This window comes from Mycobacterium sp. B14F4, assembly GCF_039871645.1.
Lineage (GTDB): Bacteria > Actinomycetota > Actinomycetes > Mycobacteriales > Mycobacteriaceae > Mycobacterium.
In genome coordinates this window covers 1-57671 of the sequence record NZ_JBDPMF010000010.1, presented here as the reverse complement: position 1 = coordinate 57671, position 57671 = coordinate 1, and the positions used below count along the sequence as shown (strand labels likewise).

Genomic DNA, 57671 nt, shown 5'->3' with positions numbered 1-57671 from the left:
CAGGCTGCGCAGGCACCGTGCGGTCGTGCGGGCGGCCGACACCGCCGAACTGGCCGATGGGCTGCGCGCGGTGATCGCCGGCACCGAGCACGCGCTGGTCACCTATGCCCGCGAATCCGGCTTCACGCGAACGGCTTTCGTGTTCCCTGGCCAGGGCAACCAGTGGCCGTCGATGGGGGCCGACGCCTACCGGCGCTCAGCGGTGTACCGCAGCCACGTGGACCGCTGCGCCGAAGCGTTCGTCGTGGCGGGGGAGCGGTCGCCGCTGCCGTATCTGATCGCCCGCTCCGCCGACGGAGACTGGCCGCAGGTGCAGATCCAGGGCGCGCAGTTCGCCCATGCGGTGGGGTTGGCCCACGTCTGGCGCTGGGGTGGCATCACCCCGGACGTCACGGTCGGGCACAGTCTCGGCGAAGTCGCGGCCGCCTACGTGGCCGGCCGCATGGCACTGCCCGACGCCGCCGCCGTCGTCATCGCGCGGGCGACGGCCGTCGAGCGCCTCCAGGGCGGCTACGGCATGGCGGCACTGGGCGTCTCGTCGACCGACGCCGAACGGCTGATCGCCGACGTTCCCGGCTGGCTGGAGGTGTCCGCGGTCAACGCGTCCACTTCGGTGGTGGTGTCGGGGGAGCGTGACGCGATCGCCGCGCTGGTCAGCAGGGCGGCGCGCGACGGCCTGTTCGCGCGGCACCTCGACGTCGACTATCCCGGCCACACCAGCGCCCTGGAGCCGTTGCGCACCGACCTCGCCGCGCTGCTGCCGGACGGGGAGTTCACCGACAGCGCCGTGGAGTTCGTCGGCTCGACCACCGGGGCGCCGGTGCCCGCGGGCACCGGGTTCGGCGACTACTGGTACCGCAACCTGCGCGACACCGTGCGATTCGACCGCGCGGTCACGGCCGCGCGCGGGCACGGCGTCGGACGCTACATCGAGATGTCGGCGCATCCGGCGCTGCTGTTCGCACTGGGCGACCTGCTCGGTGACGACGGCTGTGTGGTCGTCGGCTCGGGGCATCGCGATGTCGCGCTCGTCGATGCCGTGTCCGCCAACATCACCGCCACCGCCGCCGGTGACGCCGGTTACCGCTGGACCGACATCGTCGACACGACTCGACCACCCCTGCGGGGCTTCCCCAACGCGCCGATGCGTGCCGTTCACCTGTGGGCCGATCCCACGCCGCTGCCACCGGTGTACGGGCTCACCGTCGCCACCGAAAACTGGCGGGCGACAACCGAACTCACGACGTCCGGCGCCGTCCGCCGCATCGCGGTGGTCGACCTGGTCGGCCCCGGCAGTGCGCTCGCCGATCGGCTGCGGGCGGCGCTGCACCGCCACCGGGCCGTCGAGGCGCCCGCACCCGGTGAGGCCGACCTTCTCGTCGCGGTGGCGCCGGTGCTCGACCACCCCGATGTCGAACGGTCCGCCCGAGAAATCTCCGAACTCGTCGGCGCCGGACTGCTCGGCTATGTCGACGCGGCGGGCCCGGCCTGCCGCGCCATCTGTCTGGTCACCGTCGGCGGGGAGCATGTCCGGACCGACGAACCCGTGGCGTTGCCGGCGCAGGCGGCGCTGGCGGCGATGCACCGAAGCCTCGGGTTCGAGCGGCCCGACCAGGTGTTCCGGCACCTGGACCTGCCGTCGTGGGAGCCCGGCGACGCGGTCGTCGCGGCCGCGGTGGACGCGCTGCTGGGCGACACGCACGAGGCAGCGGTTCGCGACAGTGCTTCGCAGGCCGACACATTCGTACGCACCGTGGGCGACTGCGTCGAACCCGCGCCGGTGTGGTCGCTGGACACCGGGGTGCTCGACAACGTCGTCATCACCGGTGGCAGCGGTGCGGTGGGCCTGCACTTCGCACGTCATCTCGCCGCCCACGGCGCGCGGCGCCTCGTCCTGCTCAGCCGCGGCGGCGTCGCCCCCGCCGCCATGGCCGAACTGACAAGTGCGGGCGTGGACGTGGTCGCGCCGCCCTGCGACATCACCTGCGCCGAGGACGTCGCGGCGGCCGCCCGCGATCATGGCGGTGACGGAGCGTCGCTGCTCATCCACGCCGCGGGGGCCGCGACCTTCGCCGACCGCGACGCGCTCACCGCCGAGGCGTTCGGCCACACCACCGCGGCCAAGATCGGCGGCATGGCGCGCATGGCCGAACTGTGGCCGATGCGCCCGGACACGCGAATCCTGTTGTGCTCCTCGATATCCGGTGTATGGGGCGGTCGAGGACACGCCGCCTACTCGGCGGCCAACCGGATGCTGGACGTGATGGCGGGCCAGCTGCGGGCCGAGGGCCTGAACTGCGTGGCCCTCAGATACGGCCTCTGGCGGGGCACGGGGATCGCCGACGCCGACGAAGTGGCCAGGATCGAGCGGTCGGGCCTGCAACCGATGGAACCCGACGCCGCGGTCGCCGCCAGCCTGCGCGACCACGCCCACGACCCACTGCTGCTGGCCGCCGACCACGACCGCCTGCAGGTGTTCCTCGACAGCCAGTCCGCCGCGTCCCCGACGTCCGTTGACGCCGCACCCGCCGACACCGGCGGTGACACCGCCGCGCGGGTACGGGCCGACCTCGCCGCCGTGCTGAACCTCCAGCCGGCCTCCATCGATCTCGAAACACCGCTGCTCGACCTGGGTGTGGACTCGCTGCTGGCGCTCGATCTGCGCAAGCGACTGCACCGGACCACCGGACACAAGGTTCCGTTGGCCACCCTGCTCGGCGGCATCACCGGCGGCGCGCTCATCGCCAGCCTCGACAGCACGACCCGATCGACAGAAGGTAAACACACGTGACTGACATGGTCGACATCGGAGAGCGGCAGGTCGACCAGCGGCTGGAACTGTTGCGGCGCAGGCTTGCCCAGCGCGGGCTCCGATCGGCCGACGATGCGGCCGCCGTGGCTCCGGCCACCGGCCTGTCCGACGAACAACGCCGCATGTGGTTCGTCCAGGCGGCCGACCCGACCGGCGCGATCCTCAACATCTGCCTGTCCTACCGGATCGCCGGGGACCTCGACGTGGCGCGGTTGCACGACGCTGTCGGGGCGGTCGCCGCGCGTCACCCGATTCTGCGCACGACCTACGCCGCCGATGCCGACGGTGAACCGCAACCGACCGTGCACCGCGACCTCACACCCGGCTGGTCGGTGCACGACCTCACCGACCTGTCCGAGCATGCGCGTCGGCTGCGCCTGGAGGTGCTGGCGCAGCGCGACTTCGGCACGCCGTTCGACCTCGGCGCGGACTCCCCGCTGCGGCTCACCGTCGTGCGTACCGCGCCCGACGAGCATGTGCTGCTGCTCGTCGCCCATCACATCGCGTGGGACGACGGCTGCTGGCGGGTGTTCTTCGGCGACCTGACCCGCGCCTACACCGGCGAGTCGTTGGCTCCGGCCGCCGCGCCCGCGCCGACGGCCGGCCACGTCGACGAGGATCTCGACTACTGGCGCGCGACGCTGGCAAGCCCGCCCGAACCACTCGAGCTGCCGGGGCCCAACGGCTCTGCGGTGCCGACGAGTTGGCGTTCGGCGCGCACCACGCTGCGGCTGCCCGGGGCCACGGTCGACCGGATCTCGGCACTGGCGAGGCAGACCGGTGCGACACCGTACATGGTGCTGCTCGCCGCGTTCGGCGTGTTGATGCAGCGCTACACCCACGCCGAGGACTTCCTCGTCGCGACGCCGGTGCTGAACCGGACCGCCGACGTCGAGGACGTCATCGGCTACTTCGGCAACACCGTGGCCCTGCGCCTGCGCCCACAGTCCGGCCAGACCTTCCGCGAGGTGCTGGCGCACACCCGCGACACCGCGGTCGGCGCCTTCGCCCACCAACGCGTCAACCTCGATCGCGTGGTGCGCGAACTCAATCCGGACCGCACGCACGGCGCGGAGCGCATGACCCGCGTCGCGTTCGGTGTCCGCGGCGCCGACGGTGACGGGTTCAATCCGCCGGGCATCACGTGCCGGCGCGCCGACCTGCGCGGCCAACTCACCCAGCTGCCGCTGGGCTTCATGGTCGAGTTCGACGACACCGGCGCGGAGGTCGAGGCCGAGTATCTCGTCGAAATCCTCGACGCGTCGCTGGCCCGGCAGCTGCTCGAGCACTACGCGGTGCTGCTCGACGACGCGCTGACCCACACGGACCGGCCGGTCGGGGAGCTCGACGTGATGGGGCCCGCCGATGCCGAGTGGCTGCGGCACGTGTCGGCGGGAGAGGAGTTCGACGCTCCCGCAACGACACTGACCGCGCTGGTGCAGGACCAGGTGGCCCGCACCCCCGACGCGGTGGCCGTCGTCTACGAGGGCCGCCACTACACCTACCGCGAGGTCAACGCGGCGGCCAACCGAGTCGCGCACTGGCTGATCGGTCAGGGTGTCGGGGCCGAGGACCGGGTGGCGGTGCTGCTGGACCGCTCACCGGAGCTGGTGATCACCGCGCTGGGCGTGCTCAAGGCCGGCGCGGTATACCTGCCGATCGACCCCACCTACCCCGAGGACCGGCTGACCTTCATCCTGTCCGACTCCGACCCGAAACTCGTTGTCCGCGAGGCAGTTCACAACCTAGACGACTATCCGGACACCGATCCGACCGACTCCGAGCGGGTCCGCGCACTGCACCCCGACAGCACCGCCTACCTGATCTACACCTCGGGGTCGACGGGCCTGCCCAAGGGCGTGCCGGTGTCGCACCGGCCGGTGGCCGAGTACTTCGTCTGGTTCAAGGGAGACTACGAGATCGACCACCGCGAGCGGCTGCTGCAGGTCGCCTCACCCAGCTTCGACGTGTCGATCGGTGAGATCTTCGGCATGCTGGCCTGCGGCGGCCGACTGGTGATCCCACGGCCCGACGGCCTGCGCGACATCGGCTACCTCACCGACCTGCTGCACACCGAGGGCATCACGTCGATGCACTTCGTGCCGTCGCTGCTCGGGCTGTTCCTGTCCCTGCCGGGGGTCAACGAATGGCGGACGCTGCAGCGCGTCCCGATCGGCGGTGAGGCCCTGCCGGGTGAGCTCGCCGACAAGTTCCAACACACCTTCGACGCGCTGCTGCACAACTTCTACGGGCCCACCGAAACGGTGATCAACGCCAGCCGCTACAAGGTGCACGGCAAGCAGGGCACGCGCATCGTGCCGATCGGCACCCCGAAGATCAACACGCAGATCCACCTGCTCGACAGCGCGCTGCGGCCCGTGCCGGTCGGTGTGATCGGTGAGATCTACATCGGCGGAACGCATGTCGCTCGCGGCTATCACCGCAGACCGGGCCTGACCGCCGAACGCTTCGTCGCCGACCCGTTCACCCCCGGCGGCCGGCTGTACCGGTCCGGCGACCTGGCCCGCCGCAACGCCGACGGAGACATCGAGTTCGTCGGCCGCGCCGACGAACAGGTGAAGATTCGCGGATTCCGCATCGAACTCGGCGAGGTCGCGGCCGCGATCTCGGTCGATCCGAGCGTCGGCCAAGCCGTCGTGGCGGTCTGCGACCTGCCCGGGGCGGGGCCGAGCCTCGTCGGGTACGTCACGGGGGCCGACAGCGCCACCCACGTCGACGTCGAGCGCATCCGCAACCGGGTCGCGGCGGCACTTCCGGAGTACATGGTCCCCGCGGCGTACGTCGTGCTCGACGAGATCCCGATCACCGCGCACGGCAAGATCGACCGTGCGGCGCTGCCCGACCCCGACTCAGACACCAGGGTTGCCTTCGGCGCCGCCTACCGCGAACCCGCCGACGGCACCGAACGGCGACTCGCCGACCTCTTCGCCCGACTGCTCGAGCGCGACGGCGTCGGCGCCGACGACTCGTTCTTCGCCCTCGGCGGGCACTCGCTGCTCGCCACCAAACTCGTTGCGGGTCTGCGTGCTCAGTTCAACGTCGACATCGGCGTGCGCGAGGTGTTCGAACTCGCCACCGTGGCCCGGCTGGCCGAACGGATCGACTCGGCCACCGCGACCGAGCACACCCGGCCCCGGTTGGTCGCCGTCCCGCATGACGGTCCGCTGCACCTGTCGGCGTCCCAGCTGCGCATGTGGTTCCAGTACCGCGTCGACGGTCCGAGCCCGGTCAACAACATCCCGTTCGCCGCCCGCATCGACGGGCCCTGCGACACCGACGCGTTCGTCGCGGCGGTCCGCGACGTCGTGGCCCGGCACGAGGTGCTGCGCACCACCTACCGCGAGATCGACGGTGCGCCGTACCAGATCGTCGACCGGACGGCGGAGATCACGGTGCGGCGTGCCCGCGGCGAGGACGAGACCTGGCTGCACACCGAACTCGACAAGGAGCGCAAGCACGTCGTCGACCTCGAGCGTGACCTGCCCGTGCGCGCCGCGGTGCTCGCCACCCCGGACGCGCATGTGGTGTCGCTGGTGGTGCACCACATCGCCGCCGACCACTGGTCTGCCATGGTGTTGTACACCGACCTGCTGACCGCGTACCGCGCCAGGCGCGCCGGCGAGTCGCCGCGGTTCGCACCGCTGCAGGTGCAGTACGCGGACTACGCCGCATGGCAGGCCGCCCTGCTGTCCGACACCGACGGACCCGTTGTCGCGCAACGCGAATATTGGCGCCGCCAATTGGCGGGCCTGCACGAGGACCCCGGTCTGGCGCCGGACTTCCCGCGGCCCCCGGTGGTGAGCGGCGACGGCGATTCGGTCGAGTTCAGCATCGCCGCCGCAACCCGGGGCCGGTTCGCCGAACTGAGCGCCGAACTCGGCGTCACGGAGTTCATGCTGCTGCAGGCGGCGGTGGCCCTCGCGCTGCACAAAGCCGGTGAACGGCCGGACATCCCGCTGGGCACACCGGTCGCGGGCCGCACCGAAGCCGAACTCGACGCGCTGATCGGGTTCTTCGTCAACATCGTGGTGCTGCGCAACGACCTTCGGGACAACCCGACCCTGCGCGAGGTGCTGCGGCACGCCCGCGACACCGCGCTGGCGGCCTATGCCCACCAGGACCTGCCGTTCGATCAGGTGGTCGACGCGGTGCGGCCCGCGCGATCGCTGTCCCGCAACCCGCTTTTCGGCGTCGTGGTGCACGTGCGCGACGCGCTGCCCGAATGTCGACTCGTCGAGTCCGGGCCGGACGGCGACACGACGTTCACCGCGCTGGAACCTCCGTTCGACGTCGCCCACGCCGACTTGTCGGTGAACTTCTTCGGCGCAGCGGACGGCTACCGAGGGCACGTCATCTACCGGACCGACCTGTACCGACGTGCCACCGCGGAACGGTTCGTCGGCTGGCTTTCTCGCGTGCTGGCCGCGTTCGCCGCCGACCCCGACCAGCGCGTGCGCGACGTGCAGATCGCCGACCGCGACGAACGCCGCCTGGTCGAAAGCTTCAGCGCGGCAGCCGAGGCCAGCGTGCTCGACCACTGGCGCGATGCCGTCGCGATCGGGGTGGTCGGTGAGGTGTACCAGCACGTCGCCGGTGAGGACGGGGCGGTGCTGCGCCGCACCGGCAAGCGCGGTCGCTGGACCCCCGACGGACGGTTGGAGTTCGTCGAGTCAGGCGAACAGCGCCGCCCGCCCACGGCGGCGGGCCCGGCCGAACCGGTGCGCACCGGCACCGAACGGGCGCTGGCCGCGATCCTTGCCGACGTCCTCGGCGTGGCCGAGGTCAACCGCACCGACGACTTCTTCGAGTTGGGGGGCGATTCCATCCTGGCGGTGCAGCTGGCGGCGCGCGCCCGCGACCTCGGACTGCCGGTGACCGCGCGGATGGTGTTCGAACAGCCGATGATTCACTCGTTGGCCGCGACCGTCGACGAAGCCGGCGGCGCGCCCGCGACGCCCGACACCCACCACGAGCCGATGGCCGCCTCTGGGTTGTCGGCGGACGAACTGGCGGCTGTGGCGTCGATGTGGTCGGCGTCGCAGGACGGCGCACAGTGACAGCACCGCGCACGCGAGACGCCGAGGTCGCCGTCGAGGACGTGATGGCGCTGAGCCCACTGCAGCAGGGGCTGTTCTCCCTGGCGCAGTTGAGCGCCGGCGACGACGATCCGTACGTCATCGCGATGGCCGCCGACATCGCCGGCGCACTCGACGCGGCGCTGCTCCGCGACTGCGCCGCCGCGATGCTGGCCCGTCATCCCAACCTGCGGGCCAGCTTCCTGCGCGGTGACCTGAGCAGGCCGGTGCAGCTGGTGCCCTCCCGGGTGGACGTGCCGTGGCGACACATCACGGCCGCCGCCGACGAGGTGGCGGCGCTCGAAGCCGACGAGCGACGGCGCCCGTTTCAACTCGACCGCGGGCCGGCGATCCGGTTCCTGCTCATCGAAACGCCCGACACCGGTTGGCGCCTTGTCGTCGTCGCGCACCACATCATCATCGACGGCTGGTCGCTGCCCCTGTTCGTTGGCGAGCTCATCTCGCTGTACCGTTCGGGCGGCGATGCCGGTGTGCTGCCCCCGCCACCGCGGCCCTACCGCGACTACATCGGGTGGCTGGCCGGCCGCGATCAGGAGGCCAGTCGCGAGCTGTGGCGCGCCCACCTCGCCGGCCTCGACGGGCCCACCCTCGTCACGCCCGCGCTGACCGCGGGGGAGCCGCCGTCCGGAGAGCCGCGGCGCACTGAGCTGAAACTGGACCGCACCACCACCGGCCGGTTGTCCGACGCGGCCCGTGCGCACGGTGTCACCGTCAGCACTCTCGTGCAAATGGCATGGGCCACACTAGTTTCGGCGTTCACCGACCGTCACGACGTGGTGTTCGGGGTGACGGTGTCAGGGCGGCCCGGCGAACTCACCGGGGTCGAGACGATGGTGGGCCTGTTCATCAACACCGTGCCGTTGCGGGTGCGGCTGGATCCGGTGGCCCGGGTGGGCGCGCAGTGCGTTGCGCTGCAACGCGAGGCGGCCAGGCTGCGCGACCACAGCTATCTGCCGCACAACGAGCTGCGCGCGCTGGGCGGGGTCGGGGAGATGTACGACAGCCTGCTGGTGTACGAGAACTTCCCGCCGGGCGGGCTCGTCGGCGGCGGGGACTTCGACGCCAACGGCGCGACGTTCCGGCCCGCAGCGCTCGAGAGTGTCTCGCACTTCCCGGTGACCATCGCCGCGCACAGGATCGACGACCGGCTCACGGTGCTCGTCGAGGTGATCGAGGGCGCGCTCGGGTCGATGACCCCCGAATCGCTCGGCACGCGACTGCTCACCACCGTCGAACGGCTGATCGCCAACTGGGACAACCCGCTCCGCGACGTCGTGCTTCTGCTCGACGGCGAGGCGCCGGTCACCCGGCGCGGCGCCGCGGCCCCGCCCGCCCAGTGGGGTGTGCACGAGGCGTTCCACGAGACCGCCAGCGGCAAACTGGGATCGCCCGCGCTGAGCTGGTCCGGCGGCGAGCTCACCTACCGTGAACTCGACGAGGCCGCCGACCGGGTGGCCGCCGCCCTGACCACACGCGGTGTGCGCACCGAGACGCCGGTGGCGATCCGGCTCGGCCGCGGCCCGCACTACGTGATCGCGATGCTCGGTGTGCTCAAGTCCGGCGGGGTCATCGTCCCGCTCGACCCGGCGATGCCGGACGAGCGCGTCGCCGACATCCTCGGCCAGTGCGGTGCGTCGGTCGTCGTCGACGAGGCCTTCCTTGCCGCATCAGCCGATGAGCCGGCCGACGACTTCCGGCCGGTGCCCGCCCGCCCCGGGCAGGCCGCCTACGTCGTGTTCACCTCCGGCACCACGGGCAGACCCAAGGGTGTCGTCGGCACGCACCGGGCGTTGCTGGCCTACGCCGACGACCACGCGCGAAACGTGTTGCGCCCGGCGGCGGCCCGGTTGAGTCACCCGCTGCGGGTCGCGCACGCCTGGTCGTTCACCTTCGACGCGGCCTGGCAGCCGCTGGCCGCCCTGCTCGACGGGCACGCCGTGCACATCGTCGACGACCACGTCCAGCGTGACGCCGAGGCACTGGTCGAGACCATCGCGCGCTACGGCATCGACCTCATCGACACCACGCCGTCGATGTTCGCCCAACTGCATGCGTGCGGTCTGCTGACCACCGTGCCCCTGGCCGTGCTGGCGCTGGGCGGCGAGGCCGTCGGCATCCCGGCGTGGACGATGATCCGCGACGAGTGCGCGCGCACCGGCATGGCGGCCTACAACTGTTACGGCCCAACGGAAACCACGGTCGAGGCGGTCGTCGCCGCCATCGCCGACCACGACGCGCCGACCATCGGCCTGCCGACGTCGCCCAGCCGCGCCTACGTGCTCGACTCGTGGCTGCGGCCGGTCCCCGACGGCGTGGCCGGCGAACTGTACCTGTCCGGTGATCAGCTGACCCGCGGCTACCTCGGCAGACCGGGCGAAACCGCATCCCGATTCGTGGCCGACCCCTTCGTTGCGGGGGAGCGCATGTACCGCACCGGCGACGTGGTGCGGCGGCAGGCCGGCGGTGCGCTGGAGTTCCTCGGCCGGTCCGACGCGCAGGTCAAGATCCGCGGCTTCCGGGTCGAACCCGCCGAGATCGCGGCGGTCCTGCACGCCCATCCCGCGGTGCAGCACGCTCACGTGGCGGTGCGCAGGCAGCGTTGGGGCCCGCAACTGGTCGCCTACGTCGCCGCCGAACCAGCACCGGACGTCACCGAGCTGCGTGCGCTGGTGGCAAAGCGGCTGCCGCGCTACATGGTTCCGCACAGCATCGCCGTCGTCGACCGGCTGCCGCTCACGCCGCACGGCAAGGTCGACGACGCCGCGCTGGCCGCCATCACGATCGACGACGGCCCGTCCGCCGCTCCCGAGACGGCCACCGAGGCGGCGTTGGCAGGTGTGCTCGCCGACCTGCTCGACGGCGTCGAGGTCGATGTCAGCGCAGACTTCCTCGCGCTCGGACTCGACAGCATCGTCGCGCTGTCGGTGGTGCAGGCCGCCCGCAGGCGCGGAATCCCGTTGCGGGCGCGGCTGATGCTCGAGTGCGCCACCGTCCGCGAACTGGCCGCCGCCATCGACAACGAAGCGGCCCGCGCCGACCACGATGCCGACGAACCCGCGGGGCCGGTCCCGGTGCTGCCCAACGTGCACTGGCTGTACGAGCACGGCGACGCGCGACGTCTGGCACAGACCGAGGCCATCCGGCTGCCCGACGGTGTCACCCGTGAGCACCTGACGGCGATGTTGCGTGCCGTCGTCGACGGCCACGAGGTACTGCGCAGCCGGCTCGACCGGCAGACCATGACGTTCGTCGGGCACGATCCGCAAGAGCTGTTGACCGAGGTGTGGGTCGACGGCGGCCTCGCCGAAACCGTCGGTGCCGAGGCCGCGCGGGCGGTCGAACGACTTGACCCGCAACGTGGTTCGCTACTAGCCGCGACCTGGTGCCGACGGTCCGACGGACCGGACGTGCTGGTGCTGACCGCCCACGTGCTCGCGATGGACCCCGCCTCGTGGCGGATCGTGCTGGCCGAACTCGACGCCGGCTGGCATGCGATCGCCTCGGGCTGCGACGCGGTGCCGACGCCGGAGCACACCAGCTATCGGCGTTGGTCGCGACTGCTCACCGAGCGTGCGCAGAAACTCGACACCTGCGACTTCTGGGCCGCCCAACTCGACGGCGATGATCCGCCGCTGGGTGCCCGCCGATTGCGGCCCCACACCGATCGCGTCGGTGACGTCGTGGTCTCCATGTCGCTGGCCGACACCGACCTCACCGCACGGCTGCTGGGCGCCGCCGAACCCGCGCCGTACCTGTTGGCCGCGGCCGCCGCGCGCACGGTCACCCGGTGGCGGCTGCACCGCGGGCAGGCGGTCCCACCGCCGCTGCTGGCTCTGGAGACCCACGGCCGCGCCGAGAACGTGGTCGGTGAAGCCGACACGTCCGATACCGTCGGCCTGCTCACCGCGATCTACCCGCTGCGCGTGCAGTCGGCCCGCGATGTAGCCGAAATACCCGGCGATGGAATAGATTTCGGGTTGCTGCGCTACCTTCGGCCCGACACCGCCGAACGCCTTGCCTGCTACCGCGAACCGCAGTTGCTGCTGAACTTCTTCGGCCGCGTGCATGTCGGGATCGACGGCGGTGCGTTGCGTCCCGACCGCGGGCTGCTGGCCGGTGTGTCACCGCTGCCCGAGCCCAATCTCGCCGTCCGCCACGAGCTGACCATCATGGCGGCGGTACTGGGCGACAGCGACGCCCCCGTGCTGGGCACCCAGTGGCGCACGTTGCCCGACATCCTGTCCGCCGAGGACATCGCCACGCTGCAGTCGATGTGGCTGGATTCGCTTCGAGAGGTCGTGTCATGAACCGAACACTCGCGGTCGTCGGCGCGGGAGCGAAGGCCGTCGCCGTCGCGGCCAAGGCCGCCGTGCTGCGCGACATGGGCGTCGACGTGCCCGACGTCGTCGCGGTCGAGCGCACCGAGGTGGCCGCGAACTGGCAGGCCGACGGCGGCTGGACCGACGGCCAGCACCGGCTGGGCACCAGCCCCGAGAAGGACGTCGGCTTCCCCTACCGGTCGTCGCTGGTGCCGCGGCGAAACGCCGAACTCGACGAGCGGATGACGCGGCACAGCTGGCAGGCGTACCTGATCGCCACCGGTCAGTTCGCCGAATGGGTGGACCGGGGCAGGCCCGCGCCCACCCACCGCCGCTGGAGCCAGTACCTGCGTTGGGTCGCGGGCAATGTCGGGATGACCGTGGTGGCCGGTGAGGTGCGGCGCATCTCGGTCGACATCGGCCCCGACCGGCAGCGCTGGGCCCTGCACACCTCGGATCGCACCGTGCCGGCCGACGGCCTGATGATCACCGGTCCGGGGCAGCCCGAACGGTCGATCCTGCCGGGCAATCCGCGGGTGCTCTCGATCGCGCAGTTCTGGCACCGCGCGGCCCGGCACGAGCTGATCTGCGCCGAGCGGGTCGCGGTGATCGGCGGCGGCGAGACCGCCGCTTCGATGCTCAACGAGCTGGTCCGCCACCGCATTTCGACCATCACCGTCATCTCGCCACAGGTCACGCTGTTCACCCGGGGCGAGGGCTATTTCGAGAACACGCTGTTCTCCGATCCCACCGGGTGGACGAATCTCACGCCGGCCGAACGGCGTGACGCGATGGCGCGCACCGACCGCGGCGTGTTCTCCGCGCGGGTGCAGGAGGCGCTGCTCGCCGACGACCGCATCCGGCACCTGCGCGGGCGGGTCGCGCACGCGGTGGCCAGGGACGGCCGGATCCGGCTGACGCTGCGCACCACCAACGGCGGCGAAGCGCTCGAAACCGCCCACGGATTCGACCTCGTCATCGACGGATCGGGTGCCGACGCGCTGTGGTTCGTGCCGCTGCTGGGCCAGGACGCCCTGGATCTGCTCGAACTCGGCCTGGGCGGACCGCTGACCGGCGAGCTGCTGCAGGAGTCCATCGGTGACGACCTCGCGGTCGAACACGTGATGCCGAAGCTGTTCCTGCCGGGACTGTCCGGGTTGACCCAGGGGCCCGGGTTCCCGAACCTGTCCTGCCTGGGCCTGCTGTCCGACCGGATCCTCGGCGCGGACCTGGTCATGGAGCGAGGCTCGTCCGAGCGACCATCAAGCACCGCCACCCCATCGCCTTCGAGGAGAAGCCTTGAGCACCAACCCTTTCGATGACGACAACGGCACCTTCTACGTGCTGGTGAACGATGAGGGCCAGCACAGCCTGTGGCCCGTGTTCGTCGACGTTCCCGCGCAGTGGCGCGTGGTGTTCGGCGAGAGCACCAGGGCGGACTGCCTGGCCTACGTGGAGGAGAACTGGACGGATCTGCGGCCGCGCAGCCTGCGCGAGGCGATGGCCGCCGACTGATGTCCTGGATCCCCGGGCCGGGTGCGCCCCAACCGATCCCGAGATCGGCATCGGCAACGGCGGGCGGATCATGACGTGCAGACCTCCTTGACGTAGCAGATGCGCGACGTGCGCACCGGTGGACACGTCGAATGGTGGCCTGGGCGACGTTCGACGGGCGTGAGGTGCGCGGCCCGGCGGACCGGTGCCCTACGGTGTGATGCTGTGGCAACGGCACCGACGAGGACGGCGAACAGGACGGGCCTCGTCATCGGCGCGGTGACATGGCTCGTCGCCGCGGTCGGCTACGTCGTGCTCGAACTGCTGACGGCGGTGGCACTACCCGGGTACAGCTACACCGAGCACTACATCAGTTCGCTCGGCGTCCCGGCCTGGTCGCCGCGCGCGTATCTGATGAACGCCGCGTTCTTCGCTCAGGGCGCACTCTTCGTCATGGGCGCGGTGCTCGTCGTCCGCGCCGTGCGGGTCCACTGGACCGGCGTGGTGTTCGTGGTGCTCGCCGTGATCACCGCCGTCGGCGACTTCCTGGTCGGGATCGTGCACGGGGGATCGCCGCTGTGGAACGACGGGTACGAGTGGCTGCACGCGCTGGGCGCGATCCTCGCGATCTTCGGCGGCAACGCCGCGATCCTGGCAGGCACCGCGGTGGTGCGCCGAGCCGTCGTCGCTCCGGGCTATCGACTTGTCGGGACACTGATCGGCCTGGCCGGGTTCGTGATCTTCGCGATGCTGGAGAACTACAACCACTGGGCGATCGACTATGCACCCATCGGCATCGTCGAGCGCGGCTGCGTCTACACGGTGATGCTGTGGCAGCTGATCACGGGGGTCGTCCTGTTGCGACGGCCGGTCGCGCCGACCGCCTAGAACTGCTGGGCCTGGGCCCACCCGTCGCCAGAGGACGCCATGTCCATGTTGAACACCCGCGCGTGCAGCACCGTGCGGTTCCGCAGCGCGGCGCGCACGGCCCGGTGCAGGCCGTCCTCGAGGTAGACGTTGCCCTGCCATCTGACCGCATGCGGGAACAGGTCGCCGTAGAACGTCGAGTCCTCGGACAGCAACCGGTCCAGGGCCAGCACCGTCGTGGTCATCACCAGCTCGTCGAGGCGGATCTGCCGCGGCGGGATCTGAGCCCACTGCCGATGCGACAACCCGTGGTCAGGGTACGGTCTGCCCTCGCGGACTCCCTTGAAGATCATCGGGCAAACACCCTTCGCGTCGTCCCCCCGGGGCAACGGCAACACTGCAAAGGCTAGCCCTCCGCGGCGACGTCGCCACGCGAACAGCCGCTCACACGCTATCGCCGCTGCTGATGACCGTAAAATGGGTGCGAACGCGATGCGAGGGGTAGGTGAGCAGACATGGGTAGCGCCGACGATCGTCGATTCGAGGTGCTGCGCGCGATCGTCGCCGACTTCGTTTCCACCAAGGAGCCGATCGGATCGAAGACGCTCGTGGAGCGGCACAACCTGGGTGTGTCCAGTGCGACCGTGCGCAACGACATGGCCGTGCTGGAGGCCGAGGGGTACATCACCCAGCCGCACACCAGCTCCGGTCGAGTGCCCACCGAGAAGGGCTACCGCGAATTCGTCGACCGGCTCGACGACGTCAAGCCGCTGTCCACCGCGGAACGCGGCGCGATCCTGAAGTTCCTGGAGACCGGCGTCGACCTCGACGACGTCCTGCGTCGTGCGGTCCGGCTGCTCGCGCAGCTGACCCGCCAGGTCGCGATCGTGCAGTACCCGACGCTGACCACGTCGATGGTGCGCCACCTCGAGGTGGTCGCGCTGACACCGGCCCGGCTGCTGCTGGTGGTCATCACCGACACCGGCCGCGTCGACCAGCGCATCGTCGAACTCGGCGACGCACTGGACGAACACGACGTCGCCAGGCTGCGCGATCTGCTGGGCCAGGCGCTCGAGGGCAAACCGCTGACCGCCGCGTCGGTCGCGGTGTCCGACCTGGCGTCACACCTCAACGGGCACGGCGGGCTCGCCGACGCCGTCGGCCGGTCGGCGACCGTCCTCGTCGAGACCCTCGTCGAGCACAGCGAGGAACGGCTGCTGCTCGGCGGCACCGCCAACCTGACCCGCAACACGGCCGACTTCGGCGGGTCGTTGCGATCGGTGCTCGAGGCGCTCGAGGAGCAGGTGGTGGTCTTGCGGCTGCTGGCCGCGCAGCAGGAGGCCGGCAAGGTGACCGTGCGGATCGGCCACGAGACCGAGGCCGAGGAGATGGCGGGCACCTCGGTGGTCACCACCGCGTACGGCAGTTCGGGCAAGGTGTACGGCGGCATGGGTGTGTTGGGTCCCACTCGAATGGACTATCCGGGAACTATCGCTAATGTCGCTGCGGTTGCTCTCTATATCGGGGAAGTCTTAGGCAGCCGGTAGGCCGGCATCGTCAACCAGGAATAGGCAGGCAAGGTCAGCGTGGCACGCGACTACTACGGGCTGCTCGGGGTGAGCAAGGGCGCGACGGATTCGGAGATCAAGCGCGCGTATCGCAAGCTGGCGCGCGAACTGCATCCCGACGTCAACCCGGACGAAGAGGCTCAGGCGCGGTTCAAGGAGATCAGCGTCGCCTACGAGGTGCTGTCGGATCCGGAGAAGCGGCGCATCGTCGACCTCGGCGGCGACCCGCTGGAGTCGGCGGCATCGAACGGAGCCGGCTTCTCCGGTGGATTCGGGGGCCTCGGCGACGTGTTCGAGGCGTTCTTCGGCGGCGGCGCCACCTCGCGCGGCCCGATCGGGCGCGTGCGGCCGGGGTCCGATTCGCTGCTGCGGATGCGGCTGGACCTCGAGGAGTGCGCGACGGGCGTGACCAAGCAGGTCACCGTCGACACCGCGGTGCTGTGCGACCTGTGCCAGGGCAAGGGCACACACGCCAACTCCTCGCCGGTCGCGTGCGACACCTGCGGCGGCCGCGGCGAGGTGCAGACGGTGCAGCGCTCACTGCTCGGCCAGGTGATGACGTCGCGGCCGTGTCCGGTCTGCGGCGGGGTGGGCGAGGTCATCCCGGACCCGTGCCACCGGTGCGGCGGCGACGGCCGCGTGCGGGCGCGTCGAGAGATCAGCGTGAAGATCCCGGCAGGCGTCGGCGACGGGATGCGGGTGCGCCTGGCCGCCCAGGGCGAGGTCGGTCCGGGCGGCGGGCCCGCGGGCGACCTGTACGTCGAGGTGCACGAGAAGCCGCACGAGGTGTTCGTCCGCGACGGCGACGACCTGCACTGCACCATCTCGGTGCCGATGGTCGACGCCGCGCTGGGCACCACGGTCACCGTCGAGGCGATCCTCGACGGCCCGACCGAGATCAGCATCCCCGCGGGCACCCAACCGGGCGCGGTCACCACGCTGCGCGGGCACGGCATGCCGCACCTGCGCTCTGGTGTGCGCGGCGAGCTGCACGCCCACATCGAGGTGATGGTGCCGATGCGGCTGGACCACGAGGACGTCGAACTGCTGCGCCAGCTCAAGGAGAAGCGGTCCCGCGATACCGCCGAGGTGCGGTCCAGCCACGCGAACGCCACCACCGGCGGCGGGCTGTTCAGCAGGCTGCGCGAGACGTTCACCGGCCGCTGATCGTCGGTGAGTCACGCACTCTTCTACGTCGACGCGCTGCCCCCGGCCGGTGAGGTCGCGATTGTCGACGGCGACGAGGGATTCCACGCCGCCAACGTGCGACGGATCCGCGTCGGCGAGCACGTCGACCTGTCCGACGGCGCCGGCGAGCTGGCGCACTGCGTCGTCGAGAACGTCGGCAAGGGCAGGCTGACCGCGCGGGTGCTGGACCGCCGCACCGTGCCGCAGGCGTCACCGACCGTCACCGTCGTGCAGGCGTTGCCCAAATCCGACCGCGCGGAACTGGCCGTCGAACTGGCCACCGAGGCCGGCGCCGACGCGTTCGTGGCGTGGCAGGCCTCGCGCTGCGTCGCCAGATGGGACGGGTCCGCCAAGGTCGACAAGGGGCTGCGGCGCTGGGCGGGCGTGGCCCGGTCGGCGGCACGGCAGTCGAGGCGCGCCCGCATTCCCCAGGTGAGCGGACCGGTGTCGACGGCCGAGCTGGCCGAGCGCCTCCGCGGCGAGGACTCCGTCGCGCTGGTCCTGCACGAGTCGGCGAGGGGGCACCTCACCGATGTGCCGCTCGCCGACGCCGGTGCTCTGACCTTGGTCGTGGGCCCCGAGGGCGGCATCGCCGACGACGAAATCGCCGCGCTGGCCGCCGCGGGGGCGACGGCCGTCCGGCTCGGCCCGACGGTGTTGCGCACCTCGACGGCCGCGGCGGTGGCGCTGGGTGCGCTCGGCGTGCTCACGCCACGGTGGTCCTGATGCGGCCTGGGCGGTAACCATTGGGACGGGTCGGCACCCGGCGGTAAACTGTGATCACAGCACCGACCAGGCGAGACCCCAGAAAGCAGGCACTGAACCCTCTTGACGCCCCGCGAGACAACCGCTGACTCGCCGCAGGCCTCCGAGTCTCCTGAGTCGGTACGCAGCAGCAGCTCAAAGATCGATGTGCCGCCCGCCTATGTCATGGGCCTACTGGGTTCCGCCGACGAGAACCTGCGCGCCATCGAGCGCACCCTGGCGGCCGATATCCACGTGCGCGGCAACGCGCTCACCCTGTCCGGCGAACCCGCCGACGTCGCGCTCGCCGAGCGGGTCGTCTCCGAACTGATGACCATCGTGGCCAACGGCCAGTCGCTGACACCGGAGGTCGTGCGGCACAGCGTCGCTATGCTCACCGGCACCGGCGACGAATCGCCCGCCGAGGTGCTCACCCTCGACATCCTGTCGCGGCGCGGCAAGACGATCCGCCCGAAGACGTTGAACCAGAAGCGCTATGTCGACGCCATCGATGCGCACACCATCGTGTTCGGCATCGGGCCCGCGGGCACCGGCAAGACCTACTTGGCAATGGCCAAGGCGGTCAACGCGTTACAGACCAAGCAGGTGTCGCGGATCATCCTCACCCGCCCGGCCGTGGAAGCCGGTGAGCGGCTGGGCTTCCTGCCGGGCACGCTCAGCGAGAAGATCGACCCGTATCTGCGCCCGCTGTACGACGCGCTGCACGACATGATGGACCCGGAACTGATCCCGAAGCTGATGAGCGCCGGCGTGATCGAGGTCGCGCCGCTGGCGTACATGCGGGGCCGAACGATCTCAGATGCGTTCATCATCCTCGACGAGGCGCAGAACACCACCGCCGAGCAGATGAAGATGTTCCTCACCCGGCTGGGCTTCAACTCGAAAATTGTTGTGACGGGCGATATCACGCAGGTCGATCTGCCCGGCGGGGCCGCTTCGGGACTGCATGCAGCGATGCGCATTCTCGACGGCATCGACGATATCCACTTCGCCGAGCTCACCAGCGCCGACGTGGTGCGGCACAGGTTGGTGTCGGAGATCGTCGACGCGTACGCGAGACACGACGAGCCGGCCCAGTTGAACCGGGCGCAGCGACGCGCGTCCGGCGGCCGGCCGCGAAGGTGACCGCGTGAGCATCGAGGTGTCCAACGAATCGGGCATCGACGTCTCCGAAGAGGAGTTGATCAGCGTCGCCCGGTTCGTCATCCGCAAGATGAAGGTCAATCCGGCGGCGGAGCTGTCGATGGTGCTGCTCGACACCGCGGCGATGGCCGATCTGCACATGCGCTGGATGGACCTGCCGGGCCCCACCGACGTGATGAGCTTCCCGATGGACGAGTTGGAGCCGGGCGGGCGGCCCGACGCGCCCGAACCCGGGCCGGCGTTGCTCGGCGACATCGCGCTGTGCCCGGAGTTCGCCGCCAACCAGGCCGCCGCGGCCGGCCATTCGCTGGGCCAGGAACTCGCGCTGCTGACGGTGCACGGCGTGCTGCACCTGCTGGGCTATGACCATGCCGAGCCCGACGAGGAAAAGGAAATGTTCACCTTGCAGCGCGAACTGCTCGAGGAGTGGGTGGCAGACCAGGTCGAGTCGTATCACCATGAGCGCCAGTCCGAGAAGGAACGGCGGCTGCTCGACAACTCCCGATACTTCGACGAACCGTGAGCGGCGTAGGACAGCTGGTCTTCGCGATCGTGCTGATCGGTTTGGGAGGCCTGTTCGCGGCCATCGATGCGGCCATCAGCACGGTGTCGATCGCGCGGGTCGAAGAACTGGTCCGCGACGAGCGTCCCGGCGCTGTCCGGCTCGCCCGCGTCATGGACGATCGGCCGCGCTTCATCAACCTCGTTGTGCTGCTGCGCATCACCTGCGAGGTGAGTGCGACCGTGCTGCTGGCCGCGTACCTCGACGACTATCTCGGCATCAGCTGGGGCCTGGTGTCCGCCGCTGCGATCATGACTGTGGTCAGCTTCGTCGCAATAGGCGTCGGGCCGCGCACGGTGGGCCGTCAACACGCATACTCGATCGCGTTGGTGGCGGCCCTTCCGCTGCAGGCCCTTTCGGTGGTACTGACACCGGTCAGCCGGCTGTTGGTGCTGATCGGTAACGCCCTGACCCCCGGTCGCGGATTCCGCAACGGCCCGTTCACTTCGGAGATCGAACTGCGGGAGGTCGTCGACCTGGCGCAGCAGCGCGGCGTGGTGGCCGACGACGAGCGGCGGATGATCCAGTCGGTGTTCGAACTCGGCGACACCCCCGCGCGCGAAGTGATGGTGCCGCGCACCGAGATGGTGTGGATCGAGAGTGACAAGACGGCAGGTCAAGCAACCTCTCTCGCGGTGCGAAGCGGCCACTCCCGCATCCCGGTGATCGGCGAGAACGTCGACGACGTGGTCGGCGTCGTCTATCTCAAGGACCTGGTGCAGAGGACGTACCACTCCACCAACGGCGGCCGTGGCACGAAGGTCGCCGAGGTGATGCGCAGGCCGGTGTTCGTTCCGGACTCCAAGCCGCTCGACGAGCTGTTGCGGGAGATGCAACGCGACCGGGTCCACATGGTGCTGCTGGTCGATGAGTACGGCGCGATCGCCGGCCTGGTCACCATCGAGGACGTGCTGGAGGAGATCGTCGGCGAGATCGCCGACGAGTACGACACCGACGAGGTCGCGCCGGTGGAGGAACTGGGCGACAGCCGTTATCGCGTGTCGGCCCGCCTGCCGATCGAAAACCTCGGCGAACTCTACGACCGGGAGTTCGACGAGGACCTCGACGTCGACACCGTCGGTGGGCTCGTCGCACTGGAACTGGGCCGCGTGCCGCTGCCCGGCGCCGAGGTGACCTGGGACGGGCTGCGGCTGCAGGCCGAAGGCGGCCCGGACCATCGCGGCCGGGTGCGGATCGGCACGGTGTTGGTCAGCCCCACCGACACCCCCGAAGGAGACGACGATGAGCGCCTGGGCGAAGAGCGAGGGCAGGAATGAGTGAGCTCGACGCCGAGGACGCCAAGCTGGTGACGCTCGCTCGCGGCGCGATGGGCAGGGCGGAGGCAACGGTTGGTGCCGCCGTGCGCGACGCCGACGGCCGGACCTACGCCGGTGCGCCGGTGTCGCTGGAAACGTTGCAGCTGAGCGCTTTACAGGCGGCCGTGGCCGCCGCGGTGTCCAGCGGAGCGACCGGGCTGGAAGCCGCGGTGCTCGTCGGCGGGTCGTCTGATGACGCGGGGGTGGCCGCAGTGCGCGAGTTGTCGGCCGACGCCGCGGTCATCGTCACCGATCGATCCGGGCGCCCAGTGTGAAGCCACTGCGAATAAACCGCCGGATTCTCGCAGTGAGTTCACACTCGGCAAGGGGCCGGCATGCCTGAATTCCGTTCCGGCTTCGTCTGTTTCGTGGGCCGGCCCAACACCGGCAAGTCGACCCTGACGAATGCGCTGGTCGGCGCGAAGGTGGCGATCACGTCGAACCGGCCGCAGACCACGCGGCACACCATCCGAGGGATCGTGCACCGCGAAAACTTCCAGATCATCCTCGTCGACACCCCGGGCCTGCACCGGCCGCGCACGCTGCTGGGGCAGCGGCTCAACGACCTGGTCAAGGACACCTACTCCGAGGTCGACGTCATCGGGTGGTGCATCCCCGCCGACGAGAAGATCGGGCCGGGCGACCGGTGGATCTACGACCAGATCCGCGCGGTCGCCCCGAACACCACGCTGGTCGCCGTCGTCACCAAGATCGACAAGGTGGCCCGCGACCGCGTCGCCGCGCAGCTGGTGGCGGTGAGCGAACTGGTCGGACCGGACACCGAGATCGTGCCGGTGTCGGCGACCGCCGCGGACAACCTCGACGAGCTGACCGCGGTGCTGGCCGCGCAGTTGCCGCCCGGTCCGGCGTTCTATCCCGACGGGGAGCTCACCGACGAGCCCGAGGAGACGCTGATGGCCGAGCTGATCCGCGAGGCCGCGCTGGAAGGCGTGCGCGACGAGCTACCGCACTCGCTGGCCGTCGTCATCGAGGAAGCCACCCCGCGGGAAGGGCGCTCGCCAGAACAAGGGGAGCTGATGGACGTGCACGCCATCCTCTACGTCGAACGCGACAGCCAGAAGGGCATCGTCATCGGCAAGGGGGGCGCCAGGCTGCGCGAGGTCGGCACCGCCGCGCGCACGCAGATCGAGAAGCTGCTCGGCACCAAGGTGTTCCTCGACCTGCGGGTGAAGGTCGCCAAGAACTGGCAGCGCGACCCCAAACAGTTGGGCCGCCTGGGCTTCTAGGGCGTCAGCTCTGGGCTCCCGAGCCTGGCTCTCCGAATGACCGTCCCGGTGCGTTGACCGGTGGCGCGGCGTCGCCCTTACCGTAGACCGCCACCACGACGGTGCGGTCGAGCGCGTTGGCGGACCACACGCCGATGTCGACGTTGGAGCAGTCGGCCATGATCGCGTGGTAGTCCGGCCGGTGGTACCACTGGTTGATCAACTCGATGCCGCTGATCGCCAGGGCCGGGTTGATCGCCACGGTCTCGGCGACCGCGCCCTGGTAACCGGCGTTGCGTGCGCGGTCGGCGACCGTCGTGCCGTCCGACCCGATGTCGCCGCCCAGCGCGCGGTTGTTCAGCACGTCGTTGGTGTGCCACTCGGCCGCCAGCCGCAACTTCGGGTTGATGGCGATCTCGGTGTCGCAGCCCGCCTGCTTCTGCACGGTGTACACATTGGCCACCACGCCGTCGTTGAGCCGCTTGTTGTCCGCTCCGGCGGTCGGCATCCCGACGACCATGCCCCACACCACCGCCAGTAGGGGAATCGCATACGCCCCGCGCCGAGCCGTCATGCCCGAGGACTTTACGCGACCTCGTGGGATACGGTCTGCGATATCTCGGGCCCGGCCGTGAATGTGGGCGCCGGCTCCGGGGCGGGCTCGGATAGCCACCAGGGGTCCGGCTGCCGCATCGCCCAGCCGTTGATCGCCTCGAGCTCGGCCGCCAGCGAGATCAGCAGCGGCTCGCTGTGGGCCGGTCCCATCAGTTGCACGCCGATGGGCAGTCCGTCGGTGGTGAACCCGGCGGGCACGCTGATGGACGGCCAGCCGAGCAGATTCCACGGCCAGGTCACCGGGCACGCCTTGATCATCGTCCGGTCGGTCGACAACCCACCGCGGTCGTCGAAATCGTGCACCGGGAGCGGCGGCTGCGCGGTCGTCGGCGCCAAGACCACGTCGGCGATGTTGAAGATGTAGCCGATCCGCCGGTGCGCGCGGGCCTCGCGGGCGCGGGCCTTGCGCAGCACGTGCTCCGACAGCAGCCGGCCCGTGCGCAGGTTCGCCTTCGTCCGCTTGTCGAGTGCGACGTCATGGCCGAGCCGATCGGCCCAGTCGAGCAGGCCCGACGTAGAGCGGGACAGGAAATTCCATGACATGCCCAGGCTGTAGTCGGGATCAGCCGCGGTGACGGTGTGCCCGAGTTCGCGCAGCTGATCGGCGATGACGTCCATCGCAGCGCGGATCTCCGGATGCAGCTTGGCGCGGAACACCGTGTACGGGAACCTCGTCGACTTCGCGATCCGCAGCGGCCCGGGGGCCTGCGCGACGTAGTCCGAGACCGGGACCGGCGGTGGCTGGTGACGATCCCCGGCGACGTTTCCCGACGCGGCGTCGAGCACCAGCGCGGCGTCGGTCACCGTGCGCGCCAGCACTCCGTTGACCGTGATGCCGTTGAACGCCTCGGGCAGCGGCCAGGTGGAGATGCGGCCGCGCTGCGGCTTGATCCCGACGATGTGCGTCCACGCCGCGGGGATGCGCACGCTGCCCGCGCCGTCGGAGCCGATCGCGGCGGCGACCAGTCCGGCCGCGACCGCCGCCGCGCTGCCGCCCGACGACCCGCCCGGGGTGTGGTCGCGCGACCACGGGTTGCGGGTGTGGCCGAACGCCGGCCCGCTGGTGAACGGCCACTGGCCCAGTTCACAGGTGTTGGTCTTGCCGACGATGACGGCGCCTGCGGCCTTCAGCCGTCGCACCACCTCGGCGTCCTCGGCGGCCGGTCGCACGGTGCCGTGCGCGCCGAAGCGCGTCGGCACCCCGGCGACGTCGACGTCGTCCTTGACCGCGATCGGGATGCCCAAGAGCGGATGTTTCGAAAGATCCTGGCCCGCTGCGCGTTTGCGGTCGGCTCTGGCGGCGTCGGCCAGCGCCTGCTCGGTGAACACTTCGCGGAACGCGTTCAGCGTGGGCTGGCTGGCCGTAATGGCGTCGAGGGAGCGTTGTACCAGTTTCACCGACGTGACGGAGCCACTCGCCAGTTGGAAGAGCTGCTGAGTCAGGGTGGGGAAGCGCGCAATCTCGGCCATCGGTTACGAGAATATCGGCGCTGCGTTCGCAGATCTGTCGGATCGCAGTGGGAGACTGCAATGATGCGGCTGTATCGGGACCGGGCGGTGGTGCTGCGCCAGCACAAGCTCGGCGAGGCCGACCGAATCGTGACACTTCTCACCCGCAACCACGGGTTGGTGCGGGCGGTGGCCAAGGGTGTCCGGCGCACCCGCAGCAAGTTCGGCGCCCGGCTGGAGCCGTTCGCGCACATCGACGTTCAGCTGCATCCGGGCCGCAATCTCGACATCGTCACCCAGGTGCAGGCCATCGACGCCTTCGCCGCCGACATCGTCAGCGACTACGGCCGGTACACCAGCGCGTGCGCGGTGCTGGAGACCGCCGAGCGCCTGGCCGGGGAGGAGCGGGCCCCGATGCCGGCGCTGCACCGGCTGACGGTGGCTGCGCTGCGTGCGGTGGCCGACGGCGGCAGGCCCAGGGAACTGGTGCTGGACGCCTACCTTCTGCGCGCGATGGGGATCGCGGGGTGGGCGCCGGCGCTGACCGAATGCGCCCGCTGCGCCGCGCCGGGTCCGCACCGGGCGTTCCACGTGGCCGCCGGTGGCAGCGTGTGCGTGCACTGCCGCCCGTCGGGTTCGGTGACGCCGCCGCAGGCCGTGCTGGATCTGATGACCGCGCTGCACGACGGCGACTGGGCGCACGCCGAAACGTCGACGTCGTCGCACCGCAGCCAGGCCAGCGGGCTGGTCGCTGCGCACCTGCAATGGCACCTGGAACGCCAGCTGCGGACGTTGCCACTGGTCGAGCGGGTCTACCGGGTCGACAGGACCCTGATCGATCACCGCACCGCGGTGGCTGGCGACCAGCGGGTGTCGCTGGTCGGGCAGGATATGCCCCATGGCAACCAAACGGGTGGGCAGGAAGACTTACCCACAGCTGCCCCCGGCGCCTGAGGACTATCCGACCTTCCCCGACAAGTCGACATGGCCCGTCGTCTTCCCCGCGATCCCACCGGGCACCAACGGCCGGTTCGCCCGCCCCCCGCAGCACACCTCCAAGGAGGCCGCCCCCCGCATCCCGGCCGACCAGGTGCCCAACCACGTCGCCGTCGTCATGGACGGCAACGGACGCTGGGCCACCCAGCGCGGCCTGCACCGCACCGAGGGTCACAAGATGGGCGAGGCCGTCCTCATCGACATCACCTGCGGCGCAATCGAAATTGGTATCAAGCACCTGACGGTGTACGCGTTCTCCACGGAGAACTGGAAACGCAGCACCGAGGAGGTGCGCTTCCTGATGGGCTTCAACCGCGAGGTGGTCCGTCGCCGCCGGGAGAACCTTAACGACATGGGCGTGCGGATGCGCTGGGTCGGGTCACGTCCGCGGATGTGGCGCAGCGTCATCAAGGAGTTCGACATCGCCGAGCAGATGACGGTCGGCAACGACGTCATCACCATCAACTACTGCGTGAACTACGGCGGCCGCACCGAGATCGTCGAAGCGACGCGCGAGCTGGCTCAGATGGCGGCGGCCGGCAAGATCACGCCTAACCGGATCACCGAGGCGACGTTCGCCAAGCACCTGCACCGCGCCGACATCCCCGACGTCGACCTGTTCATCCGCACGTCGGGGGAGCAGCGGGCCAGCAACTTCCTGCTGTGGCAGGCGGCGTACGCCGAGTTCGTCTTCCAGGACAAGCTCTGGCCGGACTACGACCGCCGCGACCTGTGGGCCGCCTGCGAGGAGTACGTCAACCGCAACCGTCGCTTCGGCCGAGCCGAATGATGAGCCTGCAAGACCGGTTGGCCGACGTCCTGGACGGGGTGCTGCCCGTGACGCGCGAAGACGACGGCGCGCTCACCGTGCACCACGGTCAGACGTTCGCTTCGCTGCGCACCGTGCCGGTCGCCGAGGGGCTGGAGTTGGTGTCGCTGACCCAGATCCTGGCCTGGGACCTGCCGCTGGACGCCAAGCTGCGGGCCCAGGTCGCCGAACATGCGCACAACACGCTGCTGGGCACGGTGTCGCTGGCGGCCAAGAGTGCGCCCAAGGAGGTCGCGGCCGGTGCCAAGCGCAACTCGAAGAAGGCCGCGGATGTGCTGCTGCGCTACAACTTTCCCGCCGCCGGCCTGACCGACGACGCGTTGCGCACGCTGATCCTGATGGTGCTGGCCACCGGCTCCGACGTGCGGCGGGCAATTCTTTCCCGCCCAAACTGAAGTTGTGCAGGGCCGAGAGGGTTTCTCGCCTGCACAGTTCAGTTTCGCGCTTTCTTGACCCCGGCGCAGCCGCCGCAGATCCCGAAGATCTCGATGGTGTGGCTGACGTCGGAGAAACCGTGCTCGCGGGCGATGTCGGCGGCCCAGGTCTCCACGTCGCCGCCCTGGATCTCGACCGTCGAACCGCACGCCCGGCACACCAGGTGATGGTGGTGGTCCTCCGAGCAGCGGCGGTACACCGACTCGCCGGTGTCGGTGCGCAGGGTGTCGACGGCGCCTGCCGCGGCCATCTGCTGCAGGGTGCGGTAGACCGTCGTCAGCCCGATGCCCTCGCCGCGCCGGCGCAACTCGTCGTGCAGTTCCTGCGCGGAGCGGAAGTCGTCGAGCTTCTCCAGCAGGGCCGCGATCGCAGCGCGTTGACGCGTCGAGCGCACACCGGTCGCGCTCACTCGGTGCCCTCGGCGGCGTGGGTGACCGCGGCGACGACGATCTCGGCGAGGTGTTGGTCGACCAGGCGGTACATCACCTCGCGCCCCGAGCGTTCACCGGCGACCACACCGGCGGCCTTGAGGATCCGCAGATGCTGGCTGACCAGAGGCTGCGGCACGGCCAGGGCGTCGACGAGTTCGTGCACGCAGCGTGCCGACTCCCGCAGCTGCAGGACGATCGCGATCCGCACCGGCGCGGCCAGCGCGCGCAGCAGGTCGCCGGAGGTATCGAGCACATCGCGGGGCGGCAGCTCGGGAATCGGTGCGCCGCTGTGGTCGTGAGAGCCCTCGGCGGGGGCCGGCCGCGCCGGTTGCTCACCGGCCAAAGTGGAAACCGTTTTCATTATGACGCCAACAATACATGCGCTTCCATGCATGTCAACGCCGCCCCGACGGGTCGCTAGGCTGTTCCCCCGTGGCTCACTCCTCGTCGATCATCGACACCGTCGCGAACCTGGCTAAACGGCGCGGCCTCGTCTATCAAGCCGGCGAAATCTATGGCGGCACCAAGTCGGCGTGGGATTACGGCCCGCTGGGTGTGGAGCTCAAGGAGAACATCAAGCGGCAGTGGTGGCGGTCGGTCGTCACGGCCCGCGAGGACGTGGTCGGCCTGGACTCGTCGATCATCCTGCCGCGCGAAGTGTGGGTCGCGTCGGGACACGTCGACGTCTTCCACGACCCGCTGGTCGAATGCCTCAACTGCCACAAGCGTCATCGGCAGGACCACATGCAGGAGGCGTACGCGGAGAAGAAGGCGGCCAAGGACGGCGTCCCGGCGGATCCCGACTCGGTGCCGATGAGCGAGATCGCCTGCCCGGACTGCGGCACCAAGGGGCAGTGGACCGAACCGCGGGACTTCAACATGATGCTCAAGACCTACCTCGGCCCGATCGAGACCGAGGAGGGGCTGCACTACCTGCGGCCGGAGACCGCCCAGGGCATCTTCGTCAACTTCGCGAACGTGGTGACCACGCAGCGCAAGAAGCCGCCGTTCGGAATCGCCCAGACCGGCAAGAGCTTTCGCAACGAGATCACGCCGGGCAACTTCATCTTCCGCACGCGCGAGTTCGAGCAGATGGAGATGGAGTTCTTCGTCGAGCCGTCGACGGCGCGCGAATGGCACCAGTACTGGATCGACGAACGCCTGGCCTGGTACGTCGAACTCGGCATCGACCGCGACAACCTCCGGTTGTACGAACATCCGAAGGAGAAGCTGTCGCACTACTCCGACCGAACGGTCGACATCGAGTACAAGTTCGGCTTCGTCGGCAACCCGTGGGGTGAGCTCGAAGGCGTCGCCAACCGCACCGACTTCGACTTGTCCACGCACAGCAAGCATTCCGGCGCCGACCTGTCGTACTACGACCAGGCCACCGACACCCGCTACACGCCGTACGTGATCGAACCGGCAGCGGGTCTCACGCGCTCGTTCATGGCGTTCCTGGTCGACGCCTACTCCGAGGACGAGGCGCCCAACGCCAAGGGCGGGGTCGACAAGCGCACGGTGTTGCGCCTCGATCCGCGGCTCTCACCGGTCAAAGCGGCGGTGCTGCCGCTGTCGCGCCACGCCGACCTGTCGCCCAAGGCGCGTGATCTCGCCGCCGAACTGCGCAAGTGTTGGAACGTCGAGTTCGACGACGCCGGCGCGATCGGCAGGCGCTACCGCCGTCAGGACGAGATCGGCACGCCGTTCTGCGTGACGGTCGACTTCGACTCGCTCGAGGACCAGGCCGTCACCATTCGCGAGCGCGACGCGATGACGCAGGACCGGGTGGCCCTCGACAACGTCGGCGACTATCTGGCCGCCCGCCTCAAGGGGAGCTGCTGACCCGGCCGCGAACGTTCATCACCGCTCCGTCGCACTAGAAGCGGCCACCGCCGCCGAACATGCCGCCACCGCCGCCGGAGCCGCCGAACGAACCGGGGCTGAAGCCGCCGCCGCCGAATCCCCCGAAGCCGCCCCGCATTCCGCCGCTGAGGATGTTGCCGATCAGGATGCCGCCGATGATCGCCCCCATGTTGCCGCCGCCACCCCCGCCCCCGCCGAACGGGCCCATATAGGAGCGCTGCGCATTCTGCATATCGGCGTTGGCCAGCGTTTGAGCCTGCGCGGCCAGCATCGCCGCGCCGTTGGCGTGCGCGATGGCTTCAGCCGGATCGGTCGAGCGCTTGGTCTCGGCGGCGCCGATCTGCCGAACGGCCTCGGCGAGTCGGGTGCGCGCCTCCGGGCCCACGATGCCGCGGCGCGTGTCGATGAAGTCCGACGCCGAACGCACCCGCGACCGCGCCGTGAACAGCGCCTCTTCCAGTGCCCGGTTCAACCGCTCGGCGGCCTCACGTTCCTCCTCCACGGCCACCAGCAACCGGTCCAGGTTCGCGTCGGCGGCAGTCAACTGGGTGAAGGCGCCCAGCGGGTCCACCGAACCGGTGCGCTGCGCCTCGGCCACGGCGGCCCCCGCCGCGTCGCGGGCCTCGGTGAGTTGCGCGGCCTTGGGGACCGACCCCTGGCGCAGAAGGTCGCCGGCCTGCTTGATCCCGTTCTGGATGTCCTCGATCGCCGCGGGCAGCGTGGCCGCCGCGCGGCGGATGTCGCTGGCGGCGCTGTCAACCGAGTCCAGCAGTGATCGCGCCTGCGCCAGGGCCGACTCGGCGGCGCGAACGCATTCGACGAGTTCGGCCTGCTGTCCCGCCACGGGGCGGTTGGCGAGGTCGCGGCCGCGGGTGATGTTCTCGTCGGCGAAGGTCAGCAGTTCCTTGGCGGCGTCTACGTTGCCGTTCACCGAAGTCAGCGCCTCGGCGGCGAATTCGGTCCGCAGCTGGGCGAGCGTCTGTTCGGACGGGCCCAGTCGGGCGGTGATGTCGACCACTTGCTGCGTCATCGCGGTCAGCCGGGTCGGCGCGTTGATGACCAGGTCCCGCAACTCGGCGAACGCCTCACTCTGCGCGTCCAACTCGCGGTCGGCCTTGGCGGCGGCGACCACCACCCGGGTCAACAGGTCGCGCCGTTGCGCGGGCGTCTCGGGAATGGCGTCGTCGAGGATCTGGCGCACGTTGAACGCTTGTGTCAGCGTTGTTTTCGCGTTGTCGACGGCGCGGGTGAACGGCTCGGTGCGCGCGGCGCCGAATTCCTCGACGGCGATCTCGAGCTCATGCTCGCTGGTGCGCACGGCGTTGTCGACATCGACAACCATGGCGCGCGACAGGTCATCGAGCGCGTCGAGGGACACCGCCGCCAACGCCTGCGGATCGGCGGGGTCGACCCGGCGGGCCGCCGCGAACTCCGCTTCGCGACGCTTGCGCCGGCGCCGACGCCGCCACAGCAGCAACAGGCCCACCGCGATGGCCAGCACGCCCAGCATGACCACCACTCCGACCCAGGTGATCCCGCCGCCCGAACCGGGGGAGGCGTTGAGGCCGTTCGCGGCCGCGACTGCCGCTCCCACCCAATCGTTCTGGCGCAGGGCAGGCTCGATGTCGTTGCGCCGCAAGCTCTCCACCCTGCTGGAGCTCAGTTCGGTCGCCGAGTCCGGAACCAGGAAGGCATATGCGCGGTCGACGGTGGCAACGGCCAGTAGCGCATCGAAATCGCCCAGGTCGCTGACCCGCCGCGTGTTGGCCGCCCATGTCTCGGCGGACTGGCCCGTGAACGAATCGACGTACACCACCCACAGGCGGGTCCGGCGATCGGAGTAGAGCGCGTCGACCGCCGAGGTCACCTGGTTGCGTTGCGCGCTGCTCAGGACGCCGGCGTTGTCGGTGACGTAACCGGTCAGCCGGAACGGCGGTTCGGCCGCGGTGGCGGGCGCCAGCAGCAGGCTGGCCGCCAGCACCGCGAGCACGAGGCTGAGCAGACGGGGGAGGCGCATGCCCGCCAATGTAGTGGGAGCCGACCCCGCGGTGCCGTCGAACAGTCCTGGCAGACTGTGCGTCGGTGGCCGCGAATCAAGATCCCTACGACGAGTTCGACCGCGAGCGTTGGGTGGTCGAACCACCCAAGGCCGCCGCGCTGCCCGGGACGGACACCGAGCACCGCACCGACTTCGCCCGCGATCGAGCGCGGGTGCTGCACTGCGCCGCGCTGCGCCGGTTGGCCGACAAGACCCAGGTCGTCGGGCCCCGGCAGGGTGAGACGCCGCGCACCCGGTTGACGCACTCGCTGGAGGTCGCGCAGATCGGCCGCGGGATGGCGATCGGCCTGGGCTGCGACCCCGATCTGGTCGACCTGGCGGGCCTGGCGCACGACATCGGCCATCCACCGTACGGGCACAACGGCGAGCGGGCGCTCAACGAGATCGCCGCCGACCACGGTGGCTTCGAGGGCAACGCGCAGAACTTCCGCATCCTGACCCGCCTGGAACCCAAAGTGCTTGGTCCAGAGGGGCTCAGCGCCGGTCTCAACCTGACGCGGGCCGCGCTGGACGCCGTCACCAAGTATCCGTGGCGGCGCGAGGCGGGACAGGCCAAGTTCGGTTTCTACACCGACGACGGGGTCGCCGCCGACTGGGTGCGGTCGGCGGCCCCGGTCGCGAAGCCCTGCCTGGAAGCGCAGGTGATGGACTGGGCCGACGACGTGGCCTACTCGGTTCACGACGTCGAGGACGGCGTGGTGTCCGGCCGCATCGACATGCGGGTGCTGGCCGACGCCGACGCGGCCGCCGAACTCGGCCGGCTCGGCGAGAGGAGCGGGATGGGCGCGGGCCTGCGGGCCGACGATCTCGTCGCCGCGGCGGCACGATTGTCGGGTCTGCCGGTCGTCGCGGCGGTCGGCAAGTACGACGGCACGCTGGCCGCGTCCGTCGCGCTCAAGCGGTTGACCAGCGAGTTCGTCGGCCGCTTCGCCTCGGCGGCGATCGCGGCGACCCGCACACACGCGGGCGCCGGTCCGCTTGTCCGCTACCGGGCCGACCTGCACGTCCCCGAACTCGTGCGGGCGGAGGTGGTACTGCTCAAGATCCTGGCGCTGCAGTTCATCATGTCCGACCCGCGCCATCTCGACTTGCAGGCACGGCAGCGCGAGCGCATCCGCCGGGTGGCGGCGTGGATCCTCGCGGGAGCACCGGCGACCCTGGACCCGATCTTCGTTCCCGCCTTCAACGCCGCCCCCGACGACGGTGCCCGGCTACGGGTGGTCATCGACCAGGTCGCCTCATTCACCGAGGGGCGATTGGAGCGGTTGGAACCGGCTTGAGCCGAACCGCGCCCGACGCCGGGCGCTCTAGACTGGCCCGGTGGCCGGCCGCATCTCCGATCGTGACATCGCGGCCATTCGTGACCGCGTGCGCATCGAAGAGGTCGTCGGCGACTACGTGCAGCTGCGGCGCGCCGGCGCCGACTCGATGAAGGGGCTGTGCCCGTTCCACGACGAGAAGAGCCCGTCGTTCCATGTGCGGCCCAATCACGGCCATTTCCACTGCTTCGGGTGCGGCGAGGGCGGCGACGTCTACGCCTTCGTGCAGAAGATCGAGCACGTGAGCTTCGTCGAGGCCGTCGAGCTGCTGGCCGACCGCGTCGGCCACACCATCACCTACACCGGCGCCGCGGCGACCAACGTGCAGCGCGACCGGGGCAGTCGCAGCAGGCTGCTGGCCGCCAACGCGGCCGCCCAGGAGTTCTACGCGCAGGCGCTGAACTCCGACGAGGCCGCGCCGGGCCGCCAGTACCTGCTCGAGCGCAACTTCGACGCCGAAGCGGCCAAGCGGTTCGGCTGCGGATTCGCCCCCTCGGGCTGGGACTCGCTGACAAAGCACTTGCTGCGCAAGGGCTTTGAGTTCAAGGAGTTGGAGGCGGCGGGGCTCTCGCGCGAGGGCAAGCGCGGCCCGATGGACCGCTTCCACCGCCGGCTGTTGTGGCCGATCCGGGCCAGCGGCGGCGAGGTCATCGGGTTCGGCGCGCGGCGGATCTTCGACGACGACCCGATGGAAGCCAAGTACGTCAACACTCCCGAGACCGTGCTCTACAAGAAGTCGTCGGTGCTGTTCGGCCTCGACCTGGCCAAGCGCGACATCGCCAAGGGGCATCAGGCCGTCGTGGTCGAGGGATACACCGACGTGATGGCGATGCACCTGGCCGGCGTGACCACCGCCGTCGCATCCTGCGGCACCGCGTTCGGCGACGAGCATCTGGCGATGCTGCGCCGACTCATGATGGACGACAACTTTTTTCGTGGCGAGTTGATCTACGTGTTCGACGGTGACGCGGCCGGCCGCGCGGCGGCGATCAAGGCCTTCGAGGGGGAGCAGAACCTGGCCGGGCAGTCGTTCGTCGCGGTCGCCGACGACGGCATGGACCCCTGCGACCTGCGGCTCGCGCACGGTGACGGTGCGCTGCGCGACCTCGTCGCACGTCGAACGCCGTTGTTCGAGTTCGCGATTCGCACCGCGCTGACCGAACACGACCTCGACAGTGCCGAGGGCCGGGTGTCGGCGCTGAGGCGCTGCGTGCCGATGGTCGCACGCATCAAGGAGCCCATGCTGCGCGATGAGTACGCCCGCCGGCTCGCGGGCTGGGTCGGCTGGGCCGACGACGCCCAGGTGCTGTCCCGCGTGCGCGAGGAGGCGCAGAAGCGGGGGCTGCCCGATCGCGGCGGGCGACGGCGCTCCGCTTCCGAGCCAGCGCAACCGAGGAGACCGCGCCCGCCCGAACACGGGGCACGTCCCGATCCGGCCGACCCGACGCTGTGGCCGCAACGCGAAGCGCTCAAGTCCGCGCTGCAGTACCCGGCGCTGGCCGGGCCGGTGTTCGACTCGCTGACCGTGGAGAGCTTCACCCATCCCGGGTACGCGGCGGTGCGGGCTGCGGTCGACGGGGCGGGCGGCGCATCGGCGGGTCAGTCGGGCGCGCAGTGGATCGAGGCGGTCCGCGACAAGACGGGGTCGCCGGCGGCGGCCACCCTGGTCAACGAACTCGGGGTGGAGGCCATCAACGTCGACGACGATGACAAGCTGCCCCGCTACATCGGCGGGGTGCTGGCCCGCCTGCAGGAGGTGTGGGTGGGCCGGCAGATCGCCGAAGTGAAGTCGAAACTGCAGCGGATGTCGCCGGTGGACCAGGGCGACGAGTACCACGCGCTGTTCGGTGACCTCGTCGCGATGGAGGCATATCGCCGCAGCCTGCTGGAACAGGCCAGCGGTGACGACATCTCTGCGTGAGGCGGTGTAACGCGATATGGTGGGCGCGCTATTAAACCGTCGGGGAACGGTGAGGAAGGCATGCGCGTGACATCGACCAACAACCGGGCGCGACGGCTCGTCGCCGCCGGCGCCTTCGCGGTGGCTGCGGTCGCTGCGCCCTTCGCGGCGTCCGTACTGAGCACCAGCGACGCCGCCGACCAGCCTGTGGCCCAGTGTCTGGCGTGGTTCGGCAACAAGGAAGACGGCAAGTGCCTGGGCTACTCCAACGGCAACGGCGTCAACGTCGGCACGCCGCAGATCGGCCTCGACCAGGGCGGCCCCGCCTTCAGCACGGGACCGCTGTTCCCGGGCCGCATCTACGGCGGCGGAACCGGCTTCTAGACCGCCTAGCGCGCCCTTTGCTCCTGCACGACCTCGGGACCGATCACCGCGGTACCGGGGTCGAGCGCTGTCAGGGTCACCATCGGCGGATCCGGGGAAACCCGGTCGGCGATCTTGCGGCGGCCCGCGTCGATCACGGCCTTGGCGGCTGGGCTCTCGGTGACCGCTTTGTAGGTCCCGGCGATCTGCTCATATCGACGCCGGCCCGCCTTGGTTCCCAACACGTAACCGACACCCAATACGACGAGATACCCGAACACAGGACTCCTCCCGGACAGTGCTTCGTTGGGTCCCATCCTGCCTCACGCGGACGAGTATGTGCGGGGTGGCGGCGTATTGGCGGGCCCAGCGATACTTGCGCTAGAGTCATCCCTCGGCCCGCACAATAGTCCGACCGCGGGAGAGCAGTCCCCTGTAGCTCAATTGGCAGAGCATTCGGCTGTTAACCGAAGGGTTGCTGGTTCGAGTCCAGCCGGGGGAGCCACCAATCACTCAGACGTCGACCACCTCCAACGCGGCGACGAAGTGCCCGAGATCGCGGCGACGTGAGGCGGCGGGCCACGCCAACCATGTCCGCCGCACCAGCGGGTGGCCCACCAGAGGCATCCAACAGATTCCGGTCGGGATCGGATGCGGCCAATTCGCGGGCGCGAGCGCGAATGCCCGGCTGCCGCCGGAACCGACACCCATGAGTTTCACGGCGGGGATCAGGTCATGGTCGTCGGGCGCCGGCCGGCCGACGTCGATGCCGTGGGCGTGGAAGATCGCGGTCAGCTCATCGAACCATGCCGGCGCCTGGGTACGGGCGAAGCCGACCCACTCCATACCGTCGAGAGCTTCCAGCGAGATACCGTCGGCGCCCGCGTATTCGGTAGCGGTCTCCGAGGAGATGAGGACCCCGAGGCGCTCGCGGGCAGCGAGCATCGTGTCGAACTCCGAACCCGGCGGTCGTTCCCGCACGAGACCGAGGTCGAGTTGATCGGCGCGTAGCGCCGTGAACTGTGCGGCCGTCGAGAGGTACGTGGTGACGACGCGGGTATCAGGGCAGCCGGCGGCGAACCGGGCCAGGGTGCCGGGCAGCATCGTCGGCGGCAATTCCGACGGGATGCCCAACCGCAGTACGCCGCCTGCGCCTGCGGTGTATCCGGCCATCGTCCGCATGGCCTCGGCGTAGCGGGCCAGCACGGCGCGCGCCTCGCTCACCAACACCGAGCCGGCCTCCGTCGGACGCACACCGGCACTGCTTCGCACCAACAACTGAGTGCCCAGCTCATGCTCGAGGTTGCTGATCGTCTGCGACAGTGCCGACTGGCTGATGTGCAGGCGCCGCGCCGCGGCGGACATCCCGCCCTCCTCGACGACAGCGACGAAACCCCTGAGCTCGCGCAGTTCCATGATTGTCCGACCTCGGAATCGGCCCTGGTCAGCCGACCATCGGCTCAGCTTATAGCCGCCATCGGCTTTCGGTGTGGGAGAACGGGCATGGGGTCGACGTACAGCCTGTTGGGGTGGGCAGCGGCGAACCGCCGCACCACTTCAAAACCGAAGGAATCGACATGACCACGACCTTCACCATTCCCACCGCAGCCGTCGACCGGACCGCCTCGGTGATCGACCGGGTCGCGCCGTTCGCCGGACGCTACGGACTCGTCGCCGTCATCGGCTGGATCGGTGCGCTGAAGTTCACCGACTACGAGGCACACGGGATCGCGCCCTTCGTCGCCAACAGTCCCGCGATGAGCTGGCTCTACGACGTGTTCTCGGTCACCACGCTGTCCACGCTCCTGGGCGTCGTCGAGGTGACGGTGGCGGTGCTGATGGCGATCAAACCCCGCTACCCGCACGTCTCCGTCATCGGCAGCCTGATGGCCATCGGGCTGTTCCTGGCCACCATCAGCTTCCTCGTCACCACCCCCGGTGTCGGGGAGCCGGCAGGCGGCGGATTCCCTGCACTGTCGGTCACGGGTCAGTTCCTACTCAAAGACGTTGCGCTGCTGGGCTTGTCGCTCTTGACGCTGGCCGACTCGCTGCGTGCGGTCAGCCGGCGGTCACGCACTGAGTGATTCGAGCCGCCGTCGGCCCGTCATCCCGTGATGGCGGGCCGATGCGCTTGAGAGTCATCCCTGGGCCCGCACTCACGATGCCGCCCGCGGCTCGGCTTTCATCGTCGCGCAGTCTGCGATCGCCTCAGACAGCAGATTGTCGAACGTCGTCTCACGGGGGTCGCCGGCCGCCGTCCCGACGCTGAAGGTGGTGGGCCACTTGCCGAGGTTGATCGTGCTGCGTTGCAGCGCTTCCCGAACTCGCCGGGCGAGTTCGTCGGCGCTCGGCCGGCTTCCGATGCCCGCGACGAGGAACTCGGCGCCCCGCCACCGGGCGACGAGGTCACCTCGGCGCACCGCCCCCTGGATCGTCGTCGCCACCGCGCGCAGGACGTCGTCGCCGTAGTGGGCGCCGTACTGTGCGTTGGCTGCCGCGATGTCCTGCACGCTGAAGTACATCAGGCACACCTGCTCGCCGGTTCGTTCGGCGATACCGGCTATCGCCGGCATGATCGTGAGCAGCCCGCGCGGCGTCAGCGTTCCCGTCAGCACGTCGGTGGTCACGAGTGCCTGAGACCTGGCCTTGTCGTTGGACCACTCCTCGATGGCCTTGAGGCGCAGACGTAGCAACATCGCGCCGACCAGTAATGCACCCACGCCGGCGATCAGGATGCGGACGCCGTCGCGTCCCTCCGTCAGTTGCGTCGCCACACCGAGCGCGGCCAACATGAGTGCCCCGGCGGTGAGAATCGGGCGCCAGTACAAGGCGATCGGGGCGAACGCGGTCATCACGATGTAGGCGTAGACCAAGGGCAGGGGAGTTTCGTAGTAATAGGACCGGACGATCGAGAGGACGACGAGCGCCACGCACGCCATGGCCCAGGCCCACATCATCGGCCCGGCGCGGAACGGCCGCAGCGAGAACAGTTGAGCCAGGACGATGAAGAGCACACCGGTGGACAACTCGACGATGTGCAACGTGATGCCCATGAGGCCGAAGGTGATGAAGCCGGCCGAGGCCACCAGGATGACGAGCACCCCGCTGATACCGAAGGCCAGCGGCACGTCGCGACGGACGGTGGCGCCGCGCATGTCGTCGAACGGGTCCGTCGTGTCCAGCGGTTCGGGCGTGGGGATGTGATTCACGGCGGTGTCCTTCTCGGGGTCCATGCCGAGCGCGCGCAAGTATCGGCGTACCCGGCTGGGATGGACTTGGCGGGGCATGGGCAGAAGCTTGGCGAGGGTGAGGCCGACGTAGATGATCGTGTTCAACGCCACCACGGTCAGCAGGAGGATGAACCAGTTCGAGGTGAGCACGTCGGCTGGAAGCACAATGCCCGTCGCCGGCCCGGTCATGTTGCGACCAGCCTGGTCCGGTGCCGAACGTGCCCCCACCTCGCCCGGCGGGCCAGGGTGATGTCGAACAGGCACTTGCAGAACACGGCCTGCAGAAAGAGGTCGTAGGCGAGTTCGGGGAACAGCAGCAGGGCGAGGAGACGTGCCTTCCAGCCGCCGCTCCACACGGTGGCCACCCGCTCGATGACGAATATCGATCCGACGGCGAGCCAGAAGGGGAACCAGATCCACCTGTCGACAGCCAGGAACGTGATCGCCATCAACGCCAGCGCGAGGTTGAGGGCGATCACTCCGTAGGCGATGCCCACTTGCTGGCCCCAGTAGCGCACGGTCGCGGGGGTGATGCCGTAGGCGCTGAGGTTCTCCAGGGCGCCGCGCTGCCAGCGCTCGCGCTGGATCCACAGGTGCTTCCAGGTCGGCATGAGCTCGGTGGTCACGGTGCACTCCCTTGGCGAGGTCATGGTCCCGCCGAGCGACTTGAGTGCGAGGGTGAGTTCGTTGTCCTCGGTCAGAGCCGCCGTGTCGTAGACCATGCCGGTCTCGCCGGGGATGAAGATCCCGCGGGCGGCGGCGACATCCAGCAGCGCCTGGGCGCGGAACATCGTGGCCGTGCCGGTCAGAACGAAGACCCGCCCGTGGCGCATCCGGATCTGCATCGAGTAGCGCGCGTACTCGTTGCGCTGGAACTGCCCGACGAGCCCGTGCCCGTCCTCGCCGTAGAAGACCCCGCCCACCGCGGTCAACTCCGGGTCCGCCTCCAGACGTGCGGCCGCGACCTGAACGAATCGCGGGGAGGGCAGGGTGTCGGCGTCCATGACGAGAATCGCGTCGCGCGCATCGGTCTCGCGCAGGATCGCAGTCAGCGCCTGATTGAGCGCGCCGCCTTTCTTGCCGGTGTTGCCGACGGTCTCGACGACGTCCGCTCCCGCTTCGCGGGCGATCTGCACCGTGCGGTCCGTGCAGTTGTCCGCGACGACGATGACGCGGTCCGGCGCACGGGTCTGAGCCCGCAGCGCGTTCAGCGTGACGGGCAGCGAGACTTCCTCGTTGTGCGCGGGCACCAGCACCGTGACGCGGACCGTGTCGTCGCTGGGCGCCAGGTTGGGTCCGCCCCGGTACGAGCTCAACAAGCGGTGCCGCGGGCTGATGGACAATACGGCGGCGATCGTCTCGAAGGCGATCGCCGTCGCCGCGATCAAGACGATGCCCAACAGCCCGACCAGTACGAGCTCTGCCGTCGGAACCTCAAGCGAGACAAAGGTGGTGTACTGCCCGATCCTGACCGGTGCGCCGATGTCGGGGCGTTGCGATCCCGCGAAGGCGAATCCGATGGCGGCGGCGAACGCTCCCAGCGTCACCACTATCGCGACGACGCCGGCGACGACCAGCCGGCCGTACATGACGGTGGGATCCTCGGTGCGGTCCGGCACGGGAGGCAAGTCGACGAACTGGTGGTCCTTCGCCATCCGTCACGCTGTCCTGTCATAGAGGTGGCGCGCAGACCATTCTGTCCGCCGCCGAGCCGACGCTAGCCCGGCCCGGCGGCCGCTCGAGTGGGCCGAAAGTCACGTCGACCACGGCAAAGGGCCATTCGTCGCCGGATGTCCGCGGCGCACGGGATGATGGACCCATGGCCGACACGGGATTCTGGATCGCGTGGGGGATCCCCGCGCGAGGACGTGAAGTAGAGGCGCTGGCGCTCCTGCGGGAGACGACGACCGGATACCTTCAGCGGCTGCAGCAGGCGAACGCGATCGAGCGCTTCGACACGGCGATTCTGCGCCCGCAAAGCACCGAACTCGGCGGCTTCATCCTCATCCAGGGATCCCAGGAGCAGATCGACAGCCTGCGCCGCGATGCCGAATTCCAGCAGTGGATCGCCCAGATCCAACTGGTCGCCGACCATGTCGGGATGGTCGACGCCTGGGTCAACGATGGCCTGAGCGAGGCGATCGGCCTGTACGACGAGGCGCTGCGCAAGGCCGGTCTGGCACCGTAGCGTCGTTGCTGGTCCAAGGAGCCACGCGACAAAACCCCATCAAGATCACGACTACAGCGACCACTGTTGTTTGTGTGACCTTTGCCCCTTTTGCTGTGAAGCGTCCCCTGGTGCTATTTAATTAGCAGAATTGACGGGGAGGGGGATTGCCTTTTGGAGGGATACATGGGAGCAGCACGGTACATCGGGCGCGTCGGCGGGTTGGCCGTCGCCTTGGGCGTGGGAACGGCGATCGCCACAGGGCAGGGGGTCGCGTCAGCCGAGACCACCGACTCGAACGCCTCCACCCCCTCCAACAGCGAGCAATCGTCGACCGGTGACTCCACTGCCTCGGCAACGACGACCACCGGCACATCCACCACCGCGACCGAGTCCTCGACGGAGACCGAGCCTTCGCCGAGTGCCGAGGGCGACGATCCCGAGAACACCTCCACGACGACCAGTACCAGCGTCATCGGTGGCGTGACCGTCAGCGCGCAGACCAACACCGGGACGTCGAGCAGTGCAACCACCGGCGAGACATCGGAGAGCGCGCCGACGCCGGACGAGCCGCCACCTTCCGAAACCGCCGAGCCGGCGCCGACGGCCACGGCCGATCCCGACGTCGAGCAGGAACCGGCGGACTCCGGGGATTCCGCCGGTGGTTCGGCCGCTGCCGGCGCACCGTCGAACGAGGCCTCCCAGCCCCAGCAGCAGCCGACGTCGGGGCAGGCGCAGCCGACCACCACCTTGTCCGCCCGCACGGTGGAGTCGCTGTCGGATCCCGCCGCGACCGTCCAGGAGCCGGCCCAGGTGGCGGTGTTCGCCGACGCACGCACCCTGGCGGCGGCCGGGGCTCAGAGCTATGCGCCCATGAGGGCCGAGTCGGCGACCGCTCAGGTGCCCGCCGCGCCTGGCGACGTGTTCACCGCCGTCGCGAATATCGTTTCCAGCGCACTGAATTGGGTGCTGAACCCGCTCGCCGGCACTGCGCCGACCAGCCCCGCGCAACCGCCGTTGATCTGGGGGCTGCTGGCGTTCGCCCGCCGCGAGTTCGACAGGTTCTTCACCGCGTTGGCCGGTGGGGCGACGACGCCGACGGCGCTCACGGCGCCGACAGCGTTGATGGCGCCGATGGCCCGTCTCGCGCTCGCAGCGCCCGCCATCCCCACGCCGGCTCCGCCCTTCCCGGCTCAGGTCAGCCCGTCGACGCAGTTCGTGAGCTGGGTGACCGGACCGTACCTCTACCCGAGCGCGGAGAACCCGGCGGTCGCCAACCCGCTGATCGCCAACACGCTCTCGCGGTACAGCGTGTACGGCACCGACCTCGGAATCATGTGGGACAACGGCATTCCCGACGATCCGACGACGGAGATCGACGAACACCAGGTGCTCATCGCGGTCGGCGACACCTTCGGTGGCCCGTTCATGCAGGGCGACTGGCGGTCCAACACCATCTTCCGTAGCTCCGACACCATCCTGATCGACGGAATGGAGATCCCCGACGGGCAGTGGTTCAACGGCAACATGTTCGGCGGTGCCCCGCTGGGGCCGACGCAGTACCGGGCCCGGCAGGTCATCTTCCCCGAGGGCCTGCCCGCGGGAGTCACGCTCATCCCGACGGCCGGCATCTCCGTTCCCGACCCGAGTTCGGAATACGGTGCGATCCAGTACGTGAGCTTCATGTCGGTGAGTCAGTGGGGCGCACCGGGAACGTGGACGACGAATTACTCGGCGATCGCCTGGTCCGACGACAACGGCGAAACCTTCCACGTCGCACCGCAAACCGTCCGGTACAACAACTCCTGGTCGGGCCACAACAACTTCCAGCAGTCGGCGTTCGTGCGGCCCGGCGACGGCTATGTCTACATGTACGGCACGCCGAACGGCCGGCAGGGCGCCGCGTATCTGTCCCGCGTGCCCGAGAAGGACATCTTGAACCTGTCCCAGTACGAGTACTACAACAAGGGCAGTGCCGGCGGCTGGTTCGGTTGGGGGGCCACCAAGGCCGGTTGGTACAAGAACAACCCCGGTGCGGCGACCGCGGTGTTCGGGGTGGACAAGGGCGCGTGCGGCGTGGCGAACCCGGGCAACCAGGTCAGCGAGATGTCGGTGCAGTACAACAAGTCGCTGAAGAAGTACGTCGTGCTCTACGGCGACCAGTTCAACAACATCGTGATGCGCACCTCCGACACCCCGCAGGGCACCTGGTCGAGCGCCAAGGTGCTGATGCCCCAGCAGGCCGGGGGCATCTACGCGCCGATGATGCACCCGTGGTCGCCGTCGACGCTGGGCACCGGCAACGACCTGTACTGGAACCTGTCGCATTGGGGCAACTACAACGTCATGCTGATGCGCACGGACCTGACGAAGGTCTGATCCGGTGTTGAGGCCGGCGCTGGTCGCGACCCTGATCGCACTGTGCAGCGCACCCGTCGCGTGTGCCGAACCGGCAGAGCCCGCGGGGCCGGCGGATCCCGGACCGGCGCAGGCCAGTGACGCGTGCACCGCCGAGCGGGCGGGGGTCATGACCTGGCTACCCGGCGCCACCATGCCTTCGGTGTGCCAGAACTTTGCTTGGCAGCCCCAGACCACTCCGCAGCCACCGGCCGACCGGTGGCTGAGTACCGGGCCGCCGCTGAAGCTGCACGGTCAGGGACAGCGGAACCCCAACCTTGCGGCGGGCAATTGGGTTGGCACACCGCAGGATTCGAGCAGCGTCTGCCGCGCGCAGCACCAAGTCGTGGTCAGCCCCGGCGAGCTCAGCGCCGCGCACACCGACGAGGGGCAGCCCGGACAGCCGCTCGCCGTCGAACTGCCGCCGAGAACGTTCACGATCGAACTGGCGGGCTACTGCCTGTGGGTTCGCGCCTGACCGCAGAGGTGTCGCGGCCGGCCCGCCATCACCCCTCACAGACGGCGGGCCGACGCGCGTCTTCTACCGTTTCACCGATCCGGGCGGCCAGTCGACGCCGATCTCGTCGCAGATCGGCGGGATGATGATCAGCGCACCGCGCGGGCTGCAGAACGGCGTTCCCGGCGGCTTCTGCAGCGGCGGGGGCGGCGAACCCAGCACCGGCGGCGGCGGTGCGGCCGGTCGCGGACCCGTGCCGTTCCACGGGTACATCGTGTTGGTGGTGACGTCGACGATGCCGTCGGAGTTCCAGTACCAGTCGTGCGGGACGTTCCAGTCCCACCTCAGTACCTGGGCACCAGGGGGAGCAGGGTCACCGGGAAACCAGTGAGTGCAGGTCATGCCGCCCGGGCAGTTGCCCCCCTGGTAGCTGGGTCCCTGGGCGTGGGCCGTGCCCGTCGCCGGCCCGGCCAATCCCACACCTGCGGCCGCGGCCAGCGCTGTGGCAAACCGTGCGACTCGGTTCATCGTCGGTGTCCTTCCCTCCGGCGGCCCGTTGGCCCGCCACTGCGAGTCAGTACATCCGGCCCGGTGTGCTACCGATCCCAAGAAACCATGTCCGGAGGGGGCGGCGCACTCGCCAATCAGCAAATTCGCCGGCGGGTGGACGAGAAGGGTCTGCGTCATCCGTGCATCGAACGCAACCAGACTTCAGCGTATGTGATTGCGCAACAACGGATTCGCGGATTGTGTGAAAACCGCATCATCGCCATCGGACAGGGAGACAATCGATGCGGCGGCGAACGGTCTGACTGATCCGGGAGCTGCACCGTGCGACTCCCCAGACCGGCCACGCCCGTCGCGGCCGAACTATCGGATGCGCACGAAGGGATCGAAAATGTCCGAGCAGGATAACAAGCAACTCGTTCAACGGGGATACGAGGCGTTCGCCGCAGGCGACATCCAGGCGGTGATGGAGCTGTTCGACGACGACGTCGAATGGATTCAGCCGGGCGACAGCGCGATCAGCGGCACGTTCCACGGCAAGACCGAAGTCATGGAGCACTTCGGGCGGATGGCCGAAAAGCAGCTGACGGTCAAACTCGACCGCCTCGTGGCCGAGGGCGACACCGTCGTCGCCTTGACACAGGTGACGGCGGGCGGAGAGACCGGACGCGATGCCGACGTCTTCACGATCCGCGACGGCAAGACCGTGCGAATCGAGATTCACGGGGACACCTCGCTGACCGAACGCGTCTACGGCAAGAAGCAACACGCCACCGGTTAGACCCGGCTCCAGACGCGGCCCGTCATCTGTCGATGACGGGCCGCACCGCGCCTCCGTAAGCTCGGATCCATGCGACTTCTCGGCGCGCTCGCCGTCGTGCTTTTGCTCGGTTCGGTCTCGGCAGGCTGCGGGTGGAGCCCGCCGTCGGCGTCACCCACCACCTCGGTCGCCTGCACGACGGCCGACGGGCCGACCGCCGCGGCGCTCGACAACGAGATCCGGCGGCTTCCCGGCGGCCCGTGGCGCGAGGCGTCCCGCGGACACGCCGCGGACTGCCGGCTGCACTGGGTGGTCGTCACCGCCGGCGACGCCTCCGACAGCCCGCAGCAGGTGCTGTTCTTCGACCGCAACGCTCCGCTCGGCACGCCCACGCCCGACCCGCGGCCCTACATCACGGTGACACCGCAGGGCAACGACATGGCCGTCGTGCAGTACCAGTGGCGACAGACGCAGGAGCCGGCGTGCTGTCCCACCGGAATCGGCTCCGCGCGGTTCACGATTCGCGACGGCAAACTCGAGGCGCTGGATCCGATTCCGAACACGTAGCGGGCGTCAGGGCGCGATGGTGCCCGCGCTTGTCGCGTCCTTCTCCTGGTGCTCGTCGGCGTCGGGGATCTTCTCCGGGTGCAGCATCTCCGCGTAACGCAACTGCTCGGGGATTCCGAACCCGTCGACCAGCAGTTCGGCGTACGGGCGCAGGTCGCGGCACCGTTCGTTGACGCCGCGGGTGACGGCCTTGGCGCGCTCAGTGGACAGGAAGCGGTGTTCCATGAACCACGCCCGGTCTTCCTCGATCACCGACAACGCATAGATGTCGCAGACCATGTTGAGGATGTTGCGGGCCTCCTCGTCCTCGCAGGCGTCGATGCCGGCGATGAACGCTTCGAGCACGATCCGGTCGATGTGCACACGAGCGGTGTGCAGCACGTGGTCCTGCACGGCGTTGAACGCGTCGAACGCGCTCATCTCCTTCGACTTGCCCTGCAGCCGGCGCGCCACCGTCGAGGTCATGTACTCCTCGCGGTCCTCGAACATCTTGACCTGGGTGCCGCGGTTGAAAAGGCTGCCCTCCTCCTCGTTGTCCTGCCGGGTGTCGAGGATGGTCTGCATGATCGTCTCGGCCGCAGTGCGTTTGAGCACCCGCTCGCCGGCGAAGTTGGCTGCGAACCGCACCCACTCGACGGGACTCATCCCCTTGATGTCGTCGGCGTACGCGGTGAGCAGCTCTTTGGCGACCAGCTGGGTCAGCACGTGGTTGTCACCCTCGAACGTGGTGAACACGTCGGTGTCGGCCTTCAGGGCGATCAGCCGGTTCTCGGCGAGATATCCTGCGCCGCCGCAGGCTTCGCGAGCTTCCTGGATGGCGCGGGTGGCGTGCCAGGTGTTGGCGGCCTTCAGTCCGGCGGCCCGTGACTCCAGCTCGCGTTGTTCCTCGGGGTCGGGATCGTCGGCGGTCTGCAGGTCGTGGCACCTGGCCACCAACTCGTTCTGTGCGAACTGCAGCGCATAGGACCGGGCGATCAGCGGGAACAGCCGACGCTGGTGCACCAGATAGTCCATCAGCAGCACTTCGCCCTCGTCGTCGGGCGCGGAGAACTGCCTGCGCTGCAAGGCATACCGCGTCGCGATGTCGAGCGCCACCCGCGCCGCGGCGCCGGCGCTGCCGCCGACGGTGACCCGCCCGCGGATCAGCGTGCCCAGCATGGTGAAAAAGCGCCGGTTCGGGTTCTCGATCGGCGAGGAGTACGTGCCGTCCTCGGCGACGTCGGCGTACTTGTTGAGAAGGTTCTCGCGGGGAATGCGGACGTTGTCGAACTGGATGCGGCCGTTGTCGACGCCCGGCAGGCCGCCCTTGTAGTGGCAATCCGAGGTGGTCACGCCGGGCAGGTCGGTGCCCTCGTCGTCGCGGATCGGCACGATGAAGCAGTGCACCCCGTGGCCGACGCCGTCCGGCGTGATGAGTTGCGCGAAAACCGCTGCCACCCGCGCGGTTTCGGCTGCGCCGCCGATGTAGTCCTTGCGTGAGGTGCGCGTCGGCGAGTCGATGACGAACTCTTGGGTGGCCGGGTCGTAGGTCGCGGTGGTCTCCAGCGACTGCACGTCGCTGCCGTGACCGGTCTCGGTCATCGCGAAGCAGCCGAGCAGATCCAGGTCGATGATCTTCTTGACGTAGGCCTCGTGGTGACGCTCGGTGCCCAGGTTCTCGACCGCGCCGCCGAAAAGCCCCCACTGCACCCCCGCCTTGACCATCAGGGACAGATCAGACATCGCCAGCATCTCGATCTGGGTGACCGCTGCACCGACGTCGCCGTTGCCGCCGTGTTCCTTCTTGAACCCGTCCTCGGCCGACCCGTGGGCCGCCATGATCTTCATCTGCTCCGCCACCTTGGTGCGGGCGATGACGGTGTTGGGTGTGTAGTGCGGGCGGAAGACCTCGCCGGAGAGTTCGTCGCGCATCTTGTTCTTCACATCGCGCCAACGGCCGTCGAGCGCGTTGCGCAGATGATCCGCAGTGGTGGTCATGACTCGACGGTAGCCGCCGGAAACGCTTTGCAAACTGTGATGTCACAAACCAAGGCGAGCCTGGCTAGCCCGGACCGGGTCCATGGCGTTGAATCGCGGTATGAGCGAGTCGGAGAAGGCGCCGGTATCGCCCACCGGAATGCCGCACATCCCTGGTCACCGACACTCGGATGTGTCCGGTGGCTGGCTGCGGGCCGCGACGTTCGGGGCGATGGACGGGCTCGTCAGCAACACCGCACTGATCGCCGGCGTCGCCGCCGCCGCCGACGCCCCGACCGTCGTGCTAGGCGGCGTGGCCGGGCTGCTCGCCGGGGCGTTCTCGATGGCGCTCGGCGAGTACACCTCGGTCACCACGGCCAACGAGCAGATCGACTCCGAGGTCCGGCTGGAACGCCGGGCGCTGCGCACCCATCTCGAGGCCGAGCAGACCGAACTGGTGTGGATGTTCGTCGAGATGGGCATGACCGCGGAGACCGCCGAGCGAGCTTCCGAAGAGATTCACCGCGACGAGGACCGTGCCCTCAACGTGCACGTCACCCAGGAGTTGGGGGTCGACCCGCGCGAGAAGCCGTCGCCGTGGGTCGCTTCCTGGTCGTCGTTCATCATGTTCGCGATCGGCGCGATCATCCCGTTGATCCCGTATCTGCTGGGCTTCGAGTCGTTGTGGGTGGGGCTGGCTTGCGGCGGCGTCGGCCTGCTCATCGCCGGCGGTCTGGCGGCCCGGTTCACCAGCAGGCCGGCATGGTTCGCCTCGTTGCGTCAGTTGGCGCTCGGGGCCGTCGCCATCGCCGCTACCTATCTGGTCGGCAGCATGGTCGGTACAGTGCTGTAGTGCTGCGTTGCCCCAGCCTGCTGGTGTGCGGCCTGGTGGTAGCCGGCTGCGCGACCGCGCCGAGCACGGCGCAGCAGGACGCGCCGCAGTACCTCGGCCAGATGCGGATCGCGCACGGTGCGCCGTTCGACGGAACCGTCATCGGGGGGCTGTCGGGCATCAGCTACGACGTCGACAGCGACCTATACTACGTCATCAGCGACGACCGCTCGGCGCACAGCTCGGCGCGCTTTTACACCGCGCGGATCAGGCTGTCCGACAACCGGATCGACGGTGTGGACGTCGTCGCCACATACCCCCTGCTGGACCGCGGCGGCCAGCCGTTTCCGCCGCTGGACGCTTCCGCCCGGCCGCCGGTCGTGCCGCCCGACCCGGAGGGCATCGCCGTCGACGGTGCCCGGCGGTTGCTGTACTGGTCGAGCGAGGGTGAGCGCGACGGGGCCCTCGTGCGCGATCCGTCGGTGCGCATCGCCACCCTCGACGGCTCATACGTCGGGGAGTTCGTGCTGCCGGACATGCTGCGCATGACCGACGGGCCGACCGGGCCGCGGCAGAACCGCGCGTTGGAGGGCCTGACGCTGACGCCGGACGGCCGACACCTCTGGGCGGCGATGGAAGGCCCCGGTCACCAGGACGGTGCGCTGCCGACCGCGGAAGCCGGGACGCTCACCAGGATCACCCGCTTCGACGTCGAAACACGAACCGCCACTGCGCAGTACGCCTACCCGCTCGAGAAGGTCCGATCCGGGCCGCGGGGCGACAACGGGCTGACCGACCTCGTCGCGCTCGACGAGCAGAACTTCCTGGCCGTCGAGCGCGGTTACGGCGACCGCGTGCAGGCCGGCGTCTACCGGGTCAGCGTCGGCGACGCCGAGGACGTACTCGGTCGCCCGTCGCTGCAGGGCCCACCGCCGCGAACCATGACCAAGACCCTGCTGTTGGGATTGCCGGATGCCGTCGACCCGATCGACAACATCGAGGGCATCACGCTCGGCCCGGCGCTGCCCGACGGGCGCCGCGCGCTGATCCTCGTCAGCGACGACAACTTCGCGCCGCGGCAACTCACCCAGATCGTGGCGTTCGCCTTCTAGCTGTCGCCGCTGACGACGGTGACCGTCCGGCGTAACCTCGACATGTGACCCGCGAGGGTGACACGACCATCGATCGCGGACCGATCGCCGCCGACTTGGCGCGGGCGCGGGTCGAGTTCCACCGTCTGCTCGCCGGGGCCGACGGCCGAGACGCCTGGGCCGAGCCGACCCGCGGCACCCGTTGGACGAACGAACAATTGTTGTTTCACATGGTTTTCGGCTACATGGTCGTGCGACGGCTGCTGATCCTGGTGAAGATCTTCGGTCGACTGCCGGTCAACGCCAGTCGCGTGTTCGCCCGTGCCCTGAACGCTGCGACGAAGCCGTTCGATGTCATCAATTACTACGGCTCATGCGCTGCAGCGCTGGTCTTCAACCGCAGGCGGATGGGCGCGAAACTGGACCGCATGACCGCGTCGTTACAGCGCAAACTGGCGCGGGAAAGCGATGCGAGCCTCCGGCGCGGCATGTGCTTCCCGACGCGATGGGATCCGTTTTTCGCGGACTACATGACTTTGGCCGACGTCTACCGCTTCCCCGGGCAGCACTTTGACTTCCACAAAGATCAGCTCACCCTCGATTCCACGGCTGGCTGATCTGCACGAGGCGATGCCCGACGCGCTCAGCGTGCGGGCCCCGGCGCGGACGCGGACTGCCTGACCCCGGACGAGAGCACGAGAACGGACAGGACGACGGCCATCAAGAGCAGCGCCGCGACATCGCCCCACAGGTGCCCGATGTGGCCGTCGCCGAAGGACTGCACCGTCATGATCGCGCCGTGTACGACACTGGACCACACCGCGAACCAGATCAGACTGAGATGGGCCGCGGGGTTCCGCGCCGCGTTGATCAGGAAGACGCCCAATGTCGCGTACAGACCCACGATCATCATGAAGTACTGCGACTCGTACGGCGCGCCGGAATGCCACGCCCACCCCGACGGCCAGACCAGCGCCAGGGGATAGACGCAGAGCGCAACCACACCGAAGACGGCGAGCGCGACCTGAAGGAGTCTGTAGGTGGATGGCATCGCGGGTCGGCGTGGTGACGGGCTAGCCGTCGCCCTGCCGCTCGGATGCCAGGTACTTCACCATCTGGCACAGGTTGACCACGGCCGCGCTCAACTTGGCGATGGTGATGTCCCGATCTTCCACGCACGACTGCCAGCTCGGAAACTCCTGCGGCGGTTTCTGATTGTCGGTGCGAAGGTGAATCTTCTGCTCGATCTGGTCGCACAGATCCACGAGGGTCAACTGTCCCGGCGCACCAACGTCGGAGAACCATTTATCGGCCATGGCGAATCGTCTCACGTCCGAGGAGACAAAGCGGTTGAATTCGCGCGGACATTCCCCGTTTTCGGTTATCGATCACTTGGTGATGGAGTTCGCAGCAGCCGCGTCCTCCAGGAGCCGGCGCAGCACGATCACGGCGTCGCCGAGTGTCTGCCGGTCGGCTTCGGAGAGCCGCTCCAGATAGGGGTCGATCGCCGCGCCGCGGTCGACCCTGACCTGTCGCAAGGTCGCGACACCCCTCGGGGTGATCTCGATGAGGACCGCCCGTCCGTCCTGCGGGTCGACCGTGCGCGACACCAGTCCGGCATCCTCGAGGCGGCGCACCTGCGTCGTCATCGTCGGCTGTGAGCAGTGGTCGAGCGCGGCCAGATCGGAGATCCGCGTGGCGCCCTGGTCCTCGATGGTGGACAGCAGGCGTGCCTGGGCGAATCCGAGCGGCATACGCGCCCGCTGGGTCGCCAGTCGATTGATCCGCGCCACCACCGACAGCAGATCGGCTCCGAGGGTCTGGCTCATGCCGCCAGATTACATAGTGTTGCTATGTGTCTCAAACGGCGCGCTTATGCGCGTCGGATCGCAGCGTGTTGGAGGCTCTCGGCGTCCTGCTGGCAGAATCGTGCAATGACCGCGACCGGGGGCCAGGCTCGACCGAGCGGTCCGTTGCGTCCCGTCGAATTCGCGCAGGCCTCGGTCATGGCGGCGCTGTGCGCGGCGACCGCCATCATCGCCGTCGTCGTTCCGTTCGCGGCGGCGTTGTCTTTGCTCGGCACCGTCCCGATGGGCCTGCTGGCCTATCGCTACCGGCTTCGGGTGCTGCTCACCGCCACCGTCGCAGGCGGCATCATCGCGTTCCTGATCGCCGGCATGGGCGGCTTCATGACCGTGGTGAACTGCGCCTACATCGGTGGGCTCACCGGCATCGTCAAGCGGCGGGGCCGGGGCACCGTGACGGTGCTGTTCGTCGCGATCGTCGCCGGTGCGGTGTTCGGCGCCGCCATCGTCGCGGCGCTGACCGTCCTGGTCCGGCTGCGGAACCTGATCTTCGAATCGGTCACCGCCAACGTCGAGGGCACCGCGGCGATCCTGGCCCGCATCCCGCAGATGCAGGGCCTGGCCGAGCAGCTCAAGCGCGACTTCGCGACCGCCCTGGACTACTGGCCGCTGCTGTTCTTCGGCGCCGGCGTGCTGTCGATCACGTTCGTCAGCCTGGTGGGCTGGTGGGCGCTGTCGCGGGTGATGGAGCGCCTGCTCGGCATCCCCGACGTGCACAAGCTGGAGTCGTCGACCGACGCCGGCGAGATCGCCCCGGTGCCCGCACGCCTGCGCGACGTCCGGTTCCGCTACCCGAAGGCCGACCACGACGCGCTCGGGCCGCTGTCGATGACCGTCGAACCCGGCGAGCACCTGGCGGTGACCGGAGCCAACGGGTCGGGCAAGACGACGCTGATGCTGATGCTGGCCGGGCGCGAACCCACGTCGGGCACCATCGAGCGGCCCGGCGCCGTCGGGCTGGGCCGGCTGGGCGGTACGGCGGTGATCATGCAACACCCCGAGAGCCAGGTGCTGGGCACCCGCGTCGCCGACGACGTCGTCTGGGGACTGCCCCCGGGCGAGGCCACCGATGTGCACCGGCTGCTCAGCGAGGTGGGGCTCGACGGGCTGGCCGAACGCGACACCGGCGGGCTGTCCGGCGGAGAGCTGCAGCGCCTCGCGGTGGCGGCGGCGCTCGCCCGCGAACCGTCGCTGCTGATCGCCGACGAGGTCACCAGCATGGTCGACCAGGAGGGCCGCGACGGGCTGATGGCGGTGCTGTCGGGTCTGACCCGCCACCACCAGATGTCGCTGGTGCACATCACGCACTACAACGACGAGGCCGATGCGGCCGACCGCACCGTCGACCTCACCGGCACGAGCGGCGGGGACGACAACACCGACATGGTCGAGACCGCGGCCGCGCCCACCGCGACAGTCGCACCGGGGCACCGGTCGGAGAACCCGGTGCTCGAACTGCGCGGGGTCAGCCACGAGTACGGCAGCGGAACCCCGTGGGCCACCACCGCGCTGCGCGACATCGACTTCACCGTGCACGAGGGCGACGGTGTGCTGATCCACGGTCTCAACGGGTCGGGCAAGTCGACGCTGGCCTGGATCATGGCGGGCCTGGCCGAGCCGACCGCCGGCGTATGCCTGCTCGACGGCGCACCCGCCACCGATCAGGTTGGCGCCGTGGCCATTTCGTTCCAGGCCGCCCGACTGCAGCTGATGCGCAGCAGGGTCGACCTCGAAGTCGCCTCGGCCGCGGGGTTCTCTGCCCGCGACCGCGCCCGCGTCGCCGATGCGCTGTCGACCGTCGGCCTGGATCCGGCGCTGGCCAAACGGCGCATCGACCAGCTCAGCGGCGGGCAGATGCGCCGGGTGGTGCTCGCCGGGCTGCTGGCCCGCTCACCGCGCGCGCTGATCCTCGACGAGCCGCTGGCCGGCCTGGACGCGGCGAGCGCGCGCGGCCTGCTGCGGCTGCTGGAGGATCTGCGCCGCAACGCCGGGCTGACCGTCGTCGTGATATCGCACGACTTCTCCGGTCTCGAGGAGTTGTGCCCGCGCACACTGCATCTGGAGGGCGGCGTGCTGGTGCCCGCACCCACGGCCGCCGGAGGCCGGTCATGACCGCGTTGACGGGCGGCCGGCGCCAGCGCCGACCGGTCGTGCTGCTGCGGCCGGTGCCCGGGCCCACCGTCATCCACGATCTGTGGGCCGGCACGAAGTTGACGCTGGTCGCGCTGATCGGCGTGCTGCTGACCTTCTATCCCGGCTGGGTGCCGATCGGGGCGGTCGCGGCGCTGGTGCTGGTGGCCGCGTGGCTGGCGAACATTCCGCGGGGCGCGCTGCCATCGATTCCGGGATGGCTGTGGATCCTGGTGTTCTTCGGCGGGCTGACCGCCACCTTCGCAGGCGGCAACCCCGTGATCGATTTCGGCTCGGTCGAGGTCGGGCTGGGCGGGTTGCTGAACTTCCTGCGGATCACCGCGCTGTCGATCGTGTTGCTTGGCCTCGGCGCGATGGTGTCGTTCACCACCAACGTCGCCGAAATCGCCCCCGCCGTCGCAACATTGGGGCGCCCGCTGCGTCCGCTGCGGGTACCCGTCGACGACTGGGCCGTCGCGCTGGCGTTGGCGCTGCGCGCCTTCCCGATGCTGATCGACGAGTTCCGGGTGCTCTACGCCGCGCGCAGCCTGCGGCCGAAGGAAGTGCGGACACGCCGCCGGGGCCGGTGGCGCCGGTGGTGGCTGGAGGCGATCGACCTGCTGGCGGCGGCCATCACGGTCGCGCTGCGGCGGGCCGACGAGATGGGTGATGCCATCACCGCACGCGGCGGGGCGGGACAGATCTCTGCGGCGCCGTCGCGGCCGAAAGCCGTCGACTGGTGGGCGTTCCTGATCGTGTCCGTGGTGTGTGGGGCGGCGCTGGCGCTGGAGTTGACGGTCGCGGGAACCAGCGCCGTCACTCGGTGACGTCTCGAGTGCCGCTAAGTTTGGTGGCGTGACAGCGACCCGTCGAGTGGACGCCGAGTTTCTCGCGTTGCCGCGACACGCCCTGGCCGACGCGGCGTTGTCCGCGGCACTGGCCGCCGGGGCCGGCTATGCCGATCTGCGCCTCCATGCGATCACCACGGAGTTCATGCAGCTGCGCGACGGTGAGCTCGAAGCCGCCGTCGTCGACCGTGAGATCGGCATGGCCGTGCGGGTGATCGTCGACGGCACCTGGGGTTTCGCGTCCCACGCCGAGCTGAGCGCCGACGTGGCGGCCGCGACCGCCCGCCGCGCCGTCACGGTGGCCGCGACACTGGCGCCGCTGAACGGCGAGCGCATCGAGCTGGCTGCCGAGCCGGTCTATGACGACGTGAGCTGGGTGTCGGACTACCGGATCGACCCGTTCGCCATCGCCACCCCCGAGAAGCTCGAGGTGCTCAGCGAGTACTCCGGGCGGCTGTCGGCCGCCGGCGGTGTCGACCACGTCGCGGCGTCGTTGAACGCCGTCAAGGAGCAGACCTTCTACGCCGACACGTTCGGCTCGTCGATCACCCAGCAGCGGGTGCGGATCCTGCCGTCGCTGGAGGCCGTCACCGTCGACGCCGCGGCCGGCACGTTCGACACCATGCGCACGCTGGCGCCGCCGACGGCGAGGGGCTGGGAAGTCGTCGCCTCCGACGAGGTGTGGAACTGGACCGACGAACTGGCCGCGCTGCCGTCGCTGCTGGCCGAGAAGGTCAGGTCGCCGAGCGTCGTCGCCGGGCCCATCGATCTGGTGATCGACCCGTCGAACCTCTGGTTGACGATCCACGAATCGATCGGGCACGCCACCGAATACGACCGTGCGATCGGCTACGAGGCGGCGTACGCGGGCACGTCGTTCGCGACGCCGGACAAGCTCGGCACGATGCGCTACGGCTCGCCGGTGATGAACGTGACGGCCGACCGTACGGTCGAATACGGTCTGGCCACCGTCGGTTTCGACGATGAGGGGGTGCGCGCGCAGAAGTGGGATCTGGTGCGCGACGGCATCTTCGTCGGCTACCAGCTGGACCGGGTATTCGGGCCGCGGCTGGGTGTGGGCCGGTCCAACGGCTGTTCCTATGCCGACTCGCCGCACCACGTGCCGATCCAGCGGATGCCCAACGTGTCGCTGGAGCCGGCCGCCGAGGACGTCAGCACCGACGACCTCATCGCGCGGGTGGCCGACGGTATCTACATCGTCGGCGACAAGAGCTGGTCGATTGACATGCAGCGGTACAACTTTCAGTTCACCGGCCAGCGGTTCTTCCGGATCCGCGACGGCCGACTCGACGGCCAGGTGCGCGACGTGGCGTACCAGGCGACGACGACGGACTTCTGGGGCTCGCTGGAGGCCGTCGGCGGACCGTCGACTTGGCGGCTGGGCGGGGCGTTCAACTGCGGTAAGGCCCAGCCGGGACAGGTCGCCCCGGTCAGCCACGGCTGCCCGTCGGCGTTGTTTCGCGGTGTCAGCGTGCTCAACACGCGAACCGAGGGTGGGCGGTAGGTCGTGATCGGTGCACAGCAAGTGGTGGATACCGCGCTGGCCGAGGCGGGCCGACTGGGCCGGGCCGACGAGACGATCGTCCTGGTGACGGATCGTTCGGATGCGTCGCTGCGGTGGGCGGGCAACTCGATGACGACCAACGGTGAGTCGACAAGTCGTCGTACCACGGTCATTTCGATTGTGCGCAGGGGCCAGGACGCCTACGTCGGGTCGGTTCGGTCCAGCGAGGTGGACCCGTCGACGATCGCCGGACTGGTGGCCGCGTCGCAGGAGGCGGCGCGCTCGGCGCCCCAGGCGCGCGACGGTGCGCCCCTGCTGGCGGCCGGCGAGCCGCCCGCGGACTGGGATGCGCCGCTGCCCGGCACCGGGGTGGAGGTGTTCGGGCCGGTGACCGACCGACTGGCGCGGGAGTTCGGTGGCCCCGACCAGTTGTACGGGTATGCCCGCCACATCCTGGAGACGACGTTCGTGGCCACCTCGGGCGGGTTGCGGCGGCGCTACACCGAGCCGACGGGGTCGGTGGAGATCAACGCCAAACGCGACGGGGCAAGCGCGTGGGCCGGTGTGAGCACCGCCGACTTCCTCGATGTGCCAACGGATTCGATGCTCGAACAGTTGTCGACCCGGCTGGGCTGGGCGCACCGCACCGTCGAACTGCCGGCGGGGCGTTACGAGACGCTGCTGCCGCCGTCGACGGTGGCGGACCTGATGATCTACCTGACCTGGTCGATGGACGGCCGCGGCGCGCAGGAGGGCCGTACGGCGTTGTCGGCGCCGGGCGGGGGGACGCGCGTGGGGGAAAAGCTCACCGACCTGCCGTTGACGCTGTACTCCGACCCGTTCGCCGAGGGGTTGGCGTGTGCGCCGTTCGTGGCGGCGTCGACATCGTCGGAGCGGGTGTCGGTCTTCGACAACGGGATGGACATCGGCCGGGTGGACTGGGTGCGCGACGGCACGATCAACGCGCTGGCCTATCCGCGGGCGGCGGCGGCCGAGTTCGGCGAGCCTGTCGCGGTGCCGGCCGACAACCTGCTGATGACCGGCGGCGCGGCCGGCTTGGCGGACATGATCGCGAACACCGAGCGAGGTCTGCTGCTGACCACGTTGTGGTACCTCCGCACGGTGGACCCGGCGGTGCTGTTGTTGACGGGGCTCACCCGCGACGGCGTGTACCTGGTCGAGGACGGCGAGGTGAGGGCCGCGGTCAACAACTTCCGCTTCAACGAGAGCCCGCTGGACCTGCTGCGCCGGGCGACCGAGGCGGGGGTGAGCGAGACCACGCTGCCGCGCGAGTGGGGTGACTGGGCGACGCGGGCGGCCATGCCGACGCTGCGGATTCCCGACTTCCACATGTCGTCGGTCAGTCAGGCGCAATAATCCTTGGGTGGGCGATGACGGAGTGGTCGATCGGATCGCGGGCCTGGTGGCGATGTCGTCGGGCGACGGCCGACTCGACACGCTGATCCGGCTGACCTGCGGCAGGGCGCTGTCGCTGCGGCCGTTGCCGGTGGAGGTCGATCTACTCGACAGGTCGTCGGAGACCGAAATGGTGGTGGGGGCGTTCGCCGAGCAGTTCGCCGTCGACGTGAGCGGGATCGGCGCCAACCAGCGGTCGCGTTTCGTGGAAGCGCTCGGCGACAAGGCGTTTCGAGTGGTGGCGGCGATGTTCATCGCCGACTTCGTACCGCGGGTGTGGGCGGGTTGCGAGGCGCTGGGACTCGGCAGGCCGGGCAACGGCGCCGTCGCCGAATGGGATCACGACGGCGATCCGATAGACGCGTTGCTCAACGGTTTCGTGCCGGCAGTGGCGCGTCTGCGTGAGCTCGATCCGGTGACGACGGAGATCGTCCGGCTGCGCGGAGCCGCACAGCACAACTGCCGGCTGTGCAAGTCGTTGCGGGAGGGTGGGGCGTTGGACGCCGGCGGCTCCGAGGATTTGTACGAGCAGATCGAGCGCTACGAATCCGCCGACGGTTTGAGTGACGCGCACAAGGCGGCGCTGCGGTACGTCGACGCGCTGATCTGGACGCCGTCGCGTATCAGCGCCGACGTCGCCGCGGGGATGCGGAACAACTTCTCCGAGAAGCAGGCGTGGGAGCTGACGCTGGACGTGATGCGCAACGCGTGCAACAAGATCGCGGTGTCGCTGGGGGCCGATGCGCCGCGGGTCGCCGACGGCACCGAGCGGTATTTGATCGACGCCGACGGGCAGACCGTGTACGCGGACACGGCGTGACGCTGGGCCGGTCTCGTGGGGGAGGCGCGCTAGGTGCCCACCTCTGAGCGAGTTATTCGCTGCCAGCGAATTTGTCGCTGTGAGCAAGGCAATCGCCGAGTGCACCCTGGATCGCGATCGACGTAGTGGCGGTGTGGGACCATGGGGCCGCGACGATGTGCCGGGGGCGGTAGCTCAGTTGGTTAGAGCCGCGGACTCATAATCCGTAGGTCGCGGGTTCAAGTCCCGCCCGCCCCACCACAAGATCCTGTATTAGGGCGGGTGATGGCTGACATTTTGCCTTCGGCTGATGTCTGACAGTGGTTCGGCTGATGCTTTACACCTACTTCGGTTGATCCTTGAAGTACCCCAGGTTTTGTTCCTACTTGGTTGCGAGGGCCGGGGTTGGCTGGCTCGCAGGGTGTGAGGCGCCGGTCAGGGCGGCCTCGTACTCGGCTGGTGGAACGTAGCCGAGGGTCTCATGC

Annotated in this window: 50 protein-coding genes and 2 tRNA genes (1 of these 52 running past the window's edge); 37 read left to right on the top strand and 15 right to left on the bottom strand. The window is 69.4% G+C overall.

Annotated elements, in window-relative coordinates:
* From mbtD to ABGB19_RS22905, 6 genes are all read left to right on the top strand, one after another.
* Window positions 1-2791, top strand: the 3' portion of a protein-coding gene (mbtD, locus tag ABGB19_RS22930; protein WP_347688289.1) for a mycobactin polyketide synthase MbtD. It extends 152 nt beyond the left edge of the window; the window shows 2791 of its 2943 coding nt (coding positions 153-2943); the start codon falls outside the window, past its left edge; it ends in the stop codon at window positions 2789-2791.
* A gap of 5 nt (window positions 2792-2796) precedes the next feature.
* Window positions 2797-7890: an amino acid adenylation domain-containing protein gene (locus ABGB19_RS22925; RefSeq protein WP_347688389.1), complete on the top strand. Its 5094-nt coding sequence runs from the start codon at window positions 2797-2799 to the stop codon at window positions 7888-7890.
* Window positions 7891-7934: 44 nt separating this feature from the next.
* Entirely contained in the window at window positions 7935-12236 is a 4302-nt protein-coding gene (locus tag ABGB19_RS22920; protein WP_347688388.1) for an amino acid adenylation domain-containing protein, read from the top strand.
* Window positions 12233-13570 (top strand): NADPH-dependent L-lysine N(6)-monooxygenase MbtG, encoded by a 1338-nt coding sequence (mbtG, locus tag ABGB19_RS22915; RefSeq protein ID WP_347688288.1) that lies wholly within the window; start codon window positions 12233-12235, stop codon window positions 13568-13570. The genes ABGB19_RS22920 and mbtG overlap by 4 nt, the downstream gene beginning before the upstream one ends.
* A complete protein-coding gene (locus tag ABGB19_RS22910; protein WP_347688287.1) occupies window positions 13548-13763 on the top strand; it encodes an MbtH family protein in 216 nt (71 codons plus the stop codon). The genes mbtG and ABGB19_RS22910 overlap by 23 nt, the downstream gene beginning before the upstream one ends.
* Window positions 13764-13967: 204 nt before the next feature.
* Window positions 13968-14630, top strand: a complete 663-nt coding sequence (locus tag ABGB19_RS22905; RefSeq protein ID WP_347688286.1) for a DUF998 domain-containing protein — start codon at window positions 13968-13970, stop codon at window positions 14628-14630.
* Here ABGB19_RS22905 and ABGB19_RS22900 read toward each other — a convergent pair.
* On the bottom strand, window positions 14627-14962 hold the full coding sequence (locus tag ABGB19_RS22900) for a type II toxin-antitoxin system VapB family antitoxin (protein WP_347688285.1): 336 nt from the start codon (window positions 14960-14962) through the stop codon (window positions 14627-14629). The genes ABGB19_RS22905 and ABGB19_RS22900 overlap by 4 nt on opposite strands.
* 162 nt (window positions 14963-15124) lie before the next feature.
* Between ABGB19_RS22900 and hrcA the strand changes: the two genes are divergently transcribed.
* From hrcA to era, 8 genes are all read left to right on the top strand, one after another.
* Entirely contained in the window at window positions 15125-16156 is a 1032-nt protein-coding gene (gene hrcA, locus ABGB19_RS22895; RefSeq protein ID WP_347688284.1) for a heat-inducible transcriptional repressor HrcA, read from the top strand.
* A 39-nt stretch (window positions 16157-16195) separates the two neighbouring features.
* The gene (gene dnaJ / locus ABGB19_RS22890) at window positions 16196-17344 is read left to right on the top strand and encodes a molecular chaperone DnaJ (protein ID WP_347688283.1); all 1149 of its coding nucleotides are present in this window, start codon (window positions 16196-16198) and stop codon (window positions 17342-17344) included.
* Window positions 17345-17350: 6 nt separating this feature from the next.
* Window positions 17351-18091 carry a 16S rRNA (uracil(1498)-N(3))-methyltransferase gene (locus tag ABGB19_RS22885; RefSeq protein ID WP_347688282.1) on the top strand — a complete coding sequence of 247 codons (741 nt, stop codon included), beginning with the start codon at window positions 17351-17353 and terminating at the stop codon, window positions 18089-18091.
* A 102-nt stretch (window positions 18092-18193) separates the two neighbouring features.
* On the top strand, window positions 18194-19255 hold the full coding sequence (locus ABGB19_RS22880) for a PhoH family protein (RefSeq protein ID WP_347688281.1): 1062 nt from the start codon (window positions 18194-18196) through the stop codon (window positions 19253-19255).
* Between the two features lie 4 nt (window positions 19256-19259).
* Window positions 19260-19796: an rRNA maturation RNase YbeY gene (gene ybeY, locus ABGB19_RS22875; protein WP_347688280.1), complete on the top strand. Its 537-nt coding sequence runs from the start codon at window positions 19260-19262 to the stop codon at window positions 19794-19796.
* Window positions 19793-21112 carry a hemolysin family protein gene (locus ABGB19_RS22870; protein WP_347688279.1) on the top strand — a complete coding sequence of 440 codons (1320 nt, stop codon included), beginning with the start codon at window positions 19793-19795 and terminating at the stop codon, window positions 21110-21112. The genes ybeY and ABGB19_RS22870 overlap by 4 nt, the downstream gene beginning before the upstream one ends.
* Window positions 21109-21426, top strand: a complete 318-nt coding sequence (locus ABGB19_RS22865; RefSeq protein WP_347688278.1) for a cytidine deaminase — start codon at window positions 21109-21111, stop codon at window positions 21424-21426. The genes ABGB19_RS22870 and ABGB19_RS22865 overlap by 4 nt, the downstream gene beginning before the upstream one ends.
* 60 nt (window positions 21427-21486) lie before the next feature.
* Complete coding sequence (era, locus tag ABGB19_RS22860; RefSeq protein WP_347688277.1) at window positions 21487-22398, top strand: GTPase Era; 912 nt, start codon at window positions 21487-21489, stop codon at window positions 22396-22398.
* Between the two features lie 4 nt (window positions 22399-22402).
* Here the strand turns inward: era and ABGB19_RS22855 are convergent, their stop codons facing one another.
* Together ABGB19_RS22855 and ABGB19_RS22850 are read right to left on the bottom strand one after the other, a co-directional pair.
* Window positions 22403-22897: a CAP domain-containing protein gene (locus ABGB19_RS22855; RefSeq protein WP_347688387.1), complete on the bottom strand. Its 495-nt coding sequence runs from the start codon at window positions 22895-22897 to the stop codon at window positions 22403-22405.
* A gap of 65 nt (window positions 22898-22962) precedes the next feature.
* On the bottom strand, window positions 22963-24462 hold the full coding sequence (locus ABGB19_RS22850) for an amidase (RefSeq protein ID WP_347688276.1): 1500 nt from the start codon (window positions 24460-24462) through the stop codon (window positions 22963-22965).
* Window positions 24463-24525: 63 nt separating this feature from the next.
* Here ABGB19_RS22850 and recO point away from each other — a divergent pair, with 63 nt between their 5' ends.
* Genes recO through ABGB19_RS22835 form a run of 3 tightly spaced genes read left to right on the top strand, consistent with a single transcriptional unit; the run spans window position 24526 to window position 26661 of the window.
* Complete coding sequence (gene recO, locus ABGB19_RS22845; protein ID WP_347688386.1) at window positions 24526-25395, top strand: DNA repair protein RecO; 870 nt, start codon at window positions 24526-24528, stop codon at window positions 25393-25395.
* Entirely contained in the window at window positions 25340-26227 is an 888-nt protein-coding gene (locus ABGB19_RS22840; RefSeq protein WP_347688275.1) for a decaprenyl diphosphate synthase, read from the top strand. Before recO ends, ABGB19_RS22840 begins: the two co-directional genes overlap by 56 nt.
* Entirely contained in the window at window positions 26227-26661 is a 435-nt protein-coding gene (locus ABGB19_RS22835; protein ID WP_347688274.1) for a hypothetical protein, read from the top strand. The genes ABGB19_RS22840 and ABGB19_RS22835 overlap by 1 nt, the downstream gene beginning before the upstream one ends.
* 38 nt (window positions 26662-26699) lie before the next feature.
* Here the strand turns inward: ABGB19_RS22835 and ABGB19_RS22830 are convergent, their stop codons facing one another.
* Window positions 26700-27110 carry a Fur family transcriptional regulator gene (locus ABGB19_RS22830; protein ID WP_347688273.1) on the bottom strand — a complete coding sequence of 137 codons (411 nt, stop codon included), beginning with the start codon at window positions 27108-27110 and terminating at the stop codon, window positions 26700-26702.
* Window positions 27107-27493: a metalloregulator ArsR/SmtB family transcription factor gene (locus ABGB19_RS22825; protein WP_347688272.1), complete on the bottom strand. Its 387-nt coding sequence runs from the start codon at window positions 27491-27493 to the stop codon at window positions 27107-27109. The genes ABGB19_RS22830 and ABGB19_RS22825 overlap by 4 nt, the downstream gene beginning before the upstream one ends.
* Before the next feature lie 71 nt (window positions 27494-27564).
* Here ABGB19_RS22825 and ABGB19_RS22820 point away from each other — a divergent pair, with 71 nt between their 5' ends.
* Window positions 27565-28977 carry a glycine--tRNA ligase gene (locus ABGB19_RS22820; RefSeq protein ID WP_347688271.1) on the top strand — a complete coding sequence of 471 codons (1413 nt, stop codon included), beginning with the start codon at window positions 27565-27567 and terminating at the stop codon, window positions 28975-28977.
* Between the two features lie 34 nt (window positions 28978-29011).
* On the opposite strand, the gene ABGB19_RS22815 is transcribed toward ABGB19_RS22820, so the two are convergent.
* The gene (locus tag ABGB19_RS22815; RefSeq protein WP_347688270.1) at window positions 29012-31015 is read right to left on the bottom strand and encodes a TPM domain-containing protein; all 2004 of its coding nucleotides are present in this window, start codon (window positions 31013-31015) and stop codon (window positions 29012-29014) included.
* 65 nt (window positions 31016-31080) lie between these two features.
* On the opposite strand from ABGB19_RS22815, the gene ABGB19_RS22810 reads away from it, so the two are divergent.
* Genes ABGB19_RS22810 through ABGB19_RS22800 form a run of 3 tightly spaced genes read left to right on the top strand, consistent with a single transcriptional unit; the run spans window position 31081 to window position 34660 of the window.
* A complete protein-coding gene (locus ABGB19_RS22810; RefSeq protein ID WP_347688269.1) occupies window positions 31081-32337 on the top strand; it encodes a deoxyguanosinetriphosphate triphosphohydrolase in 1257 nt (418 codons plus the stop codon).
* 40 nt (window positions 32338-32377) lie between these two features.
* Window positions 32378-34297, top strand: coding sequence for a DNA primase (gene dnaG / locus ABGB19_RS22805; RefSeq protein WP_347688268.1), 1920 nt, complete (start codon window positions 32378-32380; stop codon window positions 34295-34297).
* A gap of 60 nt (window positions 34298-34357) precedes the next feature.
* Window positions 34358-34660, top strand: a complete 303-nt coding sequence (locus tag ABGB19_RS22800; protein WP_347688267.1) for a hypothetical protein — start codon at window positions 34358-34360, stop codon at window positions 34658-34660.
* A gap of 5 nt (window positions 34661-34665) precedes the next feature.
* Here the strand turns inward: ABGB19_RS22800 and ABGB19_RS22795 are convergent, their stop codons facing one another.
* Entirely contained in the window at window positions 34666-34920 is a 255-nt protein-coding gene (locus ABGB19_RS22795) for a hypothetical protein (RefSeq protein ID WP_347688266.1), read from the bottom strand.
* A 148-nt stretch (window positions 34921-35068) separates the two neighbouring features.
* Here ABGB19_RS22795 and ABGB19_RS22790 point away from each other — a divergent pair.
* Window positions 35069-35144, top strand: a tRNA-Asn gene (locus ABGB19_RS22790).
* A gap of 8 nt (window positions 35145-35152) precedes the next feature.
* Here ABGB19_RS22790 and ABGB19_RS22785 read toward each other — a convergent pair.
* A complete protein-coding gene (locus ABGB19_RS22785) occupies window positions 35153-36055 on the bottom strand; it encodes a LysR family transcriptional regulator (protein WP_347688265.1) in 903 nt (300 codons plus the stop codon).
* A gap of 161 nt (window positions 36056-36216) precedes the next feature.
* Here ABGB19_RS22785 and ABGB19_RS22780 point away from each other — a divergent pair, with 161 nt between their 5' ends.
* Window positions 36217-36723, top strand: coding sequence for a DUF417 family protein (locus tag ABGB19_RS22780; RefSeq protein WP_347688264.1), 507 nt, complete (start codon window positions 36217-36219; stop codon window positions 36721-36723).
* 72 nt (window positions 36724-36795) lie between these two features.
* Here ABGB19_RS22780 and ABGB19_RS22775 read toward each other — a convergent pair whose 3' ends face one another.
* Together ABGB19_RS22775 and ABGB19_RS22770 are read right to left on the bottom strand one after the other, a co-directional pair.
* Window positions 36796-38058 (bottom strand): GGDEF domain-containing protein, encoded by a 1263-nt coding sequence (locus ABGB19_RS22775; protein WP_347688263.1) that lies wholly within the window; start codon window positions 38056-38058, stop codon window positions 36796-36798.
* Window positions 38055-39524 (bottom strand): glycosyltransferase family 2 protein, encoded by a 1470-nt coding sequence (locus ABGB19_RS22770; protein WP_347688262.1) that lies wholly within the window; start codon window positions 39522-39524, stop codon window positions 38055-38057. Before ABGB19_RS22770 ends, ABGB19_RS22775 begins: the two co-directional genes overlap by 4 nt.
* Window positions 39525-39688: 164 nt before the next feature.
* Between ABGB19_RS22770 and ABGB19_RS22765 the strand changes: the two genes are divergently transcribed.
* The 3 genes from ABGB19_RS22765 (at window position 39689) to ABGB19_RS22755 (ending at window position 42911) form a co-directional block, all read left to right on the top strand.
* Window positions 39689-40057: a hypothetical protein gene (locus ABGB19_RS22765; protein ID WP_347688261.1), complete on the top strand. Its 369-nt coding sequence runs from the start codon at window positions 39689-39691 to the stop codon at window positions 40055-40057.
* A 165-nt stretch (window positions 40058-40222) separates the two neighbouring features.
* Entirely contained in the window at window positions 40223-42415 is a 2193-nt protein-coding gene (locus ABGB19_RS22760; RefSeq protein ID WP_347688260.1) for a DUF4185 domain-containing protein, read from the top strand.
* Window positions 42416-42419: 4 nt separating this feature from the next.
* On the top strand, window positions 42420-42911 hold the full coding sequence (locus tag ABGB19_RS22755; protein WP_347688259.1) for a hypothetical protein: 492 nt from the start codon (window positions 42420-42422) through the stop codon (window positions 42909-42911).
* A 63-nt stretch (window positions 42912-42974) separates the two neighbouring features.
* On the opposite strand, the gene ABGB19_RS22750 is transcribed toward ABGB19_RS22755, so the two are convergent.
* Window positions 42975-43418: a hypothetical protein gene (locus ABGB19_RS22750; protein WP_347688258.1), complete on the bottom strand. Its 444-nt coding sequence runs from the start codon at window positions 43416-43418 to the stop codon at window positions 42975-42977.
* Between the two features lie 370 nt (window positions 43419-43788).
* On the opposite strand from ABGB19_RS22750, the gene ABGB19_RS22745 reads away from it, so the two are divergent.
* Both ABGB19_RS22745 and ABGB19_RS22740 read left to right on the top strand, forming a co-directional pair.
* Complete coding sequence (locus ABGB19_RS22745; RefSeq protein ID WP_347688257.1) at window positions 43789-44178, top strand: nuclear transport factor 2 family protein; 390 nt, start codon at window positions 43789-43791, stop codon at window positions 44176-44178.
* 69 nt (window positions 44179-44247) lie between these two features.
* Window positions 44248-44724 (top strand): LppP/LprE family lipoprotein, encoded by a 477-nt coding sequence (locus tag ABGB19_RS22740; RefSeq protein WP_347688256.1) that lies wholly within the window; start codon window positions 44248-44250, stop codon window positions 44722-44724.
* A 6-nt stretch (window positions 44725-44730) separates the two neighbouring features.
* Here the strand turns inward: ABGB19_RS22740 and ABGB19_RS22735 are convergent, their stop codons facing one another.
* The gene (locus ABGB19_RS22735) at window positions 44731-46701 is read right to left on the bottom strand and encodes an acyl-CoA dehydrogenase (RefSeq protein ID WP_347688255.1); all 1971 of its coding nucleotides are present in this window, start codon (window positions 46699-46701) and stop codon (window positions 44731-44733) included.
* Window positions 46702-46801: 100 nt separating this feature from the next.
* Between ABGB19_RS22735 and ABGB19_RS22730 the strand changes: the two genes are divergently transcribed.
* From ABGB19_RS22730 to ABGB19_RS22720, 3 genes are all read left to right on the top strand, one after another.
* On the top strand, window positions 46802-47533 hold the full coding sequence (locus ABGB19_RS22730; protein ID WP_347688254.1) for a VIT1/CCC1 transporter family protein: 732 nt from the start codon (window positions 46802-46804) through the stop codon (window positions 47531-47533).
* A complete protein-coding gene (locus ABGB19_RS22725) occupies window positions 47533-48624 on the top strand; it encodes an esterase-like activity of phytase family protein (protein ID WP_347688253.1) in 1092 nt (363 codons plus the stop codon). Before ABGB19_RS22730 ends, ABGB19_RS22725 begins: the two co-directional genes overlap by 1 nt.
* Before the next feature lie 68 nt (window positions 48625-48692).
* Entirely contained in the window at window positions 48693-49220 is a 528-nt protein-coding gene (locus tag ABGB19_RS22720) for a DinB family protein (RefSeq protein WP_347688385.1), read from the top strand.
* Window positions 49221-49246: 26 nt separating this feature from the next.
* On the opposite strand, the gene ABGB19_RS22715 is transcribed toward ABGB19_RS22720, so the two are convergent.
* The 3 genes from ABGB19_RS22715 to ABGB19_RS22705 form a co-directional block, all read right to left on the bottom strand.
* A complete protein-coding gene (locus ABGB19_RS22715; protein WP_347688252.1) occupies window positions 49247-49654 on the bottom strand; it encodes a DUF6632 domain-containing protein in 408 nt (135 codons plus the stop codon).
* A 22-nt stretch (window positions 49655-49676) separates the two neighbouring features.
* Window positions 49677-49919 carry a hypothetical protein gene (locus tag ABGB19_RS22710; protein WP_347688251.1) on the bottom strand — a complete coding sequence of 81 codons (243 nt, stop codon included), beginning with the start codon at window positions 49917-49919 and terminating at the stop codon, window positions 49677-49679.
* Between the two features lie 72 nt (window positions 49920-49991).
* A complete protein-coding gene (locus tag ABGB19_RS22705; protein ID WP_347688250.1) occupies window positions 49992-50432 on the bottom strand; it encodes a MarR family transcriptional regulator in 441 nt (146 codons plus the stop codon).
* 105 nt (window positions 50433-50537) lie between these two features.
* Here ABGB19_RS22705 and ABGB19_RS22700 point away from each other — a divergent pair, with 105 nt between their 5' ends.
* The 6 genes from ABGB19_RS22700 to ABGB19_RS22675 all read left to right on the top strand — a co-directional run bounded on the left by ABGB19_RS22700 (window position 50538) and on the right by ABGB19_RS22675 (window position 57447).
* The gene (locus ABGB19_RS22700) at window positions 50538-52580 is read left to right on the top strand and encodes a DUF2232 domain-containing protein (protein WP_347688249.1); all 2043 of its coding nucleotides are present in this window, start codon (window positions 50538-50540) and stop codon (window positions 52578-52580) included.
* Complete coding sequence (locus ABGB19_RS22695; RefSeq protein ID WP_347688248.1) at window positions 52577-53425, top strand: energy-coupling factor transporter transmembrane protein EcfT; 849 nt, start codon at window positions 52577-52579, stop codon at window positions 53423-53425. The genes ABGB19_RS22700 and ABGB19_RS22695 overlap by 4 nt, the downstream gene beginning before the upstream one ends.
* A gap of 28 nt (window positions 53426-53453) precedes the next feature.
* Window positions 53454-54971 carry a TldD/PmbA family protein gene (locus ABGB19_RS22690; protein WP_347688247.1) on the top strand — a complete coding sequence of 506 codons (1518 nt, stop codon included), beginning with the start codon at window positions 53454-53456 and terminating at the stop codon, window positions 54969-54971.
* Window positions 54972-54974: 3 nt separating this feature from the next.
* Window positions 54975-56348, top strand: coding sequence for a metallopeptidase TldD-related protein (locus ABGB19_RS22685; RefSeq protein WP_347688246.1), 1374 nt, complete (start codon window positions 54975-54977; stop codon window positions 56346-56348).
* A gap of 7 nt (window positions 56349-56355) precedes the next feature.
* Entirely contained in the window at window positions 56356-57207 is an 852-nt protein-coding gene (locus ABGB19_RS22680) for a carboxymuconolactone decarboxylase family protein (RefSeq protein WP_347688245.1), read from the top strand.
* Window positions 57208-57370: 163 nt separating this feature from the next.
* Window positions 57371-57447 (top strand) — tRNA-Ile (locus tag ABGB19_RS22675).
* The last annotated feature ends 224 nt before the right edge of the window (window positions 57448-57671 follow it).

Bases quoted from the DNA above. Each gene is read 5' to 3' on its own strand.
- ABGB19_RS22925 (WP_347688389.1), top strand. From the start codon at position 2,797: ATGGTCGACATCGGAGAGCGGCAGGTCGACCAGCGGCTGGAACTGTTG.
- ABGB19_RS22920 (WP_347688388.1), top strand. From the start codon at position 7,935: ATGGCGCTGAGCCCACTGCAGCAGGGGCTGTTCTCCCTGGCGCAGTTG.
- mbtG (WP_347688288.1), top strand. From the start codon at position 12,233: ATGAACCGAACACTCGCGGTCGTCGGCGCGGGAGCGAAGGCCGTCGCC.
- ABGB19_RS22900 (WP_347688285.1), bottom strand. From the start codon at position 14,962: ATGATCTTCAAGGGAGTCCGCGAGGGCAGACCGTACCCTGACCACGGG.
- hrcA (WP_347688284.1), top strand. From the start codon at position 15,125: ATGGGTAGCGCCGACGATCGTCGATTCGAGGTGCTGCGCGCGATCGTC.
- ABGB19_RS22865 (WP_347688278.1), top strand. From the start codon at position 21,109: ATGAGTGAGCTCGACGCCGAGGACGCCAAGCTGGTGACGCTCGCTCGC.
- era (WP_347688277.1), top strand. From the start codon at position 21,487: ATGCCTGAATTCCGTTCCGGCTTCGTCTGTTTCGTGGGCCGGCCCAAC.
- ABGB19_RS22855 (WP_347688387.1), bottom strand. From the start codon at position 22,897: ATGGTCGTCGGGATGCCGACCGCCGGAGCGGACAACAAGCGGCTCAAC.
- ABGB19_RS22850 (WP_347688276.1), bottom strand. From the start codon at position 24,462: ATGGCCGAGATTGCGCGCTTCCCCACCCTGACTCAGCAGCTCTTCCAA.
- recO (WP_347688386.1), top strand. From the start codon at position 24,526: ATGCGGCTGTATCGGGACCGGGCGGTGGTGCTGCGCCAGCACAAGCTC.
- ABGB19_RS22840 (WP_347688275.1), top strand. From the start codon at position 25,340: ATGGCAACCAAACGGGTGGGCAGGAAGACTTACCCACAGCTGCCCCCG.
- ABGB19_RS22835 (WP_347688274.1), top strand. From the start codon at position 26,227: ATGAGCCTGCAAGACCGGTTGGCCGACGTCCTGGACGGGGTGCTGCCC.
- ABGB19_RS22825 (WP_347688272.1), bottom strand. From the start codon at position 27,493: ATGAAAACGGTTTCCACTTTGGCCGGTGAGCAACCGGCGCGGCCGGCC.
- ABGB19_RS22815 (WP_347688270.1), bottom strand. From the start codon at position 31,015: ATGCGCCTCCCCCGTCTGCTCAGCCTCGTGCTCGCGGTGCTGGCGGCC.
- ABGB19_RS22800 (WP_347688267.1), top strand. From the start codon at position 34,358: ATGCGCGTGACATCGACCAACAACCGGGCGCGACGGCTCGTCGCCGCC.
- ABGB19_RS22785 (WP_347688265.1), bottom strand. From the start codon at position 36,055: ATGGAACTGCGCGAGCTCAGGGGTTTCGTCGCTGTCGTCGAGGAGGGC.
- ABGB19_RS22780 (WP_347688264.1), top strand. From the start codon at position 36,217: ATGACCACGACCTTCACCATTCCCACCGCAGCCGTCGACCGGACCGCC.
- ABGB19_RS22775 (WP_347688263.1), bottom strand. From the start codon at position 38,058: ATGACCGGGCCGGCGACGGGCATTGTGCTTCCAGCCGACGTGCTCACC.
- ABGB19_RS22770 (WP_347688262.1), bottom strand. From the start codon at position 39,524: ATGGCGAAGGACCACCAGTTCGTCGACTTGCCTCCCGTGCCGGACCGC.
- ABGB19_RS22765 (WP_347688261.1), top strand. From the start codon at position 39,689: ATGGCCGACACGGGATTCTGGATCGCGTGGGGGATCCCCGCGCGAGGA.
- ABGB19_RS22760 (WP_347688260.1), top strand. From the start codon at position 40,223: ATGGGAGCAGCACGGTACATCGGGCGCGTCGGCGGGTTGGCCGTCGCC.
- ABGB19_RS22750 (WP_347688258.1), bottom strand. From the start codon at position 43,418: ATGAACCGAGTCGCACGGTTTGCCACAGCGCTGGCCGCGGCCGCAGGT.
- ABGB19_RS22745 (WP_347688257.1), top strand. From the start codon at position 43,789: ATGTCCGAGCAGGATAACAAGCAACTCGTTCAACGGGGATACGAGGCG.
- ABGB19_RS22740 (WP_347688256.1), top strand. From the start codon at position 44,248: ATGCGACTTCTCGGCGCGCTCGCCGTCGTGCTTTTGCTCGGTTCGGTC.
- ABGB19_RS22735 (WP_347688255.1), bottom strand. From the start codon at position 46,701: ATGACCACCACTGCGGATCATCTGCGCAACGCGCTCGACGGCCGTTGG.
- ABGB19_RS22730 (WP_347688254.1), top strand. From the start codon at position 46,802: ATGAGCGAGTCGGAGAAGGCGCCGGTATCGCCCACCGGAATGCCGCAC.
- ABGB19_RS22715 (WP_347688252.1), bottom strand. From the start codon at position 49,654: ATGCCATCCACCTACAGACTCCTTCAGGTCGCGCTCGCCGTCTTCGGT.
- ABGB19_RS22710 (WP_347688251.1), bottom strand. From the start codon at position 49,919: ATGGCCGATAAATGGTTCTCCGACGTTGGTGCGCCGGGACAGTTGACC.
- ABGB19_RS22705 (WP_347688250.1), bottom strand. From the start codon at position 50,432: ATGAGCCAGACCCTCGGAGCCGATCTGCTGTCGGTGGTGGCGCGGATC.
- ABGB19_RS22700 (WP_347688249.1), top strand. From the start codon at position 50,538: ATGACCGCGACCGGGGGCCAGGCTCGACCGAGCGGTCCGTTGCGTCCC.
- ABGB19_RS22695 (WP_347688248.1), top strand. From the start codon at position 52,577: ATGACCGCGTTGACGGGCGGCCGGCGCCAGCGCCGACCGGTCGTGCTG.